Below are 57,671 nucleotides of genomic sequence, written 5' to 3'. Positions count from 1 at the left end.
GCCGTGCTCGCGGTGATGGGCGTCAGCCACAACCGCGCGCTGAACTGGATCGCGCGTGTGTATGTCAGCGTGTTCCGCGGTACGCCGCTGCTGGTACAGATCTTCGTGATCTATTACGGCTTGCCGAGTCTCGGTATTTCGCTCGACCCCACGCCCGCGGGCGTGATTGCGTTGTCGGCGAACGTGGCGGCGTATCTGTCGGAGAGCATGCGTGGCGCGATTCTCGGCATTCCCAACGGCCAATGGCTGGCCGCCTATAGCCTGGGGCTCTCGCGGCGTCAGACGCTGCGCTACGTGATCGCGCCACAAGCCTTGCGCATCGCCGTGCCGAGTCTGTCGAACAGTTTGATCAGCCTGATCAAGGATACGTCGCTGGTGTCGGTGATCACCGTGACCGAGTTGCTACGCAGCGCGCAGGAAATCATCGCGTCGACTTATCAGCCGCTGCCGCTGTATCTCGCGGCCGCCGCGGTCTACTGGGTGCTGTGCCAGGTGCTCGAGTGGGTGCAGCACTGGTACGAAAAGCGCCTGGCGCTGCCGTCACGTCACTGAAGTGAACTGAACCCAGCTGAACCCGTAACGCCGCCGCGCAGCCTACCGGCTGGCGGCTAGCGACGCCGCATCCAGCGGTGCGCCGAAGCGCTCGAAGCGCGGTTTGTAGTAGTGGTCCGGGTCGAGCGAATACGCGACATGACGCGTGCGGCCCATCAGTTCCTTGCGCGGAAAGAAGCCAAAGTAACGCGAGTCGGCGCTGTTGTCGCGATTGTCGCCGAGCATCAGATACTCGCCTTGCGGCACGACCACCGGGCCGAACGAATTGCGCGGACTCGGCGCGTCAGGCGCGAGCCGCACCGTGTGCGTCACGCCGTCGAAGCGTTCGGTCAGATAGTCGCCGGGAGATGTCGCATCGCCCGGCAGCGGCTTGAGTTTGAGCGGCTGATAATCAGCCCGCACACCGTTCACGTACAACACGTTGTCGCGCATCGCGACGCTGTCGCCGGGCAAGCCGATCAGACGCTTGACGATCAACTCATGCGCAGCCGAAGAATCGATCGTGACGATGTCGCCGCGCTGCGGATCGTGCAGATGCGCGATCGTGATGTGCGTGAGCGGCACGCGCAGATCGTAGGCCATCTTGTCGACGAAAATCCGGTCGCCTTCGCGAATCGTCGGCAACATCGAGCCGCTCGGCACGACGTTCCAGTCGGCCACGGCGCTGCGAAACAGCACCATCAGGAATAGAAAGGCGACGAGGCTCTTGTTGTCGCGCCACAGTTTTCCAAGCATGCGCATCGCAGGCGGCTCCAGTGGAAGGTGATCGAAAGCTGTGGGTACGCGGCCCTTTTTTGTCGAGTCCACGTGCCCGCGCAAATCGTACCACCGCCGCGGAAAGCAACGCAGCGACGGACTCTCACTCCCCGGCGAACTTGAGCCCCAACGCGGCGCGCGCCGCATCGGCCATTTCGATCATCTGCAGCGACTTGCTGTGCGGCATCAGCGGGCTCTCAATCTGCCCCGCCCGAATCAGTTCGCAGAAATGCGCGGTCTCGTAGTTCAGACCGCCGCCTTCGAACGGCTCGTCGAGCTCGACCACACGACCGTCGCCGTAGCGGATCGTCGCACGCGACGGATTCCACCAGGGTTCATGAATCGTGACATGGCCGCTCGTGGCCATCAGCAACGCGTCGCCCTTGCCGTGCAGATCGAGTCCGCAGAACAACTGGGAGATACCGCGTTCATGCTGGCTGTTCAGGCTCGCGAACATATCGACGCCGGTCGAGCCGAGCCGCCCGAGCGTCTGCACCTCACGCGGCGCACCGAGCCAGTCGACCGCGAGAAACATCTCGTAGACGCCGATATCGAGCAGCGCGCCGCCCGCATGCTCGAACGACAACGATGGATGATCGTTCGGCACGCCCGGCACCGAGCAGCCGGCGCGCACGAGCCCCACCTCGCCGATCGGCTCGGCATCCAGATGCGCGCGCAACTTTCTGTAGAGCGGATAAAACGGCGGCTTCATGGCTTCCATGAAAAGCCGTTGCTCGGCGCGCGCGACCTCGAGCACACGCTCGAGTTGCGGCTTGTTGATGGTGGCGGGTTTTTCGCACAGCACGTGCAGACCGGCTTTAAGCGCGGCGATCGCGTAATCCGCGTGACTGTCCTGGACCGTGGCGATATAAAGCGCGTCGATACCGCTCGCGAGCAGCGCGTCGAAACTCGCGCACACGTCGCCGCCGAATTCCGCGGCGAAGGCCATGGCCGGTTCGGCGCGGCGTGACCACAGTGCGCTCAGCGACGCCTGCGGCACATGAGTGAGCCCTTGAGCGAAGCGACGGGCAATGCGGCCCGTCCCGACGATCCCCCAGCGAATCGTGCCGCCCGCGGGGGTTTCCTGCGTTGCAATTGTCATCGTTCCTTCGAGTCCGTGCAGTTCAGAACAGGCGCTATTGTGACGCAAGCCACGCGCGCATGCGCGGGCATGCTGTCGCGCCGTTCGTTATGCAAGGTCCCCTCGCAGGAAAGCACCTCCGTCGCCGCCGTAGCGGCCGTGCTCAGCGCACCGGGGGTTCCGACGTAAAGCTGCTGCCGATCTCTTCCGCGGTGTAGTCGATCATCGCCAACGAGGCGATTTCGGCTTCCTTCGGATCGCGCCGTTCGATCGCTTCGACCACGCGCTGATGCGTGCTCACGGCCTTCTCCCACATCCCGTCCTTCTGATTGACGATCGGGTTGACGGTCGACAGCGCGCCGCGAATGATGGCCGCCATCTGCTTGAAGAACTGATTGCCGCTCGCCACCACGATGCGCGCATGGAACAGCTCGTCGGCGGCCTGATAGCCGGATTCGCCCGGCCGGATCGCGCGGAACGCGTCGAAGGCCTCGCGAATCGCCGCGATGTCGGCCGCACTACCCCGCGCGGCCGCCTGCGCCGAGGCGCGCGGTTCGATCAGGATGCGGAACTCGATCACGTCGCGCAGAAACAGCGGATCGGGTTTCGCGCGAAAACGCCAGTTCACGACGTCCTCGTCGATCATTCGCCAATCGCTCATCGGCCGGATGCGCGTGCCGATCTTCGGCCGCACGTCCAGCATGTCGCGCGCGAGCAGCATCGACAGCGCCTCGCGCATGACGGTGCGGCTGACGTCGAACTCCTTGGACAGCACATCCTGCGGTGGCAGGATGGCGCCATACTTCTCTTCCACGATGCCGGTCACGAGTCCATCCATGACCTTGCTGACCAGCGATCGATCCTTGTTTGCCTGTTCCATTTTGATACTCTCCCCGAAGCGGTGTTTGCCCCCGCGTAGCCTGTTGATCAAGCAGCCCTCATGTGTCGTTTTATGTAGGTGTAATTGTTCTTTTACGATACGTTGCTAGCTTCGAAACGGTTGCGCCAGTTGGGAAACGTCCTGAGAGGGTTATCCCTCTGAAGAATTGTTTCGTTCATGTAACGCCGCATGTTTTGACGGGCCAAAAGCTTGCGTATCAAGCGTGCCTGCGTTGCAAAATTTGCATAGTGCGAAGACGCACGTAGTGAATCGATTTGTCTGATCCGCAACACGAGGTGGGGAATGGGCCGGCGGCCAACCGGCTCGCCAGCCGACTTCTGTGGGTTACTAGCTGGAAATGCCCGGGCCTGCTTTGCCGGTCTCCTGGCCGCGGCCATACTGATCATCGAAACGCACGATGTCGTCCTCGCCGAGATAGCCGCCTGATTGCACCTCGATGATTTCCAGCGGCGTCTTGCCCGGATTCTCGAGCCGGTGCGTGACGCCGAGCGGAATATAGGTCGATTGATTCTCCGAGAGCAGAAAGGATTCCTCGCCGCGCGTGACACGCGCCGTGCCGCGCACCACCACCCAGTGCTCGGCGCGATGAAAGTGCATCTGCAATGAGAGCCGGCCACCCGGTTGCACCACAATGCGCTTCACCTGAAAGCGTTCGCCGCGGTCGATCGAATCATAAAAGCCCCAGGGCCGCTGGACCTTGCGGTGCTCATGGACTTCCGCACCATGCTCCGCTTTCAGACGGCCGACAATTGCGCGCACCTCCTGCACGCGTTCCTTCGCGGCGACCAGCACCGCATCCGCCGTTTCAACCACCACGACGCCTGTCACGCCAACGCATGCGACCAGTCGGCCGTCCGAATGCGCGAAGCTGTCGGTCGAGCCTTCGAACACCACCCGGCCGCGGCCGACGTTGCCATCGGAGTCCTTCTCGGACAACTGCCAGACCGCATCCCATGCACCGACGTCGGACCAGCCGGCGACCAGGGGCACGACTACACCGGTCAGCCGCATGTCAGAACCAAGATGCTCCATCACTGCGTAATCGATCGAATCGGAGGGACATGCATCGAAAGCAGCGCGATCAAGATGAAGTGCGCCGGCGCCGTCAAGCGACGCCCGCGCAAACGACTCCGCACATGTCGAGGCGATCAAGGGACAGCAACGCGCGATCGCAGCTAGCCACACCGAAGCACGCACAATGAAAATGCCGCTGTTCCACCAGTACTCGCCGCTGGCGACATATCGCTCGGCCAGTTCTCGATCCGGTTTCTCGACGAAGCCATCGATCGCACGCGCCCCCTGCCGCCCGACCGGCACACCGGTGCGGATGTAGCCGTAGCCCGTTTCCGGCCGCTCGGGCGGCACGCCGAGTGTCACAATCGCGCCCTGCGCGGCATGAAACACAGCCTGCGCGAGAGCAGCGACGAACGCGGCGTTATCAGCAATCATGTGGTCGGCCGGCATCACGATGAGCACGGGGTCCGGGCCGTCCGGCATATCGGCTTGCGCGGCGAGCGCGGCGAGCGTCAGCGCGGGCGCGGTATTACGCGGCGAAGGTTCAAGCAGGAGGCGAGGCCCACCGTCGCACCGCTCGAGCCGTTCGACGGTCGCGAGGCGCAGTTCGGCGCCGCACACGACAATGGGCGCCGCCCGCTCGAAACGCGGTGCAGCGTGCGTGTTGGGCTCCCGCGCAAACAGACGGTCTAGCCGATGCACTGTCGATTCGAGCAGCGACTCGTCACCGAACAGGCTGATCAGTTGTTTGGGGCTTTGCTCGCGCGACAGCGGCCATAGCCGCGTGCCCGAGCCACCCGCGAGAATCACCGGCTGGACGGTGCAATACGCCAGCGCCTCGTGTGCCAGCGCCTGCTGCGTGACCGGCAATGCAAAATCGTTCATTCAAATCTCTCCCAATGCAGAAGACTCCGGGCCCCTCGCAACGAGGATTGAACCCGGCACAGCAAGCATTACATGTTGATTGGAGCATGCATCAGCGGCCTATATCTGTTCGCACCCCAACACTGCCACGCTGGCGTGCCAAGCGTTCATCGACTGGAACGCCCTGAAGGATTTTTGACGCAACTTTCACTCATCCATGGATTACGCTCAGACATTGAAATTAATCAATATTCCTAACTGACTGAACAGGCCGTGAACGGGTGGTATCCAGACGGCACGCCGGATGCGAGCCAACCCAGCGAAGTTACAGTTTCTCGAACGTACAAACGTCCGGCAATATGCCACGCTGGCGCCGCCCGCAGGCCAGCGGCGCACGATCGCTACGCGCCCTGCATGTCAAACCGACGGATAGCACTCCGTAGTCGAGGAACGGCCCTTCTACCTTGCGAAAGCCGAACTGTTCGTAGAAGGCACACAGGCTGACTGGTGCATTCACTCGTACAACGGTTCCCGGCCAGCGCTCCGCCGTCGCCCGTAGAACCCGCTCGATCAACACCTCAGCCGTGCCGTCGCCGCGCCTCGCCGGACTTGTCAGCACCTTATCAAGCACCACCTGCGGGTACTCTGTATCGCCAGGCCGGACCCGTGCGTATGCAATGATGGGCATCGGGCGAGATATATCTTCGGCCGCAAAAATATGGAGTGCGCATTCGTCGCGCCCATCGGCATCGAGACACAAATGTGACTGTTCGATAACGAATACCGCGCTACGTGCACGCATGATCAGATACAACTCACGTACCGTGCACTGTTCGAATTCGAGCGTTTTCCAGTTGATCACGATTTCCCCAGCGATTCGACAGAAGCTGGCCGTTGCCATGCACGCAAGGTACGCCGGCCAACCTGTCAAACTCGGTGCGCAAGCGCACCGTCGCGAGCGCAACGTGAGCTCGTATGCCAGAGCAACAGAGTTGATCAAGGTTGCATCGGCAACCCGCACGATCGGCCTCACGCCGCGCAGTAAACAGTGCATCAGCGCCACCGACTGTCTCAGACAGTTCTTCGACTTGACCTACGCATGCTGCTTCGGCCCGCGCACGCATGGCGTCACAATTGCGACACTTCGCGATCCAGCCAACGCACGGACCTGGTCGCAAGCGTTCCGTCTGCAGAATCAAGGCCCTATTGAACGCCACCACACCCGCCTCACGGCGACGCTCGGAGCGACCGCTGGCGGCTGGCGGCTGGCGGCTGGCAACTAATCGCCGAAGCAACGCGCGTTATGTGTCCGGGAACGATCCCACGGGCGCCGTTTAAAGCGGACGATACAGAAGCCGCACCCGAACGCGAGGTGGGCGGAATCAATACTGACGCACCGTTTTTCCACCGCTGACGCTATCCGCTGGACCGCCCAACTGGCCCGGAACGCGCATAAAACCTCGCTCTATACGTTTCTTTCCGGCCACCCCGAAAAGGTTGCGTCGACATCGAATAGCTCGCCAAAAATCGCTTCCGTGCGTCAGCCCACTCAACCCGTGGAACACATCTGAATCATTTCTGAACCATCCTGGACGACCGGGCTTGATGCCCGTCCAGCTAGCGTCCAGGCGTTGATTCGCGCCGCGCCGCCACCTGTCTGACACGTGCTATCCCAATCCGATCAATGACTTGGGCCAGGAAAATACCTCCGGCGAGGAACCGGGCAGGCGGGGGCCTGGTGCAGAACTGAAACAAAAACGCATATTTTGCAGCGCGACACGTCATTGTTTGCTTCGCTGCGCCGCACCAGTGCTCGATTCCGACCTCACTGGCACAATCCTCGCTAAATGAGAAGCGCAACACGAGCGCCAGCGTACACAACCCAAAACAACGTCGGCGCACAAAGGCCATACGGGGCCCGCACTGCGTATCCATAGCCGCTCGCCAGGCGGCAGCACGACACGGACGCAGCGACGGGTAGAAAATCAGGGGGCTGCCTCACGCGGCTCCGCGCGAGGACCAATCATGCTCACACTTCAATCCGATCTGCACGGCAATCATTTGCTTGGCGCACTGCCCTCCTACGAGTGGCAAGCAATGGCCCCTCATCTCGAACTCGTTCATCTGCGCACTGAGCAACTCCTGTGCGACTCCGGGCAACGTATCCATCACGTCTATTTTCCGACCACCGCGATCATCTCGATGTTGTCGACAATGGAAGACGGTAGCTCGGTCGAAATTGCTGCGGTTGGACGAGAAGGTATGACAGGCGTTCCGGTATTGACGGGTGGCGAAACCATGCCTAACCGCGTGCAGGTGCAAAGTGCCGGTTTCGCTTACCGTATGACAGCGCAAGCGCTCCGCCAGCATTTCACACGCTCCGACCTGGTGCGCCGTCTGATGATGCTCTACATGCATGCGCTGTTGACCCAGGTGGCACAGACAGCCGCGTGCAATCGCCATCATTCGCTGAACAAGCAGTTGTGCCGCTGGCTGCTGATCGAGATCGATCGCGTCGCCTCAAACGAGTTGACCGTCACGCAGCAATTGATCGCGGATATGCTTGGCGTACGCCGTGAGGGCATCACCGAAGCAGCGGGCAAGCTGCATGACGAAGGCCTGATTCATCACAGCCGCGGCCATATCAAAGTGCTCGACCGCAAGGCGCTGGAATCGCGCGCATGCGAATGTTATGGGCTCGTGAAGCGCGAGTTCGACCGGCTGCTGCCGCGCCTGCAACAAGCCGAGACGGCGAGCTAGGCGGTAAAGTTCGTCTTTCGTCAGGCGCCGCAGCGAAGCCGACATCATGCCTGTCGAATATTGACTTCAATATCCTTGCTTCGCAGGGGGACGCCCCTGTCCCCGGACGCAGCCATCAGGCGAGTACCCGTTGCAGGAATGAACGTGTGACTGCCTACTGGCCGCGTTCATAGGGTTCGCGCTAGCGTTCCACCAGGGATCTCGGCCATTGTTGGCCGATTTCCACGACCGCAGCGAGTCCAGCCCGCGAACCTGTAGCGTCCTGTTTCGGGTAGCCGGGAGCGTCCGTTGCCGCCATCGCAGGCAGCGCAGTTTGCGTCGTATTCACCCGTCCAAATCCTGCAACACCCCTTTGACCTCCGTTAGCCGGAAGTACGCGGTCCAGCCCCGTAGCACCGGATTCAGCGTTGCGATCGCGTCGCCGCGCCTCACGGCAGCGGTCACGACCTCGGAATCTGAATTTTCCGCCTCACCTGTTTTATTAAATTCACACCACCCCTTCCGATAACCAAACGCACAAACGACAACATCCACCCCTTGCTCGGAATTCTTATCTCCCTCAATATTATTCTTCCGACGATATTAAGCCTTAAGACAATACTCAGGTTCTTGTAAATCAGAACATTAAACACCAATGAAGAAACATGCCCATTTGACATAAATTTATTATATTTTTCAAAAAACGCCAGACTTGGCTCACAATTAGTCGCTCCCGATATTCTATTGGCACCCCCACTCAAAGAATACTCCACCAGAGGATCGTGCAAATATATGAATACGCAGCCAGCCATTTCAGCGTTAATGGCAAAATCCCAATCTTGATGACGACGCAAAGATGCATCGAAGCTAATTAACGGATATTGATGACGCCACATCATGATAGAAGAAGTTTGAATATACCCTCCCTCCAATAAAATGAAATCAAGCATCGATTGACCATGATATGGAGACCGGTTGCCCACCGTGCGCCGGTTTCCGTCGGTTAGCATCACGTTACTGAACAACACCTTCGCTTCATTCTCGGGAGGCTTGGGGCCGAACGCCGCGATGCATCGTTCAAGCTTGTTCGGAAGCCATCGGTCATCCGCGTCTACAAAAGCAATCAGATCACCGGTAGCTTCCTCAATGCCTCTGTTTCGACACCACGCCGCCCCACGATTCACGGTCTCGCGAATCAAACGCAATGCAATCTCATCTCCACAATGACTCGGCAACTCGAACTGCAACCCCGATGCATCATCTATAACAATAATTTCTCGCGGAACAACTGTCTGGCTAGATATTGATTCTATAGCCACCCAAAGCAAATCAGGGCTATTGTAGTGCGGAATTATCACACTAACACCATAGACATCATCACAATCACGCCCCATCCCACACCTCGAATCTAAATTTCGAAAAAATCCTCACACAAATAAAAAATATCCGGTTTCACCTGGCAGGCAGATTAATTACACTTGCCATTCCAATATTTTACGAATTACAAAATAAATACTGTCAAATCGCTTTCCAGTACTGAGTTTCGACCCCGTTCTTCTCGAACAACATGGTGCTGACATAGTTCAATGCCGGATTAAGCCCTCGTGTGCGAGTGCATCGACCAGCTCATCATCTGCCTGCTGAACAGGTCGATGGCGACGACCAGGTACGTCAAGAATGAAGTGCTCTTAGGGAAAGCCAGCGTTCGGTCGTCGCCACGCAGGTGATGTAGCCCGTCCATCGCGATGAAGTTGCGCGCCAGCAGATTCGGCGCGACCGGCAAGCCATGATTCGAGTTCGTTGTCGCAACGTACTTGCGCTCGTTCGAGCGACGCAAGCCGTGCAGCGCCATCGCGGCAACTGGCGGCGCGATACGCTGTGACGAATCGTAAAACGGTCTCCCCGCAACGTTCCGTGGGTTGCCCAACAATCCCGCGTAAATTGCGATCGACGGGTCGCGGTTGAAGACTGATCAACATCAGGGGGCACGCCGCCCGCTGATGTTGATCCTGTAGAATCAGGAAGCCCCAGCGCCAGTCGAATCCAGGCTCTCAATGTCCTCTTCTCTCCTTACACCGCCCTCTGCGCAAGAAGTGCATGTCTGGCAGTGGGATCTCGATGTCTGCAGTGGTGATGTTGACCAGTACTGGGAAATGCTATCGGCGCAAGAGCGCGAGCGCGCCGACAAATTCCGCTTCGAACGGCATCGCCGTCGCTTCGTGGCAGGACGCGGCGAACTCAGGCGGCTCCTCAGCCGCTATCTCGGGCTATCACCGCGGGAGGTCGCTCTAGCTTATGGTTCGGATGGCAAACCTTTCTGCACGAGCCAGCCTCCTGGGTGGAGGATCTGCTTCAACCTCAGTCACAGCGAGAACGCAGCAGCTCTCGCAATCTCGAGCGGTTTCGAGGTCGGCATCGACGTAGAACAACTCCGCCCAATCGAGGAGAGTATGCCGCTCGACGTATTCTCCACCCGGGAGCGCGCGGAGTTCACCGCGTTGCCCGATACAGAACGGCAAAATGTCTTCTTTGAAAGCTGGGCGCGCAAAGAGGCCTGCTTGAAAGCTCTCGGCACCGGCTTTATCCTGCCACCGGCCCATTTCGAGTTCGATCTTTCCATCCGTGGCGACACGACGCCTCGCTTCGTCGGCGGCGAGGCGGAGGAAGCGACGCATTGGCGCATTTGCACCCTGTCATCCAGTCCGACTTGCGCAGGAGCGGTAGCGGCCCGACGCACGGACTGGTCGATTGTCGAAATGAATTGACGGACGGCATCTGCGTCAGAGAAACGGCCCGCCCTGCGAAGGCGCCTCAATAACCTGCACTGGCGCGCATAGTTAGAGCCGTATACGCCACAGCGCGCCACGACGCATCTACTTGCGCCATATCGAGCGGCTTAACTCCATTCTTCTTCCGAAACGTGACGCGAATATCGCGTGCGGTCTGTCTTCCCGCCACATTCCAGGTTTAAGCGAAAGTGCCCGACACGCTCTGGGCGCGCGAACTCTTCGGGGCGATGTGTTGTTGCATCGTCCGTGTGTGCGACGGCGTACGGATAGGCAAGCCGCGGAAGATTAACTTCCACTTACAGCAAATTTCGCGTTTTGAGACGCGGATCTGGCACGGATGGCCTCGTGCTGCTTGCGCCTCCTGTGACTGGCCGCCGCTAAGTACGCTCGCTGCGCGCTTAACGCCAGGCGTAGCTCAGTACAAGGCCTTCACCTAAATTATTGGAGATCGGCAAATGTCACACAGAGATGGATATTTAGGCGACTTGCCGAGCGGGCCGGATCATGTACCTGGTGTGGCAGAGCGCTTCGATGCCGGATGTGCGGCGTTTGGCAATCATCTTGCTGCGATCGACGCGACGGGTGAAGAAAGTTATGCCGCGCTCGGCGAACGTTCGGCCCGTCTTGCTACCGTCCTGTACCGTATGGGACTGGAGCGAGGCGACCGCTGCGCCATCATGGTTCCGCGCAGTCGGGACACGCTGGCTTTGATCCTGGCGATCCTGCGTCTGGGAGCCGTCTATGTGCCGCTGGATCCGGCCTATCCCCGGGCGCAGCTCGATTTCATCGTTGCCGATTGCTTGCCCAAGCTCATCGTCGCAGAAGAGGCTGCTCTCGCCAGCGTTGGCGACCTGAATGGGGCGTTGGTCGATCTGGCGGATCTCGTGGCATCGTCGGAGGCTGCCGATCCCGCTGTGCTCCAGGCTTCCGGTGGCAATGACCCTGCCTACATCATGTACACCTCCGGCTCGACCGGCAAACCCAAGGGCGTGATCGTGCCGCACCGCGCGATTCTGCGCCTGGTGCATGGCCAAACCTTCGCTGACCTGTCGTCGCAGACGCGGTTCCTCAACCTCGCACCGCTCGCGTTCGATGCAAGTACGCTGGAGATCTGGGGGCCGCTACTGAACGGTGGCTGTGCCGCTATCATCAACGAGGTTCAACCCTCGCTTGACACCGTCGCCTCCGAGATTGCGCGACTCGGCGTGACGAGCGCCTGGTTCACGGCCGGCCTCTTCAACGCGCTCGCCGACTATCGGCTGGAAGCCTTTCTTCCGCTCAAGGAGGTGCTGACTGGCGGGGATGTGCTGTCGCCCGTCCACGTACGCAAAGTCATGGAGGCCCATCCCGGGCTGCAGATCGTCAACGGCTATGGTCCGACCGAGAACACGACCTTTTCCTGCTGCTACCGCATTCCGCGCGGCGGCGAGGCCCTGGCAAATGGCGACGCCATTCCCATCGGCGACGCCATCGCGGGCACGCTCGTCTACATTCTGGACGACAAGTTCGTTCCAGTCGGCGAGGGAGAAGTGGGTGAGCTCGTCGTGGGCGGTGAAGGCGTTGCGCTCGGCTACCTCAACCGTCCCGAACTGACGGCGGAGAAGTTCGTCGACGACGTCTTCACCCCCGGCGCCAAGCTCTACCGCACCGGTGACCTGGTCCGCCGTCGCCCGGACGGAGCCATTGATTTCCTGGGTCGCAACGATCGGCAAATCAAGATCGCCGGCAAACGCATCGAACTCGATGAAATCGAACATGCCCTACGTGCGGCTCCCGGCGCAGCCGATGCGGTCGCGGTAGCGTTTGAGAGCCGCAGGGGAAAGTCCATCGCCGGCTTCGTAAAGGCCGATGTGGCGACCGCCGCTGTCTTGCTGGACGGAATACGCGCTTATCTCAAGGCTGCTTTGCCCGACTACATGATGCCGGCGGAGTTGCGAATCCTATCGGCCTTTCCTCTGACACCGAATGGCAAGGTCGACCGCAAAGCCCTGCTTGCGGGGCTCGATACACCCGCCGCGGCACCGGCCGCACCCGAGCCGATAGACGACGACATCGCCGCAAAGCTGGCGGCTGTGTTCGAGGGGCTCCTCGGCAACCCTGTCGATCGCCGGTCGAATTTCTTTGACCTTGGATTGCGCTCGCTGGATCTGATGAAGGCGCACGCCATCATCATGCGCGACGTGGCGGCCAAGGTTGCGCTGGTAGATCTGTTTCGCCATCCTAATGTCGAGGCGCTGGCCACGCATCTGCGTGCCACGCTCGGGGTGGTGAAGGATGAGGCAATCCGGCTGCGCCGGGACACGCAAGGCGGGGCCGTTGCAGTCATCGGCATGTCCGGACGGTTTCCAGGTGCGCGCAATGTCTCCGAGCTTTGGGCCAACATCCTCGCGGGGCGCGACTGCATTACGCATTTCGACGTGACGGAACTGGAAGACAGCTTCGACGAGAACGCTCGCCGCGAAGAACGTTATGTCAAGGCGAAGCCGATACTCTCTGACGTCGACCGCTTTGATGCCGGTTTTTTTGGGATGCTAGCGCGCGAAGCGGCACTGACCGACCCGCAGCAGCGCCTTTTCCTCCAGATCGCCTGGGAGGCGTTCGAAGACGCCGGATATGATCCGGCGACGATCGCCGGCGCCGTCGGGGTATTCGCCGGCACCTCGATGAATACCTACTTCCTCAAGCATGTCCTGTCCGATCGTGGCGTCATCGACGAGTTCACGAGCCAGTTTCAGATCGGCGAGTATCAAAAGCTGGTGGGGGCCGGTGATTTCGTCGCTACCCGCACCGCCTACAAGCTCGGCCTCACGGGGCCGGCTATATCGGTACAGACGGCATGCTCTACCTCGATGACCGCGATTGGCCTGGCCGTAGAGAACCTGCGATCGGGACGCTGTGACATGGCGCTGGCCGGCGGTGTGTCGGTCACCTTCCCGCAGAAGCGCGGCTACTTCTATGAGGAAGGCGGAATGGGTGCGCCCGATGGGGTTTGCCGCCCGTTTGATGCTGGGGCCAGCGGCACGGTGTTCGGTAGCGGCGCCGGCGTTGTCTTGCTGAAACGTCTCGAGGACGCCATCGCCGACGAGGATCCGATCTATGCCGTGATCCGTGGTGTTGGCATCAACAACGACGGTTCCGACAAGGTCGGCTTCACCGCTCCCAGCGTCGATGCGCAGGCTCGCGCCATTGCCATCGCGCACGCCGAGGCCGGCATCGATCCCGCCTCCATTGGCTATGTCGAAGCCCATGGTACGGCGACGCCGCTTGGAGACCCCATTGAATTCGCAGGCCTGGTGCAGGCATTCCGCCTGGGCGGCGTCGAGGGCGGTCAATTCTGTGCCCTCGGCTCGGCGAAGGCCAATGTCGGACACCTTGATGCGGCTGCCGGCGTGACGGGTTTCATCGCGGCGGCGCTCGCCTTGCGCGACCGTGTCTTGCCGCCGCTGCTGCATTTCCGTTCGCCCAATCCGGCCATCGACTCGGCTAACAGCCCCTTCTTTTTCAACGCGGCTGCGAGTCCCTGGGCCGATGGCCCGGCACCGCGTCGCGCTGGCGTGAGTTCCTTCGGCGTCGGCGGTACGAACGTCCATGTGGTGTTGGAGGAAGCGCCCTGCCGCGCCAACGCCGCCTGTGAGTCGCAAGAAGCGCCGCAAGAGGGACTGCAGATATTGCCGCTCTCGGCGAGGAGCGCGGCAGCGCTCGAACGCACCAAGGCCTATCTCGCCAGCCATCTGGCAGCCCATTCCGGTCTCTCGCTCGCCGACGTGGCCGCGACGCTGCAAACGGGCCGCCGCTCCTTCACCCACCGCGCCGTGGTCATCGCCGAGAGTCTCGATCAGGCTCAGGCGAAGCTCCAAAAGGGGGCCATCGAAGCCCAGGCCCCTCAGGCCGCGCCCGCGGTGGTCTTTATGTTTCCCGGCCAGGGCGCCCAGTATCCGGGCATGGGCGAAGCGCTCTATCGCACCGAGCCGGTGTATCGCCAGTGGATCGATAAGGGCGCCGAAGCGCTGGCTCCGCATGTCGGACTCGATATCCGGACCCTGCTGTTCAGCGATGCCCCGGAAGGCGACGACACGCCGCACCCCATCCGTTCGACGATCTACGCGCAGCCGGCCCTGTTCCTGGTCGAATATGCGCTGGCGCAACTGTGGATCTCACGCGGCATCAAGCCGACGGCGATGATCGGCCACAGCGTCGGCGAGCTGGTCGCAGCCTGCGTGGCCGAAGCGATCGCTTTCGAGGATGCGCTGTACCTGATCGCCCGGCGTGGCGCGCTCATGCAGTCGGCCGAACCGGGCGCGATGCTGGTCGTGCGTCTGTCGGAGGCCGATCTCGTGCCCATCCTGCCCGACGATGTCGACCTCGCCGCAGTCAATGCGCCGTCGCTCAGCGTAGTGGCGGGCCCCTTCGCTGCCATCGAGGCTTTCGAGGCCAAGCTGAAGGCAAGCGATATCGAGCATCGACGTCTGCATACCTCGCATGCCTTCCACTCGCGCATGATGTCCGGCGTCGTTGAAGATCTTGCCAGGCTTGCGGACACCCTTTCTTTCGCCAGGCCGAAGATCCCGTACGTGTCCACCGTGACCGGCGAGTGGGCGGCAATGGATCAGCCGGTGCCCGGACGTTACTGGGCCAGTCATTGCCGCAACGTGGTGCGCTTCAGTGACGCGCTGGCCACGGTGACAGCGCAGGACAAGCCCCTACTCCTCGAAATCGGCCCTGGCCGGACGCTGTCGACGTTTGCCATGCAGGGATTGCCCAAGGACCGATATGTGGGCGCGATTGCCTCCCTGCCTGATTTCGCAATGCGCGACCGGGAACTTTCCGTCCTGGCCGAAGCGACCGGGCGGTTGTGGCTGAACGGTGTTACGCCGAACTGGAAAACCGTCCAGGCCGAAGCCGCCTACCGTGTTTCGCTACCGACCTATCCGTTCGAACCGGAACGGCATTGGATTGACGCACCTGCAACTGCCTCTTCAAGCCACCCGACGACGGCCACGGCGGCGATTGCCGCTCCAGTCTCGTCCGACGCCATAACCCACATTGCCCAGACCGCCATGACCCAAGCCGTCCAAATCGACCGCAAACCGCGTCTCATTGCCGAACTGGCGTCACTTCTCGCCGAGATGTCCGGCGAAGCGCCGGATACGTCCAATCCGGACGTGACCTTCTGGGATCTCGGTTACGACTCTCTGTTCATGGGACAAGTCTCCCGGCAGCTTCGCCGCCGCTACGACGTCACGATCAGCTTCCGGCAGATCATGAGCGACTACCCGACGCTGCCCGCCCTGGCGCAGTTCCTCGATGGCGCTTTGCCGCCTGATCCGGAACCGCAAATCGCGCCTGCCGCGGCCGAGGCTTCGCCAGTTGCCGTTGCCGCATCTGCCGCTCCCATCGCGGCTGCGCCGGTCGCCGTCGCGGGACAAGCCGCTCCCATCATGGCCGCTGCCGCGGCCACGGGTGACATCCAATCGGTATTCCGCGACCAGCTCGCTGCGATGCAGTCCCTGATGTCGCGTCAGCTCGAGGTGCTCCAGGGCGCGCCGCTAACGCTCCAGCAGCCTGCAGCGGCAATCCAGGCCCCCGCTCCGAGCGCCGCGCTCGCGTCGACCGCGTCGGCCGCACTGGCCGCACCAGCCGCGGCTTCCGCGCAGCCCACCGGCCCCGAGATCAAGTTCGAGGAGAACCGGCCGACGCGCTTTAACGCGTACAAGCCTGGCGCTACGAGCTCGGCGCAGATCACCGATGCCCAGACGGCGTTCATCGCCGATCTGTCGGCTCGCTATTCGGCGAGGACTGCCACCTCCAAATCTCGTACGCAATCCTACCGTTCTGTGCTTGCCGATCCGCGTACCGCCAGCGGCTTCCGCGAGGAATGGAAGGAGCTTGTCTATCCCATCGTCGCCCAGCGCTCCAAGGGCTCGAAGATCTGGGATGTCGACGGCAATGAATATATCGATGTAGTCAACGGCTACGGTCAGACCGCGTTTGGCCATACGCCGGATTTCGTAGTGGAGGCAGTCAACGCGCAGATGGCGGAAGGCTTTGCCATCGGGCCGCAGTCCCCGCTTGCGGGCGAGGTCGCCCAAATGTTTGCCGAAATGACCGGGCATGAGCGCGTCACCTTCTGCAATACCGGTTCGGAAGCCGTGATGGCAGCGATGCGTCTCGCGCGCACTGTGACAGGCAAGGAGAAGGTCGTCTGCTTCGACGGCGACTACCACGGCCAGTTCGACGAAGTCCTCGTCAAGCCCGGGAGCGAGGCGGGCGTCCCGCGTGCTTTCCCGCTCGCGCCCGGCATCCCGCAGAGCTCCGTGGGCAACATGGTCGTGCTGCCCTACGCCAGGTCCGAAAGCCTCGAGTGGATCAAAGCCAATATCGACGATATCGCCGCTGTCCTGATCGAGCCTGTGCAGTCGCGCCATCCGAATCTGCGACCGAAGGAATTCGTGCAGCAATTGCGCGAAGTCACCGCGGCCAACGAATCCGCCCTTATCGTCGACGAGGTCGTGACGGGCTTTCGCGTCCATCCGGCCGGCATGCAAGGCTATTGGGGTATCAAGGGCGACATGGCGACCTACGGCAAGGTGGTCGGCGGCGGCCTGCCCGTCGGCGTGCTCGCCGGCACCGCGCAGTTCATGGATGCGCTCGACGGCGGCCAGTGGCAATTCGGCGACGCCTCGGTTCCCGAAGTCCCGCCGACCTTCTTCGCCGGCACTTTCGTGCGCCATCCCGTAGTGTTGGCCGCGATGAAAGCTGTCCTCCTGCACCTCAAGGAGGCCGGCCCGGCGCTGCAGGAATCGCTTGGCGCCCGTATGAACGGCCTCGTACAACGCATCAATGCCCACCTGGAGCAAGTCGGCATCGCCACGCGGGCGGAATCCTTCTCGAGCTGGTTCTATATCAGTTTTGCAGGCGAAGACCGCCTGGGCAGTCTGTTCTATGCCTATATGCGCTACCTCGGCGTCCACATCATGGAAGGCTTCCCATGCTTCCTGACGACCAGCCATTCGGATGAGGACATCCGCAAGATCGGCGATGCCTTCGTCGAAAGTATTTCCGCACTCCAAAGCGTAGGTATTCTCGGCGGCACGAAGGACGCCCTCGCTTTGACATCGCCGGCCGGACATCAGCCACTCGTGGAGTCTCCGCTCACCGAGCCTCAGAAAGAAATCTGGATGTCGGCTCAACTGGGCAATGAAGCATCGCTCGCGTTCAATGAGTCCTTCACCCTGGAGCTCACGGGCCACCTGAACGAGGCCGCTTTCGAACGCGCCTTCGCGGCGACGATTGCCCGCCACGATGCGTTGCGCGCTCGCTTCTCACGCGTCGGCGACAAGATGTTCGCGGATGCTGCGACGACCGTTCCGCTGGAAAAGATCGACCTTTCCGGCCACCCCGATGCGACCGGAGAACTTCAGACCTTCATCGATGCGGAAGCGCGTGAGGTCTTCGATCTCACTCGTGCTCCGCTGGTGAGCGCCGCGCTGGTGCGTCTGGAAGCCCAGAAGTGGGCCTTCGTCTTCACCGCGCATCACATCGTTTGCGACGGATGGTCGATCAACATCATCCTGCGCGACCTGGGGGCCCTCTACGCGGCCGGGATTTCGGGCAAGGAGCCCGAGCTCGACGAGGTGCAGAGTTTTCTCGCTTTCGCCAAGGCGCAGGATGAGGCCGGTGTCGACAAGGAGACGCGCGACTTCTGGCTGAATCTCCATCGCGACCCCGCGCCGCAGCTCGACTTGCCCGGCGACCGCTCGCGCCCGGAGTTCAAGAGCTTCCGCGGCGCCTCGACGACACGCCAGCTGGGTGCCAATCTTCTCAAGCAGGTAAAAGCCGCTTCGTCGAAGCAGGGCTGCTCGCTGTTTGCCACCCTGTTGGGCGCCTTCCAGGTGTTGTTTGGCCGTCTATCCGGTAATGACGATGTCGTCGTCGCCGCACCGATGGCTGGCCAGTCTCAAGCCGGCGAGGCACTTCTGGTCGGGCACTGCGTCAATTTCCTGCCATTGCGCGTCAGGTTCGACTGCAACAAGCCATTCGCCGCGCACATGAAGGCAGTGCGTGATCACGTCTTCGACGCTGGAGACCGGCAGAACTACACCTATGGCGCGCTGGTTCGCGATCTCGGTATCAAGCGTGATTTCAATCGACTGCCGCTGACTGATCTGCAGTTCAATCTGGAGAAGGTCGACGAACTGCTCGACATGGCCGGCGTGGCCACGCACTTTACGCCGAACGCGAAGGCCTACAGCAACTTCGATCTGTTCCTGAACGTGATCGAATCGCCCCAGGGTCTTCGTCTGGATTGCGACTTCAACACCGACGTCTATAACGAGTCGACGGTCGGGCGTTGGCTCGGCTACTACGAAACCTTGCTCGCGGCGATCGCCCACGATGCCACAACGCCGGTTGCGGCACTGCCTCTGTTGAGCGAAACCGAGATTCACCACCTTCGCGACGAGCTGAATGCGTCCCAGCGTGACTACGATCTCTCGCAGACGGTTCCGGCGATGATCGCCGCGCAGGCCCGCCAAACCCCCGATACGACGGCCGTGTCGGATGAGGCGGAGAGCCTCGCCTATCGCGAGCTCGATGCACGCGCCAGCCAGATCGCCCGCAGGCTCGTGGCAGCGGGTATAGCGCCGCGCGGACGCGTCGCCATCGCGATGGACCGCACTGCGATGACCGTGGCTGCCATGATTGGCGTGTGGCGCGCCGGTTGCGCGTATGTGCCCCTCGACATGACGATGCCCCCTGCGCGCCTGCGCCAGATCCTCGATGGTGCTGACATCGCCGCCATCCTCAGCGATGCGGGAAGCCGGACGGTGCTGGAACCGGGTGAACATCGCGTGCTGGAACTGGAGGCTCTCCTTGAGGAGTACGACGACGATGAGGACAGCGGCGACGAGGCCGTGACTTTGCCCGTCGTGTCGGATGCAGATTCGGCCTACGTAATCTTCACTTCGGGCTCGACGGGCCAGCCCAAGGGTGTGGAGATCGGCCATCGCGCGCTGAGCAACTTCCTGTTGTCGATGGCACAAGCGCCGGGCTTTACGGCGAGAGACCGCGTCGTCGCGGTCACCACGTTCTCCTTCGATATTTCCGGCCTCGAGTTGTTCCTGCCGCTCATCGTCGGTGGGCAGACCTTCATCGCAGGCCATGCAGAGGTGCGCACCGGCTACGAGTTGGTGACCCGGCTGAAGGACGAGGCCGCCACCGTTCTCCAGGCCACGCCATCGCTATGGCGCATGCTGCTCGAGGCCGGCTTCAAGGCACCGAAGGGCTTCAAGATCCTTTGCGGCGGTGAGCCGTTGCCGCGCGATCTCGCCGACGATCTGCTGGCGACCGGAGCTCAGGTGTGGAACCTCTACGGCCCGACGGAGACAACGATCTGGTCTTCTGCCTTGCGTGTTGTTGCGAACGGGCCCGTGGTCATCGGCGCCCCCATCGCCAATACGGACCTGCATGTGCTGACCGACGACCTGCATCTGGCGCCCGAAGGTGTCAGCGGCGAACTGTGGATTGGCGGCGAAGGCCTGGCAAAGGGCTATTTCAACCGTCCCGATCTCACCGATGCCGCTTTCAGGCCGGTTGCCATCGAGGGTGCTGCGCCGCGCCGGCTCTACCGCACCGGCGATCTTGCCAAGCGGCTTGCCGATGGCTCGCTGCTACACCTCGGCCGTCGCGACCAGCAGATCAAACTGCGCGGCTTCCGCATCGAGATCGAGGATATCGAGGCTGCCTTGCGTAAGGCGCCCGGCGTTGCTGCGGCAGCCGTCGCCTTGCATACCGTCAACGACAGTCCTCGCCTCGTGGGCTATATCGTCGAGACTGCCTTTGACAAGACCGACCAGGGAGCGATCGCGGCGCATGTTGCCGGGCAATTGCCGGCCTATATGGTGCCGACCCTGTGGATGACGCTCGACGCGCTGCCGCAGACCAGCAATGGCAAGCTCGACCGTAAAGCCCTGCCCGTGCCGACACCGGACATGGTGGCCACACCTGTCCGTCAGCCGCACGCCGCTCTCACGGTGGTTCCGCAGGCCTCCATGCCGGCCGGATCAGTGGCCACGCCGATCGAACTACCGGCCGTGCCGGCCGAAGCAGCAACCGTGACGCCGACTCAGGCCACCATCGCGGCGATCTGGGGGGAAGTGCTCGGCTTGCAGCATATCGGCATCGACCAGCAGTTCTTCAGCCTCGGCGCAGACAGCCTCCAGCTGTTCCGCATCGTTGCACGAATGAACGAGCGCGGACTGGGTGTGGATGCCCGTCAACTCATGAAGAACGTTACGATCGCCGAATTGGCGGTGAGCCTTGACGGCACGCAGGAGAACGAACTGATGGAGGCTCCTGCCGTAGCCCGGCCATCGATCCTCAACTTCAAACGCAGAATTGCCGAAGGAGCCTGAGCGATGAACGGGATAGCCTTGAATATCGCCCCGACTCACGAGATCGAAGCCGGCTACGCCCTGTTCCCGGCGACCGCCTGCCAGGTACGGTTCTGGCATGAGCAGAAGGCATCGCCAAAGGCCTCCGCCCTCAACATCGCCTTCCGGCTGCAATTGTCGGGTCCGCTCGATGCCGCGAGCATCGAACAGGTGCTCTGCGAACTGGTCGCGCGACACGAGATATTGCGGACCCGCTTCGTGATGACGGGTGCGGGGCTACGCCAGCAAGTCTGGAGCCATGCTCCTTTTCGGCTCGAAGTGGTCGACCTCACCGGTTTGGAGGAAAAGGCCGGCGTAGCCGAGGCCGAGCGTGTCGGTGGTGAGCAGGCTCGCACGCCCTTCGAATTGTCGTCCCCCTCCTTCTTCCGGGCCGTATGGTTGCCCAGGTCGACCACGCAGGGTGAATTGCAACTGACCTTCCATTCGCTTGTCATGGACGGCTGGTCCTTCGCAATCCTCGTGCGTGAACTGGTGGAAGGACTCGCCGCATTGCATGCCGGCCATGATCCCGAATTCCCCGATGTCGACCTTCACCATGGCGACTACGCGCTGTGGAAGGAAGAGTTCCTTGCCAGCGGTGCGCTCGATCGCGCGCGCACCCATTGGCGCCAGGAGCTTCAGGATTTCAGCCGCTTCGATGTTCCCGGCGATCGTCCCCGGTCGCAGGAGCGACGCTTCCAGGGCGTCATTCGCTCCATTCTGTTGCCCAGCGCGCTTAGCGACCGCCTGATTGCGGCTGCCAAGGCCCAAGGCGTCACCCTGTTCAGCGTTGCGGCCGCCGGCCTCGCGATGGCGCTGCAAACGGCAACCGGCCAGATCCGTGTAGCCATGGGCACCCAGATGTCGGTGCGGGATCAGCAGGAACTCGAGGGGGTGGTCGGACCGCTCATCAACACGGTGATACTTCGCCTCGACGTTCCTCGAAACAGCACCATTGCCTCTGTCACAGCGCAGTGCGGTGCAAAGCTCAGCGACGCCATCGAACATCTCCACTTGCCGTTCGAAGAGATGATGGAGATGGCGGGCGAGGTCTCCGATGTAGATCGCCCGTCGCTATGCTCGGTCAATTTCGCCCTGCAGCAAAGCTTCGTCGGCGGGGGCGATGAGGTTCGCCGGCAGGATTTCGCCGCGACGACCTCGCCTTCCTTCAACGCAGGCGCACTCTACGACCTCAACTTCTTTATGGTGCGGCGCCCGCAAGGCTGGCGCATCTCCTGTGAAGGCGACACGGACCTTTACGACGTCGAGACGATCGACCGGCATCTGGCCAAGTGGCGCGAAATGCTGGAAGCCGTTGAAATCGAGGCGAACCTGCCGCTGGCGCCTGCTGCCGGGAGAGCGACGGCGAACGTGGCGGGAGGCGTCGGTGCTAGTGGTTTCATGAGTCAGGCCGAGCTGGAGGCGAAAGCGCGCAATATCGTGCGATTCAACGAGGATGCGCCTGGAACGCCCATCATCGCGCTCAACAACGTGGCGGTACTCTTCGGACTGGCTCAGCAAATCGGCTCCGATCGGCCGATCGTCGACATCTCTATGGTGCCGGAAGGAGCCCCGCGCGAGTTCCCGCCGCGTGCTTTCCAGGATATCTCCGCGGACGCCGTGCGGCTGATCAGGCTGGCCCGGCCAAGAGGCCCCTATATCCTCATGGGGCACTGCGTGCTGGGCGCGATGGCGCTGGAGGCGGCACATCAGCTACGGCGCGAAGGCGAAACGGTGGAGCTCGTCATCCTCAACGATTCCTGGTGCCCCGGTTATCGCGAGTTGATGCCTTGGTACGACCGGCAGTTGCGCAAGATGCAGGTGCGTGCGGACAACATCCCGCGCGACTTCCGCAAGGCAATGCGGGGCGAGACATCCATGGTCTCCTTCCTCAAGCAGTATCGGATCGTTCGCTGGCTCGGTATTGCAGACCTTGCTCTCAAACTCGGCCTGATCAGGGGCGATGCTTCCGAGCATATGGTTTCCGAGAATCGCTGGTACATCGAATATCTGCTGGCTCAGCAGGCGCGGTACCGTCCGGCTCCCTATGACGGCGACGTCCAGATCTTCCGCAGCGGCCAGGTGCTCAACGGACGCCTGTTCGCCTGGGACCTGGGATGGCATCAGGCGATAACGGGCAAACTGGTTGTCACCGAGATTCCGGGCATGCACGACCAGATTTTCCGCTCGGCCGGCGCCGCTGTCATCGGCAAGCAACTGCGTGAGCGTCTGGCCGGAATCGAAGCTAACGGGGTTGAAACCAGCCCTGACGAGCAGGACGGTCCGACAACATTCCTGAGCCGTGCCGAGGCTTAGATCCGCGATGCACACCATACATTTCGGACCTGATTGGATAAGGCGGTTGGACTATGTCGCGTTTGCGTAGAGTGTTACTTCCCTGGAATCGACACGGACACGTCCCTTTCCCTAGGCTCCTAACAGCGACGAGGCATCCGCATGATCTCTGGAGCACCTTCTTCCTGGGCTCTTGCCGCTTCCAGTCTTGTCGCGCTCGTGGCCGCGGCGGTGATTGGCGTCAGCTGGTATGCAGGGCTTGTCGACCCGAAGGAAATGATCCGTGCCGTGATGTTCCTCGACACAGACAGGCCCCGGTTGGAGGGGCCCTATGCCGTCGGCTTCGCCAGTGTTGATGTGAAAACGGGGAGCGACGGCCCTTCGCTTCCGGTCGATATCTGGTACCCCGCGCAGGCGCCCGGCGATGGCTTTGGGCGCTCAATTCTGCAGTGGATCGCAGCAATCGGACATCCTACCTCGCCGCCGTTCACGCCAAATGGAAAGCTGTCCGAGGCCCGTGCTAAATATCCCCTCATCATTTACTTTCCATCATGGTTCAGTGTTCGCCAACAGAGCACATTTACGCCCGCAAACCTGGCGAGCCATGGTTTCGTCGTCGCTACGGTGGACGACATCGTGCACGCCCCTCGTCTTCCCGGACGAGAGGGCGAAGCTCAGGCATCGGAGATACCCGGCGATTCGATGGAAAGCTTCGAGGCTTATCGCCCCGTCGCAGCCCTCCGGGCTGAACTGGCGGCGAAATCGGGCTCTGGCATCATCGACGCATTTCAGAGTATTCCGGTGTTTGGACAACGTGTGGATATGGCGAAGGTCGGCGCCGTCGGATTCTCGTTCGGAGGCGCGACGGCAGCGCAGATGAGTAGCGACGATCGACGCATCAAGGCCGTCGTGAATTTTGACGGCTCCTTGTATGGGCGCCCTGAACGCGGCAATGTCGAGGTGCCTTACTTGATGTTCTATAGTGGTTGGACCTATCCGACTTGCGAGGAACTCCTGCATAGTGACTTCGCCACGCGGATCAACTCGGTGCTGACGGTCGAGTCAGTTGCGCACCAGATTCGCCAGGCCACGCTCCCGAACAACTGGACCTTCACGGTAAAGGGTACGGTACATGATGATTTCGCGGACAAGCTCGCGAAGCCCTCATGGAAGGCCGCATTCGACAAAACTGCAATCAACAGGGCGAAGACCTGGTCCGAGATCAATCGCTACGTTGTTGCATTCTTCACCCGCTTTTTGCTAGGCGAGAATCAGCCTTTGTTGACGGAGCCAGCCCCGTTCGCAGAAATACGGCCCTTCATGGAGAACCAGGCGCCGCCACAAGACCGGGCATCGGCCACTGGTTCCACACAATCCCGCTGTCCTTAGATCACAACGCGTTTTTGCGCGTCTGGTCGACCAGAGTTGATCTATTCGACGCCGACTCCGGCCATGGCTTTGCCACGCCGGTATATTGAGGCGACATCCTCTGCTCGTTCGAAACCAACGAAACGCGACAATGCCTTGAGATAGGATGGACTTAAGGGCAGGAAGCGTCCGAACATCTGGTCGAGTTGTGCGAGGCGGATCCGGAACGCCCCGATATCGTATCGATACAACAGCCGCATGTATGACGAAAGGCGTTGCTTGAGCATTTCCTGATCGTCCTCTGAAAGCATGTCTAAAGAATGCCAGTGTCCCTCCGTGATCCTGAAGAAGTTCTCCATATATTGTTCTGTGAGGTCTATGGCGTTGTAGCGCGCTCCCCGGAGCCCAAGACGGCGGTGTCGTTGCTGTCTCCACGCGAAGAGCGGGTCTGCGCTCTCGACCGTCAAAACCTTTGCGCCTTTTCTCGCGAGCTTTAGTAGAAAGTCCTGGTCCTCATCTACCTTGAGATTCTCGTCGAAGCCGGCCACATCCGCGATCCATCGTCTTCTGAATACGCTCTGACCTAAATGTATTAGAGGTCCCTTGGCGAGAATTTCCAGTTCGGTTGGCTGTGAAGAAAACGCTGAGCACTCGGCGAGGCGGACCCTTCGCGCAGCATCGAGTTCGACGACGACCTCTTCCCATCGCGACATCACATAGGCGACACTCGGATCAGCAGTCCGGCAGGCGATCGACTGAAGCTGCAGTTTTGTAGGAGCCAGGAAATCGTCGGCATCCAGAAACTGAATCCAATCTGCTGTCGTCGATTGCCATCCCAGGTTTCGGGCAGCACTAACCCCCTTGTTGGGCTGCGTGAGAATCGTCCACCGATGGCGGCAACCCATGAGGTGTTCCCGAGCCTTCGAGACGGTATCGTCCGATGAGCCGTCGTCGACGATCAGGATTTCAACCTCGTCATGCGTCTGTGACATTACAGTTTGCAACGTAGTGTCGACATACGCAGAGGCGTTGTAGCAAGGAATGACGATGGCGATTTGCAACGATGCCCCCACTGATGGATAACTTACGATCTCATCGCACCAAGATTTGCTCGAGAGTGCGAAGTGTCAGTTCGCGGTCCTCAAAAGTAACGATCCACCGGCAGAGCCGGTGGCTTTCGATGGCTGGCGTCTCAGAGGGGCCTGTTCGCCATCGGTAAAAGGCTCCAATATCGACCGACGGTGGCCCGGGTGAGAAGCGGTACAAAACATGGGGAAAAAGCCGACTCCTGGAAACGTCAAACCGTGTTAGTCCCCCAGCAGAGCTGGGGGATTTCCCGCGATAAAAAAAGATTGCCGACATTGCCACCCATGTCGAATATCTTTTTTATGCAAGGGATCCGGTCGCGGAGATAATTCGACAAGCCAAGCCACGTTATCCATCTGGTGTAGAGTGTTGCCGATCTCCGCCCTGGCGAATGTTCGGCGTCGCTCATGCCACGCTACTTCGATAAGGATGCCGGCATTGCCAGGGCCGATCGCGCGCTTGCAGCGAAGCTGGGTTGCAGAAAGCCGATGACCTCGGCATCCGTGATCGGTTTGAGATGCAATCCGAATGCGGCATTCAGGGAAGTGAAGGTGCTGTGCCCAAAGGGTATTCCAGACCACGCCGCAGTGACCGTCGGCAACGACAGCGTTGTGCGGATCGTCGCCGGATGTATTGGTGACGGCGCAGCCAGGCGACAGATGCAATGTCTTGTAAAGCGGACGACCTTGGCCGTCACGTTCGCCCCACAGGCTCCTGAACAAGGCGCGATCGTCGAGAAAGTAGACATGGCGATCCGCCGCGGCCAGTTTGCGCAAGCCATTGTCAAAGAGATCGAGGCCGGCGTCGATATTGGCCATCTCCCTGGCCGATTGCCAATTGTCGAACTTATCGAGCGAGCGCTCGAAGCATGGCGGCATTGCGAACTGTCCAGGTTCCGCGCGTCGCGGCCCCACCTGTCCTGTAATCTCACACATTGCGACGCAATCTTTCGACGTTCACTCTGTGTCGGACAATGGCGTTCTGAACTGCGCCTGCCGCCCGGACCGGTTTCAGGCTCACACACGCCACGCGCCGTGGCCAGCACGAGCGAGTGACTCAGCCAATCCTGTCAATCAGTTCTCTCCAGCTGGCCAGGATGGGTTCACGGGCAAATTTACGGAGATGCGTGTGGGCCTGGGAAATTCGGCGGCTTCGCTCCTCGCCCGACATTACGGCTAGCGACCTCATACCAGTCACGATGGATTTCCGATCAAGCGGATCGGCGTCCAGCATGGCTTTGCCCCCGATTTCCGTCAATATGCTGGAACTGGATACGAGGCACGGCAAGTCGTGCTCTATCGCCTCGATAACTGGCATCCCGAACCCTTCCAAAAGACTCATGAGCACGAACCCGGATGCGTTACGGTAGAGCCAACGAAGCTCATCGTCACTCGTGTAACCCGGCAACACGACACCCGGAGTCTGCTTCGCGAGTTCGACAGCGGTACTGGCGCCAGGCTCGCCCCCACCGACAATGACATACTGCCACCCTTTCTCCGCAAGCCCGCTTGCCGCGAATGCCTCGATACAACAGGCTTGATTCTTACGGTCACCGATACTCCCCACCGTCAGGAGGAAAGGGCGCGAAATGCCATCCACCGGACACCCCTCACCTTCCTTCGCGCCCAATCGCGTCGGAATGTAGATGACATTGGAGGAGGCATATTCGTTACCGTACAGCCTGTGAAATTCCCGCTGAGACGTCTTGCTGACAAATACCATGTGGGGCTTGATTCGCTGGATCTGATCATAGGCCCGGAGATACAACTCATCCACGCCCGGTGCGAAGTATTGGGGATGCGTGATCGGACCGACATCATGGCAGAGCACAATATCGCGTGCCTCTAACCGATGACGCACAACGCTGACTGGGTCGAGATGCAGCGTAGGACGAGGGTCGCGGATGACCGGGAAAAGCGAAATCAGCCATGACCAATATACTCTCGCCATTGTTTCGTTGTGAGTCAGGCGACCCGCGACACGGCGCACGAAATCACTGCGCGGAAATCCGTGAAGTCGCCCATAGCGGACCCTGGCAACTCGACTGCCGAGCGACGAAATAATATCGTTTCCCAAAAAAAATTTCCCGGTACGATCATTGAGTGCCAGCGAGAAATCAACATCAACAGACATCGCGTATCCCCTGTATCTTTTTCCAGATTAGCGGGTCACAGCTTTCACAGTCTCGAACAGGTTGCGCGCCGCCCGTTTCCAGGTGAAGCCGCCAGCCTGCCGACGTCCGGCGGATATCAGCGATTGCCGCGTTGCCTCGTCGTCGAGCGCCGTTAGAATATTCAGACGCCACGCGTCCGGACTGAAAGGGTCCGCATAGAGCGCGGCCTCGCCGCAAACCTCCGGAAGCGCGCCAAACGGCGCGGCTATCACCGGACAGCCCAGTGCCATCGCCTCCAATGGCGGCAAACCAAACCCTTCCGTTAGCGAAGGAAAGGCAAGCGCGCCGGCATTGGCCATCAGCCCCACGAGCTCCGGATCGGTAATCCGGCCTGCGAATCGCACATTGGGAGGCACGACATGCCCGAGATTTTCGAAATCGGCTTGCGTGGCGCCACCGAATAGCACGAGCTCGACGCCATTCAGTTCCGCACCGGCGAACGCCTTGAACAGGACGCCGATGTTCTTGTGCTTCTGGGTGTTCGCGAGCGCGAGCACATAGCGCCGCGGTTTGAGGCTCAATGCCGCAAGCTGCCCTTCGTCGGGTTGAACCTGCAGAACATGATCGCAACCGTTGTAGACGACGACGATCTTGTCGGCACTGGCAACGCCATAGCGTACGAGTTCTCTTTTGGAGAATTCCGAAACGGTAAAGATGATCTTGTGCCGCTTGCCAATGAAAAAAAAGAGAAACTTGTACCACAAGCGAAAACCCAGGGAATAGGATTCGGGTGCAGAATACACTTGGGCGTCGTGGATCATCGTCGCCGAATCGCGATGCAACAGCGGGCCGAGATTGCAGAGGTTGAGAATAAAGTCCTTTCTGCGAGCCAAGGGAAAATAGCATTGTTCCCACGCGATTCTGTGTATCCTGCGAACCCAGGGATTCTCGCGAACGCACGAAATATTGCGGTAAGGCGGGACCTCGACGCTGTCTCTGACTACGACGGCATAATCAACGTCGTTACCGGCTTGCCCGGCAATCAAGGCATCAGTTGCGGCGACGAGTTGCTCGGCAACCCTGTGCACGCCCGTCGGCGCTGCCCCGAAGAACTTGCCGTTGAACGCTATCGTCTTCGATGCGATCGTTTTCATAACTTTCCCGCACGCTCACGCGTGAATATTCTTCGCACAAAGTCCCAGAAGCCAATCAGATTGCCGCTCAAACGGTCCAGACGATCGCCTCAAAGCGCCGGCGCGATACTGCGCACGATGTCGCTGGCGACGTTACGCAGGACAACGCAGTTTTCTCTGACAGGTAGGGTATCGGTGTATCAAACACGGCACTGCTGCCTAACGCACGCAAGCGCACGCAAGCGCACGCAAACACGCGCATACCGGGTAAGCCCGCGCGCTACCGGTTTCCAGGGGCAATCATGCGCTTGCCCAAAACTTGACCGGACAGCTCCAGCCGATACGCCGGCCTTCCGCAGTCTCGTGGCAAGTTGATCGCCGGAACTGATGCCGATACCTTGTCTGGTCAGCGCTTACCGATGAACGCCCTCAAAGAAAAGGCCCTCGTCTCCACGAGGGCCTTGGGAATCAGCCTGCAGGGCCGACGCGACGACGCCAATTTTCAATTGGTTAAGCGACCGGCTTGAGACTAACCGCCTCTTTGCAAAGCCGACTTGATAGCTCGCCCGGCGGCATGCGCCGTCGAAAACGCCATGGCCTTGGCTCGATCCCGCACCGCGCTTCGTCCAGGCGGACTGGGATTGATTCCAAGCTTCCTGAGGTAATAGTTGGCGCGATAGATATCCCTTCGCACAGAGTCAATAAACTGGAAGTTTACGCTCAAAGTCACCGAGATATTGTCATCGTTCTTCAACCAGTGGGGGCAGTTGACAGGAACGTGAACGCCATTTCCCGGGACCAATCTGTACAGCCGCGCTCGGTCCTGCAGTTCGGGTCTATAGTTTGCCGCGTTGTTGTCGTTCGTCCAGAACCGCTCAATTTCCACCTCTGGAAGAACCTGCCGATCTTCCCGGTCAAAGACGTACAAATCCTTTCCCCCATGGATTTGAAGAATAAAATTGCATTCGCGATCTATGTGATATGCCGTCACCCGCTTCGGCGACGTTATGAAAATGATGATCTCCTCATTTCTGATCTTGGATTCGATGCCGCCGCCAACCATATCCTTGACCTCTGCAATCGCATGCCTGTACAGCTCGGTGTAGGCAGGATCTCTTTGCGCGTCTCTGAGGATGAACCAGGCGTTTGAATCTTCCAGCTGCCTTAGTGCATTCAGCGGTGAGAACGCACGATTCGTATCTCTCCATTTTTGACCAGGTGCGACGTCACCCATGTCGTAGTAGAGATCAGATGGGCGCGTTCTCAGGGTTCGCTCCGCCAAATCTATCAATTGAGGGACTTCAAAGCGTGGATGAGATGCCAGGCGGTGGGAAACCTCGAAGCTTTTCCGGTCGAAACGCTCTCGAAACACTGAAGAATCTGCGTCGATCCACTTGTCTGGCAATGTCACTTCGGGGACCGCGGAATCCGTGGAGATGTCCATGCGATCGCTCCTTATAGTCTGATAACCGTTGGGAAAACGAGATCCGTTAGTGCCAAAGCCGAACGCCACCCAATTGCGTGGAATCTGCAGAAATCGTACACCGGAGGCCAAGCCGATCAAACCCAGCTTTCAGGGGTTCGGTGCGCTAGCGCACCTTCTGGTTGGTTCAGTCCATCGAATCAGACGAGAAAATGACGACTGCAATGCCAGATCAACGGCCCCGATTCAGATTGCGAACGATACGCCTGCGGACGGGAACAACAACCCTCATCACCGATGATTTCGCATTGTCGGTCCCGGCGTTCGCACCGGGCGGCTGAGGATTTACTCCGAGTTTGCGCAGGATGTGATTGGCGGCCAGGATGCGGCCACGGGCCCGGCTCGCGTCGGTCTCATAGACGAACGCATAGGAAACGCTGCGTTCCGCGCCGGTTTGAACCCAATGGGGCGCGTCCTGCGGCTGGTGAAAACCACTACCGGGCACAAGGTCGAAGACATGTTCGAGGCTCTTGTCTCGCGTGGCCAGATCCACCTGGCCGATCTCGACTATGCCCTGCACGTAGAAATCCTCGAGTTCGTCTTCCCGAACGGCACTGGGACGATAGACATGGTAGTGCTTGTCGCCCTCGATCTGGAAGAAGTGATTGATTTCCGGATCGAAATGGAACGGCGTGGTCGAGGAGGCGGAGCTGACGAAGATGGCCGATTCGAGCCGCACGACCTTTTCACCATTGAGACCGCCGCGTAGTTCGATCACTTTTTCGAACAGCTTGTCCAACAGTTCTCGAAAGCCGGCGTCATAATTCTCGGGCCGCTTCAAAAGCACGCGCGTCGGCCCCGTGGCAAGCTGAGCAAGCGCCTCATCCGGCTTCGACGTTTTTGATTTGACATCGAAGAATCGGGTCCCCGGCGTGGAAGCCGAATTGGAAACGTAATAATCCGCAGGTTTCCCACCATACTTCTTCGCCAACTCCGCTAGTGCCGCCGGCTGGAACATCGACAGCTGATGCAGACAGTGCTTGAAACTGAACGGTGTATTGTTGAATGCGGTCTTGTAGACGGCTTGATCAACGGTCAGCAGAGCGTCGGCAGAAGGGATCATTGTTGTAAATCCAAAGGGTTAGACAACGTCGCAAGCGCGGCAGAACCCGATGTCCAAGGCCTCTCTCGTCAGCGCTTGACTAGCCGCAAGCCATTCCAGCCAGCATATGAGAGGGCATGCTATTGGTGTAGCAGACGCAGCACTGCTGGCTACCGCACGCAAAACATGCCTCGATAGATTTAACCTTTAAACCCCGTCTCTCCGTACGCGGACACACAAACGCTCTCGCCTGCCTCGGTCAGAATGTGCAAGTCGCGCACTGGAGTACCCCATGACCGCAAAACCCAGTCTCACACGCAGCGCCACGCTCAACTTCGTGGGCGGGATCCTGCCTATGTTCGTTGCGCTCGTGACGACGCCGATTTATCTCCACCACATCGGTGCGGCGCGCTACGGGGTACTCGCCATCGTCTGGATGGTGCAGGGTTATTTCGGCTTTCTCGATCTGGGGCTGTCTTCGGCGACGTCCAACCGCATCGCGCAACTCGGCGATGCGCCACACCGCGAGCGCGAAGCAGTCCTGTGGACAGCGATGATCCTCAACGCAGCACTGGGTCTCGTGGGCGGCGTAGCACTGTATGCGCTCATGCACGCGCTGCTCGCGTACTTCGACATGGGGGAGGCCCTGCGCGTCGAGTTGTTGCCCGCATTGCCCTACGTAGCCTGTCTCGTGCCGCTCTCGAATCTCATTTCCGTGTTCAACGGCGCACTCGTGGGGCGCGAGCGCTTTGGCACGCTCAACGCGGTAACACTCCCGGTCACGCTGATGTATCAGCTTGTGCCGCTCGGGGCGGCGCTCGTCTTCGGGCCGAATCTGCGCTTTCTGGTGTTCGGCACGCTAGTGGCCGGGGTAGCGGCGCTGACGGTGACGGCATTCGCGGTCTGGCGCGTCTTTCCGTTGCGCCTCGCCAGCGGCCCACGCCGCGAACTGGTCGGCCAACTGTTTTCCTACGGCGCGTGGATCAGCGTGACGAGCCTGGCGCAGCCGCTGCTGGAGACCGCCGACCGCCTCATGATCGGCCACGCGCTCGGGCCGCAGGCAGTCACCTACTATCAGGTGCCCTTCAATCTCGCCGCGCGCGCGCGACTTTTTCCATCCGTCATCGCCCGGACGCTATTTCCGCGCCTCTCGGCACTCGACGCCGCGAGCGGCGTGGCGCTCTCCTCCAGCGTGATACGCGGCCTCGCCGCCGCACTCACGCCGATGATGGTGTTCGGCATATTCCTTATGCATCCCTTTCTCTCACTGTGGGTGGGCCAGGAATTCGCCTCACGTGCCGCGTCGGTTGGTGAGACGATTCTGGTTGGCATCTGGATCAACTCCCTCGCATGGATCGCTGCCTGCCACCTGCAGGCAACGGGCAGGCCAGGCATCGTCGCGCGTTTGCAGGCTTATGAAATGTTGCCGTTCCTTGCCTTGCTGTGGTGGATGCTGCAACACTTTGGCGTGCTGGGCGCAGCGCTCGCGTGGAGCGCGCGCAACCTGCTCGACGGCGTGCTGTTGCTCCATGCCGCGCGTCTGGATGCGCGGCCAACACGCATGCTGGCCGTGCCGGCGCTGATCGTCACAGCAGCGTATGTCGGCACACTCGTCTTCGCTCCACTCACATGGCCAAGCATCGTGGTGTGGCTCGGTATGACAGCCGTCTCGCTCGCATGGAGCGCACGCACCGAACCTCGGTTCTACGCACGTGTGCTCGAGCTGGTCGCGTCGATGCGCAACTACACGCGACGGTGGGCGCAAAGCCAATGATCACGCGGCATGGCAACGGGCACTCCCTCCCCGCGCGATGTCTGAATGACCGCGCCGACACAGAGCGTCCGCTCCGGTCGGGATTGTCGAACACGCAGACTGCGAGCCAGACATGAGCAAGCTCCACTCCCTTACCGTGCTGCGCGCAATTGCGGCCACGACGGTCATCTTTTTTCACATCCTTGCGCCGACCGGACACACGTTCGGCGAATTCGGCGTGGACATTTTCTTCGTGCTCAGCGGATTTGTGATCGCACTCGTGCTGGATAGCCCCGGTATGACCGTAGGGCGCTTTCTCGCAGACCGCATTGCCCGAATCGTGCCGCTCTACTGGCTGCTGACATTCAGCGTATTAGCCGGCACCCTCATCGCCCCGTCTTTGTTCAATTCAACGACGGCCAACTTCGGAAACCTGCTCAAGTCGCTGCTTTTCATTCCCTACCGCAAGGAAAGCGGCGAAATTTTCCCGATGTTGTTCGTCGGCTGGACGCTGAACTACGAAATGATGTTTTACGTGGTTGCGGCAGTGTCGCTGATACTGATGCGCCGCCATCGACTGCTATTCGCGTCGGCATTGATCTTCGCAATCTTTTGCGCATTAAAGGCCTCAGGCTCGCACGGCGCGATTGCCACGTTCTACTCCTATCAGCGCGTATTTGAGTTCCCGCTCGGCTTCGCGAGTTATTGGCTCTGGAGGCTCGGGGTCCGGATCATACCGGTCCTTGCGGGCTGTATCGTGGCAGGCGCCTACGCATGGATGGCATTCGTGGACTGGCACGCAATGGCGAATATCCCGTTGCTGTATTACGGCATTCCGGCGTTCCTGATGGTCATTGGCAGTCTGAGTCTCGAATCGAAGATGGGGTCGGGCCTGTTGACACGTGGCGCGATATTCGTTGGCAATGCCAGTTATGCCGTCTACCTGAGCCATCCATACTGCGTCGAAGCAGCGCGCAAACTGCTGCCGAGGGCTATCAATGATTTTGACGTCACTGCGCCCATCGGCGTGGCGGCCATCATTGTCCTGGCGACAGCGGTGGGCGGCATACTCTACTGGTTCGTCGACCGACCGCTGCACAAGAACGCGCGCCGGCTATTGCAGCGGCTAGCGAAGATACCGTTGCGTGGAACAGGCCACGCAGGACTGAACCAGCCGGTCATGGCCACTCATGAAGCCCGGGCCCGCAACGTGCCCGTCAAACAGGACGCGAGCTGACTGGCGAACCTTGGCGAGAGGTTGGCACTGACGGCAATCAAAGGTGATCGGAGCCGGCGCGAACCGGCCTCACCTCAGTTGGCGACTCCGGCTATGCCGCCCTGTTCGAGATCGAAGCTGCTCATGCGTGGCAGGAGCACTCAGATTTGCCCCCCGCCCTCGATGTCCTGCATGAGCCACCTAACGACGTAGCGCGAACCATCGGACGTCAAGTGATCCCGGTCCGCGTACATAAACGCCCCGCCCTGCCGTGCGTAGCAATTCTGCGCGTCGCACAGAAGCGGAACCGGATTGAACACCTTCACGTCGGGAAACCTGGCCAGCACCGCTCGGATGCGCGTTTGCACGGCCCTCAGCCGCTTCTCCACTTTTGCGCGTGGGACCGCGCAGGGCGAGCGCACGGAAAATTGCACGGGGCGGCGTACGCAGGCGCTGGGATCGAAATCCAGCTCCGGCGTGTCGAGCACGAACACCACGTGCTTACCCGCAGCGGTAAGCCGGCCCAAGGTGCGTTCAAGACCGGCGAGATAGACGTCCAGGTTGCTCTCTTCGTCACGCTGGCCCAGCGTCGGATTCGCCCGACCGCCGCCCGCAGCCACGAGACGGATATAGCCACCCTGACCGTAGTCGAAGCCGCCCGTGATCGACGAAATGGCGTAGCTCGACAGCACCACCGAACGGATGTCGGACGATTTCACGACGTAATCGAGCACGCCGCCGAACAGCGCCGCGCAATGCTTGACGTGCTCGCCAAGGTAAATGTCAACGCCGGAAAACGGCGGACAGTTGCCGCTACCGACCGCAAACAGCCCAATCCCGTTGGATGCCAATGCCGGCCGCAGCCCTTCGTACAAGTGATTGGCGTGACTGTCGCCGAGCAGCGCCACCTCGGGACGTTCGTTGGGCGCGGGAATGACGCAGAATTCCGAACCCGGGAAGGTCTTCTTGCATGTGTCAGTGAGTACCCAGTGTTGCTGATGCGCGCCGAAGCTCGCGTCGGGAAAACGGTCCGGCAAGCCGTTATCGCTCGAAATCGCGTAGCTGGACAGGCCAACGCCCGTCATCATCGCGACTAGCACGCTCGCAGCACGCACAGGGTGGCACCGCACCGTGCGGCTGAAGCGCGCGGGCGTCTCGATAAAGCTGAGTGTGATGGAAGACAACGCAAAAGCGACGACGATGGCGGCGACCAACATCGTCGCCGTTGGCGTGCCGCCACTCAAAAGATGCAGAAAGACCAGTATCGGCCAATGCCAGAGATAAAGCGGGTAGCTGATGAGTCCGATGTAGACCAACGGCTTAAGGGCAAGCACCCGGCGGTTGAACCAGGCCGCCGGGCCTGCGGAAATGATGAGCGTGGCGCCGCCGGCGGGTAGTGCCGCCCGCCAGCCCGGAAACACAATCTTCGGATCGAACAACGCAAGGCTGACGGCAATGAGGGCGACGCCTGCAAACGAGGCGAAATCGCGCAGCGTCAAGCGCCATGCCAACGCCGTATCCCTTGCAAGCGCGGTGCGGCGTTCGCCGGAATGAAACTCCACCCATGCAAGCGCGGAGCCAAACAGCAATTCCCAGAAACGCGTGACCGGCAGATAAAATGCCGCGATGGCGTGCGTACCGCTCAGGAAGATGCTGCTGGCAAGTGACAGCACGATGCCCGCGGCGATCGCAATTGTCGCCACGCGCCGACTCACGAATCGCCAGAGCAGAAAGAGCGCGATCGGCCAGACGATGTAGTACTGCTCCTCCACGCCGAGCGACCACAGATGCAGGAGCGCGCTTGTCGATGCCCCCTGCGAAAAGTAGTCTCGCGTCATATAAAAGTAGATGTTCGCGACGAACGCGACGCTCGCGAGTGCATCCGATGCGAGCTGCTTGAGTTCACCCGACGCCATCAGCACGATGCCAGCCGCGAGACTGGTGACCATCACGGTGATGAGAGCCGGGTAGATGCGCTTGATACGCCGCGCGTAGAAGTCAATGAGGCTGAAGCGTCCCTGATCGAGCGTCTCGATGATGTGCTGCGAAATCAGGTAGCCGGAGATCGCAAAGAATATATCCACGCCGGCGAAGCCACCCGCCAGTGTCCCAGGGAACGCATGGAAAATGACCACTGAAATAACCGCGGCCGCGCGCAATCCATCAATGTCCGGCCGATAAGCCTGTACAGGCTTGCGCGATGTGACGCTCATCGATGTCTCCCCTCGAATGTCCGTGTGGCTGCGAGCCTGGCCAACGGCAAATCCGCTCGATGACGACGCGCGACGCAGCGCGCCGTTCAGGCTGCTGGTACATGGTATCGGCTCGCCATACGCGCACTGCTACCTACCCCACGCAAGCGCATACATCCCAAACGCTCTCGCACCCTGTGTGGCGCACCGCACATACGGGATACGATTCGCGAGCGCTCGATATGCGTGTATTTGCGTGTGCGGTAGGCAGCAGTGCTGCGTCTGCCAGACCAATACCATGCCTTCTACATGGTGGCTGGAATTGCTTGCGGCATCCGCAACTTTCAGCCCGAGGCCAGACAACGGCAGTTGGCCCCAGCATAGACACTGAGGACGGAAACACTGAGGATGGAAACCGTGAAAATAAGCCACGACAGAGGCCCCTCTGCCGGCAAGCAATCAAAAGTTTGCCTGATCTTCGCCACGCGGGGCCGCGCCGAGCTCCTTAAGCATGTCATCGCCTTCGTCGATCTGCAGACTGTCAAGCCGGATCTGATCATCGTCTCTTGCGTATCGGATGAGGATATTGGCGACCTTGCAAGCCAACCTGGCATGCTCGTCATCAAGGGGAAGCCTGGCAGTTCCGCGCAACGCAATACCGCATTGAACCATGTGCCGGAAGACTTCGACGTCGTGATCTTTCTGGACGATGATTTCCTGATGCACAGCACATGGATTTCGGAAATCCTCAAGGTCCTGGATAGCGATCCCTCTATCGCCTGTGTTACCGGAACGGTACTCGCAGATGGCATCCATGGGCCGGGTTATTCGTTCGAAGAAGGACGAGCTATCCTGGCCGGGACGCGTGAAACCCCGGAAAGATTGATTGCAACTCCGGCCGGTGCTCCCTACGGGTGCAATATGGCGTTTCGAGCCCGCAGCATTGCAGGCCTCCGCTTTGATGAGCGCCTTGTTCTCTATGGCTGGCAGGAGGATCGTGATTTCGGAGGCCAGATATGGAATCTCGGCCGTCGTGTCGTTCGCGTTAATACCGCACTCGGAGTGCACCTGGGAGCCAAGCGTGGGAGGGTGTCTGGGCGCAAGCTAGGCTATTCACAGGTCATCAATCCACTCTATCTAGTGAGAAAGAAAACGATGCCTTTGCGCGTTGCGCTCGACCACGTTCTGCGAAATGTTGCCAGCAATATTGTACGAAGTATTGCACCGGAGCCTTGGGTCGATCGTCGCGGTCGTCTGAGCGGCAATCTGATCGGCCTCTGGGACTTCGTACGAGGAAGGCTGACACCTGAACGAGCGGCAAAGTTATGAAAACTATCGAACATAAGACGATAGCGTTAGATTGCAAGCCGGCATTCTTCCTGTACCAGCCGCGGATCGTCGAGTGATTGTTGAGTGCGCCGCACAAGCCGCCGCGCGGGGTTAAAAGGCCAGGCGCACTCTCCCACGCGGCTCTTCGCCAGAACCCTACCCGCGGCGTTTCGGCTGCGTCACAAATTCAACAGGCTCTACGTCGACAGGTTCTACTACGTTACGACTGGGCCAGACATAGGCAGAAGAGGCAACCCGTCCCTGACGCCTGAATACGCGTCTTGACGCAAGCGGCGAGAGTGCCCCCGCTGCGGCCGCAAACAGGTAGAAACACGAACCCAGCTCGAACACCCCAGCCGAAGTCGAAGCGACGATCAATGCCGAGATCATGCTATGCCGAGCCGCGTAGCAGACGGCGCGTTCCGTGATTGGGTAATGGGCTGGCATCGGCGAGAGCAGAGACTTGCCAACGAACATCCCATAGCAGACCGCACCCACGATACCCAGACTCCCCAGCAGTACCACCAGGAAGCTCGATGCGCGAATGCTGCCCAATCCGACGCCTATCCCATAGGTATCGAAGAAATTGGTCATGCCCTGAGTGTTCCAACTCATTCGTTCAACGCCGGATGAGCTACCAGCTTTGCTCAATATCGCCGCGTCGACGAATTGCCCGAGCGTATCCACCACCCCCGGCAGGAAGAGTATGACGTAGAGCACACCCAGCACGCCCATGCAAGCAGAGATGATCCACATGCGATGCTTGCGCACAGCAGCGTCGCGCGCGACAAGATGCGGCCTGCTGAACACCAATACGATCAGATACCCAGCCATCCCGACATAGGCGCTTCCCGAAGTGGACAGCAGCATCAGTGCACCCGTCGCGACAGCAAGTGCGCCGGCCAGTTTCGGACGCCACCCGACCAGCCATAGATTCAGGCAAAAGACAAAGAGCGGCAGCGTGAAGGTTGAGAACGCGGAAGTCTCGCTGAACGTGCCGCTGATGCGCACCAGTCCACCCAATTCCTCGCCGCTCAGATCGGCGAACTGTGCTGTCTTGACGAGCGAAAGAACATCAATGCCGACAATGTGCGAAACGGCATCGATCACGCCTGCGAGCACGTCGAGCAGAGTGAGCAGGAAGATCGCGTTCGCGAAGGTCCTGTACGCGCCACGACATTTCAGAAATGCATACATGCAGCAATACACCACGACATCGCCAATGCAATACACCACCTGAGACAGATTGCCCGAGACGGGGCGGAGCGGCTGTAGCAGTATCAAGTCGGTACTGCGATCGACGGGAAACACGAACGTCGTACCGAGTAACAGGCGCGGCAGCAGGATGGCGCCCACACTTGCCCACAGGCAGTTGCAGAGCAGCCAGAAACCCGGCTTGTCCATCGAGAACGCATCGCCAAGCTTCTTCCCGCCGACAAGATTGAAAGCCCTCAAGGCGAAGAATGCGAGAAAGAGTTGTGGCGGCAAGATGCCGATACCGCCCAATCCCAACGCGAGCGCACAACCGAACAGCGAGTAGACAGCCATTCCGTAAATCACGGCGCGATGCGACGTGTAGAGCGCCACCATTCCGGTGACGAACACAATGATCCCGAATATCGTCAGTTCCACTTGCTTGAACCCCTATCCGTCCGCCGCACGCTCATGCGCGAACGATCTTGTTGCTGCGCCGTCTCATGCGGAGCGTCGGTACTGGAGCGCCGGCGGTGTATCGGCAAACCCTTTGTTGTCATGCATCGCGCGTTCCACGACATCCATGAATTCGTGTTTGAAACGTTCCGCCGTAAAGCGCAAGGCATTGCGGCGGCAGACTTCCCCACGAAACAGCGGGCGCGCTTCGAAACGCTCCACCGCATCGACGATGGACGCCACATTCTGCTCATCGAAGAAAAGCCCCGTGCCGCGCTCCGGATCCGAAGAATCGACGACGATCTCCCGCACACCTCCACGGCCCAACGCGATGACCGGGGTGCCGCAGGCCTGTGCTTCGACTACCGAAATGCCGAAGTCCTCTTCCGCGGCGAAGACGAAGGCGCGCGCGCGTTGCATGTAGTCCACCAGCACCGCATCGGGCTGATAACCGAGCAGCGTTACGTTAGGCGTCGCGCATGCTTTGGCGCGCGCGAAATCGGGGCCGTCACCGATCACCACGAGACGCCGCGAGGGCATCGCCGCAAAAGCCTCGACGATGAGCGGAATCCGCTTGTAAGGCACCATGCGCGAGGCAATCAGATAGAAGTCCTCATGCTGCGTGCCAAGCTCGAACCGCTCGACATCGACAGGTGGATAGACAACGGTGGCGTCACTACCATAGGCCTTCCGGATGCGTCTTCCGACGAAGGCCGAATTGGCGACGAAAGCGTCCACACCATGTGCGGTGCGATGGTCCCAGATACGCATGTAATGAAGCAGCAGACGCACGATCCAGCTCTTCATGCCGTGCTGCATGCCGGCTTCGGCCAGATATTGATGCTGGAGATCCCACGCATAGCGAATCGGCGAATGCACATAGCTCACGTGCACCTGATGCGGCCCGGTCAGCACGCCTTTGGCCACAGCATGGCTCGACGAAATCACGAGATCGTAGGCCGATAGATCGAACTGCTCGATCGCCAGCGGCATAAGCGGAAGGTAGCTGCGGAACGATTTGCGCGCCCGCGGCAAATGTTGAATAAACGAAGTATGGGCGCGTTTTCCGCCCAGCACGCCCCGCTGCGACTCCGGAAAGAAATCGACGATACTGTAGAGATCGGCATGGGGAAACAATTGAAGAATCTGTTCCACCACCTTTTCCGAACCCGCATACGCAGCGAGCCAGTCATGCACGAGGGCTACCCGGCCGAAGCGACGTGTGTCGTTTGCAAGGGTTGCGGCAAGCGTTACATTAGCCACGGCGATATCTCCTCGATCAGCTTGACTGCGGTGGCACGCCAGGTCAGTTCCGCAGTACGCGCACGGCCCCGCTCGCGCAGACTCGCACGCAGCGCGGCGTCGCTGGTGATCTGTTCAAGCAGGTGCGCTAGTTCCGCGGGATCATCCGGCGAGGTGTAGAGCACGGCATCGCCACACGCTTCCAGCACGGCCGGCAACCTCGAAGCAATGACAGGACAGCCGAGAGCCAGCGCCTCGACCGGCGGCAGCCCGAAGCCCTCATAACGTGACGGATACACGAAACACGCCGCGCGCCGGTACAGCGCCGCCAACTCGCCGTCGCTCACGTAACCGAGGTGTTTCACGAACGCGGGCAACGCATCCCGGCCCGCTCCGTACACCCTCGAATCCCCGCCGCCCACCACCACGATGTCGAACTGCGCATCGTTGATGAGGTGCGCGGCCTCGGCCACGAGACGGAAATTTTTGTGCCGGTTGAGGCTTCCCACCGCCAGCACGAATGGACGTCCGTTCAGCGTGGACTCCACTGCGCCTTGATCCTGTTGCACACGCAACATGTGCTCTCCGCTCTCCGGCACGACACCAATCTTGCCGGCAGGAATCCGGTAAGCGTCGCACAACTCGCGCCGCGAGAATTCCGACACGGTGAGCACGCGCTGCGATACCCGGCCGATGCGTGGTGCCATCAGGCGGTACCAGGCGACAAAGGAGCGGCTGTAACTGTCGGGCACGCGTGCGGGCGCCGCGTCGTGCAGCACCGTCACCTGACGGCCGTACATCAGCGGCCCGGAGTTGCAGAGATTGAGCAACAGGCGGCCCGATGCCGCCTGTGGTAACGCGAGTTGTTCCCAGCGCAGGCCGCCGCCTTTTCCGCTCCCCCGCAGCCCGACGTGCCGAAACGGATTGACCATGCCGGCCAGTGCTTCGGGTACGACGATTTCGGTCCTCAGTCCGGCGACGAGCGGATCGTCCAGTTCGATCAACTGATCGAGCGCTCGAATGGTCTCGAATGCGAAGCGATCGACGCCCGTCGCGCGGCGCCCCAGAAAACGGCCATTGATTACCAGATTCGGAGTATGCAGGGGTTTCATCGGCGGGTTCCGGGGCATCGCTCAAGGTACGTCGTTACGCGTGCGCAAAGTCACCGCGGCACACAACCAGATTCGACAGACCGCGTCATACAGGTCATATGGCCCAGAGTGTGACCGACCCGCAGCCAGAAAAATGTTCGCCGTCGCTCATGCAACGCCAGTTTTCACACCGGGCCCCGTTCGCCGGCAATCGCATAGGTGAACCGGAACGCCCGCGCGTACAAAAACGCAGCCCGCCGCGGCGGGCCGGGCGGGCCAGGATATCCCTTTGCCTCGGAGACCCACACCTTCGCGCAGCATGTCACGTCCTATCCGTTCGCCGTCGCACACACGAAGGACGCAACAACGTATCAAGATGATCTTTGAATGCGTCTCCAACAGAGGCCAAACCATCGAGATGCCGGCATCGCGCAACGCGCACGGAGCCGGCAGCCCTCTCACACAAGGAATCCGCCGTGAAGCATCCCGTAGCAACCACCCGTGTCCTGCCCGCCAACACAGCCGTCTCGTCCGGTTCGCGATCCGCGAACCGGACGAAAACATACCGGTGGTTCGGCACACGCGCCGCCGAAAGCGTCGCAGCAGGCATCTGCGTGCTCGCGTGCGTATCGACGGTGCAAGCCAGCGATGCTGTGCGAGCCATGCCTGCCGACACCTTCATCGAGACACTCGCTGTCATTACCCACGTCAACTATACCGATGGCGCCTATGTCAACGTACGTAACGTCGCCGACGATCTGGCATGGCTCGGCATCCATCACGTGCGCGACTATGCGCCCGGCAGCAGTCCGCCGTTTTCAAGCTATGTCTATCTCGCGCAACACGGCGTCAAATTCAACTTCCTGACGGGCTCGAACTTTGCGGAGTCAATCGGACAGGCTGCGAAATTGAACGTCACAGTGCCTGGCAGTGTCACGGCCATCGAAGGTTTCAACGAGATCAACAACTGGCCGATCCCCTATCACGGCCTCACGGGCACCGCTGCCGGGCTCGCCGTGCAGCGCGAGATCTACGCACGTGTACACGCCACGCCGGAACTCAAGGGCGTGCACGTCTACGATCTCACCGGCTACGACGAGAAGTCAGTCGAGACGCGCGCAGATTCCGCCGATTACGCGAATCAGCATGTCTACCCACAAAACGGCGAACAACCAACCTATAACGCGAACGGCGACAGGTGGATGGGCGCGGCCATTGATGCCGTCAAGAAGTTTCAGCTGCCGCTCGTCATCACCGAATTCGGCTACTTCTCGATGCCTCAGGCAGGCTGGTACATGCTCGGCGTCGACGAGCCGACCCAGGCCAAGGGTGTTCTCAACGGCTACATGGACGCGGCGGCGGCGGGCGTAAAACGGACCTTTGTCTACGAACTGCTCGACCAGAAACCCGATCCGCAGAACAAGAGCGGCGAAATGCACTACGGACTCTTTCGCAACGACAATAGTCCCAAACAGGTGGCCCACGCGATTCGCAATCTCACGTCGATACTGAACGCTGGCACGACACTGCGCGCGAACGGCACAACCGGCGCGGTGCGTGGCACCCTCGCTTATAGACTCTCCGAAATGCCGGTATCGGCGAACAGTTTGCTGCTGCAGAAAAAGGACGGTCGCTTCGTACTGGCGCTATGGAACGAAACGCCGATCTGGGACCGGGCGGCGGGGACACCGCTCACCAGCCCGCCTGCCTCTGTCGAACTTGACTTCGGCGTGAAAGCGAGCCGTGTTGACCTGTACGATCCGCTCGTTTCGGCGGCGCCGCTCGCCAGCCATCGCGATTTGCGCCAACTCACCGTGAACGTACCTGACCACGTCATTCTGCTCGAAGTCACACTCGCGGACACGCCGGGAACCTGAACGCGTTCGCCAGCGCCTGACCGCTATCCCGAGGCTGCCGATTCGAGCGACGAGCCACGGGTGTACGGGCGTATCGCCCCGTACGGCGTCCGTCCGCGAATCAGCTCCACTAGTTGCTGAATCGCGTACCGACACACATACTGCGCGCTCGCGCCCCCTTGCAATGTCAGGCCTCAGTTCCCTTGGCGGGTACTCCGGTGGTGTAGCTGGAATATCCGTAGGCGGCGTACGCTTTCCCGTAGCGACCTGGTCTCGACATCGCGTCGTTGAAAATGACACCGCGAATCGGCACACCGATCTGCTCGAACCTGCGCGTCGACTCGCGCAGTTCCTCCACCGTTGTCACGCCGTGTCGTGCAATCACGAACACCATTCCCGCAATCGAAGCCACAATGCCTGAATCGGCAACCGGCAGAATAGGCGGCGCGTCGATCAGGACCACGTCGTATTCGCTGTCTACCTGCTGGGCGAACGCGAGGAAGTTCCGATGCTTGAGAATTTCGCTTGCGTTCTGTATGTATCCTCCGTTCGCGATGAAATCGACACCTGGCAGAATGCCGCGGTGTACAGCATCTTCGAACGTCTTGTCACGCGTCACGATATTGGTAATGCCAGGGCTGCATGGAACTCCAAGATATTGGTGCAACGTGCCCCTTCTCAGATCAGCATCGACCAGCAGCACACGTTGCCCCGACGCCCCGATCAACGCCGCGAGATTAACCGAGACGAATGACTTGCCCACGATGGGCGTCGGCCCGGCGAGCAAGACAATCCGGTTAGGTGCGTCGACGAGAGCAAACTCAAGCGCGCTTCTGAAGCTTCGCAGACTTTCGATCGCTGCATCGCCCGCCGCTGCGTGCGCCAGCACAAGATTTGAATCGGTGTTGCGTAGAAGACTACGGGCCAACGTTTCCTGTACTCTGCTGCGAGGAATCGTCGCGTACACGGACAGCCCCGTGCCGGTTTCAATTTCGTTCTGAATGGTGACGCCGTCAAAGAGCCTTCGCTTGAGCAATACCAACACGACGCTCGCGAACAGGCCCGCCATCAAGGCTCCGATAATCGCAAGCACGCGTTTCGGCCGAATCGGACTATCCGGCACGATAGCGGTATCTACCAATCGCACATTCGACACCTTCCCCGCTTTGAGAAGACGCAGTTGCTCACGGGTGTTCAAGAGGTTCGTGTAGATGGAGGTATCCACCTGAACCTCTCTCTGCAGCCGCAGCAGGCTCTGCTCCATCGGCGGCAGTTGCTTGGTCACGGAAGCAATGCCTCCAACCTCCCTCTGAGCCTCGCTCAATTGGTCGTTGACGGCGATCACTGCCGGGTTTTCCGATGTGTACCGCGCGAGAAGCAACGCTCGCTGCTGCTCAAGGTCGGCGACCTTGCTTTTCGCCTGGGTCGACCGTTGCAGAAGCGCGGCTGCTTCCGCGCTAAGATCCACTGTCCCGTTCTTCGCCCGAAATGCGTTGAACTCGCTTTCCGCGACCTCCAGTTTGGACTTCAGTTCAGGCAATTGAGCATCGAGAAATGTGATCGACTTCTGTGCCTCTTCCTGAGTACGCAAGACATTTTGCCGAACATACGCCGCACCGATCGCATCGAGAATAGCGCTGATCTTTTTCGGATCGGTGCCCTCCAGAGCTACGCCGATCACATCAGATTCCTTACCTTTCTCCGAAATCAACAAGCCCGATTGCACACGCTGAATCGCAGCAAGCTCCGAAGTCCGAACAAGTTCAAAACCGACGCCCGGCTTTCCGACGATCTGGTCCACGAGGAGATCAACTGGCCCTTCGGCCGTTTCAGCGTGCAACAGTTCACCGACGCGCCCGGGCAACTCGATGCTTTTGTACTTCAGCAAATAGTTGCCGTTCTTGTGCAGTGTCAGGATAAATGTCACGCCTTGCAGTGCATCGGGCACATCGAATTTCGAAACGCTGATCCGCTCATAACCCCATGCATAGCCGCCCATGCCGGAGTGGGCCAGATCACTCAGGTGGCCAGCAATCCACCGGCCGACTACCGGAAAATACCGCGGCGTCGCGCTGAGGCTGAGTTGCGCACTGGTCACGGCTCCCGCGATCACCAGTCTGGAGCGCAACACCTCGATCTCGGCCGAAGCAGCCGTCTTGACAGCGAACATCGACTTCACGTCACCCAAGGCGTCCTTGGCGGCATTCGGATTCTCCTGAACCTGGATCAGAATATCGGCCTGATACACCGGCGCCGCGAGCAGTGCATAAGCCGCACCCATAAAAAGAAAGCACGCGGTGATCAGCGCGATCATGCCGCGGTTCTGATACAGGACGTCCAGAAAGACGCCAAGATGGTCCGCCTGTTCGGGGACTACATCTATGGTATTAATTGACGGGTCATGGTAATTCATGTGCCTTCTCCCCTATTCCCAAACGTTCCGGCAACGCCTGCTTTCGCCATCGCTCTGCCGGATGCACTGCCGCCAGGCCAAACAGATTTTTGTTTCATTAGTAACCGATGGCCCGGCCAGCAGCTGCCGCCTGTGTACTTGGCACAATCAAACCGATCACGCGGCTCCACCTGACAAGTGCAGATGCATCGACAAACACCACGTCATTTGGCTTTAGCTCAAAGCCATCCGCAGTTGCCATCGCAGCCGGAGACCCGGCATTCAGGTGAAAGACCACCGGCTTACCCACGTCGCGCCCGCGCACGACAAAGACCTGCGACGCATCTCCCGAGGTTTGACTGATGCCGCCGGCGTCACCTAGCGCTTCGTTCAAACTCATTCGACCGTTGTTGAACGTCAAACTCCCCGGACGTTGGACTTCGCCAAAAACGTACACTTTCGTGTCGGTCTGCGCGAAGACGCGCACCATATCGCCTCTGCGCAGTTCGATGTTGTCGGGGTTCACGCCCTTTGCAATCATGCCGGGGATATCAACATTCACGGTCTTGTCGCCACGCGTAATTGCGACCATCGACCTGTCCGCGGTAGGCGTAAATCCTCCGGCACGATTGATGGCTTCGGGCAAGGTCATCGGCATGTCGTTGAGAACCTGCACGCCGGGATTCCTGATTGCGCCGTCCAGATAGATCCGCTTGCTTCGATAAGTCTCAATCCGCAACGTCACCTGAGGTTGGCGCACGTAACGGCTGAGCTTTTGGGCCAGCAGATCACGCGCCTCCATTTCGGTGAGCCCTGCCACCTTGAGTGGACCGATATAGGCATACTGGATCATGCCACCCGAGTCGACTGTATAGCCCGAGGTCATCGAACCTGCGCTGTTCGCTTCAGGTCCGGCGGACGGCGAGGAGCCCGGCATATTCAGCTCAGGGTGATCCCATACGACAATGCTCAATATGTCGCCGGCCCCTAACGTGTATGGCGCTGGCTTCGCGAACAATTGCGTGACTTCGTCAGGCACCGCCTTCGAGCGTTCGGCGCGTTCCTTTTCAACCAGATCGTCGGTGATTTCGATCAGGCTGCCCGTGGGGACCGCATCCACACCCTTACCCGGGTGAGCGTCTGCCGTCGCGCGCACGCTGCTGCTGGCGAGACCGCTGCCCCCCTCCGCTTGTCCCGGACCAGACGTTCCGGATGGGGGACTGAATGACATCCCCGGTGACCATGCACACCCTGCCAGGCATACCGCCAGCGCAGCGCCGGTGACCGCAGTCCTGACCTGTTGTCGGCAGCTTGCAGCACGAGTTCGCCTGAATGAATCGTGCACCGGGTCTGCTCGCTCTTCAACCAATACATTTGACTCTTGCGCGTTCGTGGTCCTTTCCGAACCCAACTTGTTGCGTAACATCATCGCTACTCCCTCTGTCGCGCGTCCAACCTGATGCCCCCGTTGCAACGCGCACATCACTATGTAGAATTTTTTCTTACTTTTTGCTGGCGATACCCAGCCGCCCCACGCCGCCCGGCCTTATAGCCTTCGATCAACCCGTCACCTCCGATTCAGTACGCGCCACTCCCCTTGAAGACCACCTTGAAAGTCCTAAAAAGAATGGCGACGTCCCGGAGCAACGACCAGTTCTTCACATAGGCGACATCCAGGGACACCCGCGTCGCGTAGTCCGTCGTACTGCGGCCGCTGACCTGCCACAGGCCTGTTATGCCGGGTTTGGCCATCAGGTAGTACATGACGTTTGTTCCATAGCGCTCCAGTTCCTGGTCGATGATAGGGCGCGGTCCGACCAGGCTCATATCGCCGCGCATCACGTTCCATAACTGCGGCAACTCATCCAGACTGGTACGGCGTAGAAACCGGCCGATACGGGTGACCCGCACGTCGTTCTTGAGCTTGAAATCACGTTCCCACTCGGCACGCGCCTGCGGATCGTTTTCAATCAAGGTCTTGAGCACCTGGTCTGCGTTCACAACCATCGAACGGAACTTTAGGCAACGAAATTTCTTCCCTTTATGCCCCACACGGACGTGTCCGAACACGGCCGGGCCTCCATCGCTCAACACGACCGCCGCGAGCAAAACGAGGACCGGCAGCAGCGCGACTATCAACAACGCACTGACCACGACGTCAAAGCTGCGCTTGACGACCTTTCGTACGGCTCCAGCGCTGTCCAGGCCATATTCGCGGGGCGTCGTATCGATTTCGGCATCGAAGCCCGAAGTGCCGGCGAGCCGAAGTCCCGCGAAACGGGCAAGTTTGAATTCGCCGAAGATGAGCGTATGCGAGCCGAGCAGGGATATGCCGGTCGTGAGCGTCCAATAGAGGAACCACTGCAACGGCAACTGGTTCTCACGATGAATTGCATAGAGCAACCCAAGGCCGCAGAGCTGGACAGCGAGCCACGCGAATGCAGTGCGGCTCGCAAGGCCGAACACCGCCCGCGTACGCCGCGCAGGGTAGGTTCCGCAAGCCGGAAACACGGACAGAGCAAGGGCAGCAACGAACGCGACGAGCGACGGATCAAGCTCGTGTGGATGACCCACTTGCGGCAGGTTCAAGTGCAACGCGCCAAACGCACCCAGTACGATCAGTGCGATGTCGGTCAATCGATGGACTAGTACTGACATTTCTGTTACCCCAGACCTTAACGTTCCCCGCGACGATCACTCCCGACTCATCGCCGCCCACGGCTGCCTGATTTCCGTCGAACCGGCCGTAGGACCAGCAACGGAAATCTCGCCTCCCGCATCGCTAGCGGCGGGACGCACTCTGTCGTCCGCGCCGATATATCTCTTCGACCGCCACCGTGTCGATCGCGAACGGCAGCCTGCCCAGGGTTTCGACTCGTCTATGCGCGCCCAGCGCGGAGGGAGTCTGCACCTTGGTCCGATGTGCATTTCGTGTCGCTTCACGTCACGGTCTTATCCACTTGATAAGCAGTACTTCAGTCCACAGCAATACGCTACGCCCTCGACCGGATACATTCCGTGCGGCATCACACCAATCAGGTTGTTTAGACGAAGTTCGCATTTTGGATGAGTAACATCATGAAAGCCGGCGGGCGACTTAAATCCAAAGCGCCGTGGCAGAAGCCTGGCGCTCGCCCAAAAAAAAAGGCGATGCGGGCAAACTATCCCTTATTATTATTTTTATTAGTCATGCGAATTAATATTGTTTATATATAGCGAAAACACATTTCCCACTTCGCACCGTCGATTCTCTATATTTAGCGAGATCTCATAGAAATGCGCCGACGTCCGTTCGAAAACGCGCAGCTAGCGCCTTTGCCACTTTCTTGCTAATCGCACGGCGCCCCGCGAGAATATCGCTGACCACCGTTGGCGAGGCGATATCCGCCAGGTCCTTTTGCTTGAGACCATGCGTTTCCAGCAGGTGGCGTAGCACTTCACGTGGTTCTGCACTGGGGAGAACTACATGACGAGTTTCCCAGCAGTCGATCAGAGCGGACAGAACGCCGAGCAGATCCACCAGCGGATTGCCCGTGTCACCCTGGGGATATTTCGTCAGGGCATTCGCGAGTTGCGTCATCTCCTCGTATTCCTGCTCGGTACGAATGGGTTTGATAGACACCTTGCTCTGCAACGCAGCCCAAGCTTCTGCGATGTCAGGGACCTGGCCCAAAAGGCGATCGGCATTCATATTCTTTGAATTCTCCTTTTGAGAAGATCGTATTCTTTCGGTGTTGGGTAATCCAGCCATGCCGTAACGCGACTCCCCCGCAGTGATGCCGTGCCGCTCTGTCATAACTCCATCTCCGCAAGTAACGGCAATTGCTATTGCTCATCTCTCAATTTATTTAGTAAGACGAATTTTTAACAATTCAAAATCACTTTTATCAATCCAACCCGTTTGGCGTGATCGGCGCACAGTGCTCGAAGATGTCGAGCCGATCGGATGGATCGGCATTTCGATATTTCTCGACTATCTGTTTGCGCACGCCTTCTGCTTCTGCTGACGCCATGAGCCAGTCGGCGGCAATCGTCACTTTCACGATGTCGCCCTACGCGCAGCAGTCCAACTCCACGAAACCGAGTTTAAAAGGAGTGTCGTCAGCAGTGCGTGCGCGCGGCCACACTCCGCAATCGAGAAACGGCCAAAAGTGCGTGCTCGTCGATCAGCCGCCAAGGTCTGACACTGTTCGCAGCCCCGGATAGCACGCCATGGTCACAGTCGAGCGAAACCAGCGCAGCATGTGGGCCGCAACCAGAACGTCAAATAACGGGGGCAACAAACGGATCGGGGGCCTGCGCGCACAAGAGAGCACGGGCCGACGACCGGGAAGGTAGGCAGCGCCAGGCGGCGGAGACATTGGGGTTGCGCGCTCGCGCCACCAGGCGAATATGTAGTGAGCCCGAACGCTCGGAGGGCGGAGCCGGATCACGGCACCGAGGCAGCAACAGCCGCCGGAGACATAAGACAAGGCATCGCACCGCGCTCGACGCCGTGCGATGCCTTGAATACGCAGCGTTAACTGAGGGCGTAGCGAATCGCCTCTACGCCTGCATCAGTGCCGAGCAGACACAGATTCGCTCCGCGTTCTGCGAACAGGCCAACGGTCACGACGCCCGGCCATGCATTGATCTGTGCTTCGAGTGCACGCGGATCGGCGATCTTCAGACCTTTGATGTCGAGGATCTCGTTGCCGTTGTCCGTAATAAACGGTGCACCGTCCTTCGTCACGCGCAGGACCGGCACGCCGCCAAGCGCCGTCACGCGGCGGCCAATCGCGGTACGCGCCATCGGCACGACTTCGATCGGCAGTGGGAAGTTGCCGAGCGTGTCGACCAGCTTGCTCGCATCGACGATGCAGACGAATACGTCCGACACCGACGCGACGATCTTTTCGCGCGTCAGCGCGCCGCCGCCGCCCTTGATCATCGCGCCGCTGCGGTCGATCTCGTCGGCACCGTCGACATACACCGGCAACGTTTCGATCTCGTTCAGATCGAGCACCTTGAAGCCGTGCGATTGCAAACGTGCGGTAGTGGCGAGCGAGCTCGACACCGCGCCACGATAGCGGGTCTTGCTGGCGGCCAGCGCGTCGATGAAACAGTTCGCGGTGGAGCCGGTGCCGACGCCGATCACGGAGCCTTCCGGCACGTTGGCGTTCACATAGTCGGCGGCGGCCTGGCCGACCAGTTGCTTGAGTTCGTCTTGGGTCATGGGGAATGCAGGCGAGCAGTAAAAACGACAAGTTTACCGGAGTTTACTTCTTCACCGAGCGCTGACGCACCGCTTCGAACAGACAAACACCGCTCGCCACGGACACGTTCAGGCTTTCGACCGTACCCGCCATCGGAATCTGCATGACCACGTCGCAGGTATCGCGTGTGAGGCGGCGCATGCCCTCGCCTTCGGCGCCCATCACCAGTGCGACCGGGCCGTCGAGTTCGGTCTCGTAGAGGCTCTTGGTGGCCTCGCCGGCGGTACCGACCACCCACACGCCCGCGTCCTTCAACTCACGCAGCGCACGCGCCAGATTCGTGACGGTGATGTACGGCACGGTGTCGGCCGCGCCGCTCGCCACCTTCGCAGCGGTCGCGTTCAAACCCACTGCGCGGTCACGCGGCGCGATCACCGCGTGCGCGCCGGCCGCATCGGCCACGCGCAGGCAGGCGCCGAGGTTGTGAGGATCGGTCACACCGTCCAGCACGAGAATCAACGGCGAACCGTTGATGCCGTCGAGCAGTTCGGCCAGATTCTGCGCGAGCGGCATATCGCCCGCACGCGCCACCACGCCCTGGTGCCGCTCGGTATGCGAGAGGCCCCACAGACGCGTTTCGTCGGCGGCGATCAGATGCACGCCGGCTTCTTTCGCCGCGTGCAGGAACTCGGTCATGCGACGGTCTTTGCGCGTGGCGTCGTAGTAAACCTCTTCGACCGTCGACGCATCGTGCCGCATACGTGCGGTCACTGCGTGGAAACCGTATAGAACCTTGAGACGTGACATGACTGACAAACCTTTGATTGAGCGCGCCCTGAAAGCGCGCTGCTGTGATGAATGCGAACCTGCTTACTGTGCTGCCTGAGTAGCGTGTCTCGCTACCTGACTTGATTGCGATGAAACGAAGACCGCGCGCAACCGGTACGTTTCTACGTACCCGATGCGCGCGGTTCAAGCCGTCAAACGACTTCAGCGCTTCTTGCGGGCCTGCGGTTTCGAGGCCGACTTGGCCGGCGCGCCGCCGTGTTTCTTCGCTGCACCGCGTGCCGCGCGCGCTTCCTTGACGGCTGCGGTTTGCGCCGGCGCTGCCTTCTTGCGCCGGCCGCCCGGCGCTGCCGCGCCGCCTGCACTGCTATCCGCCGGCGGCAACGAACGCACGCGTGCGCCGCCGCTTTCGCCGGATGTCTTGTCGGCAAGAGCCGGACGACTCGCCGGCGGCTTGATCGGCGTATCGCGCACGAGGCGGAAGTCGATCTTGCGCGCATCGAGATCGACGCGGCTCACCTGCACCCGCACCCGATCCGACAGGCGATAACGAATCCCGGTACGCTCGCCGCGCAACTCGTTCTTGATCTCGTCGTACTGGAAGTAGTCCGAGCCCAGTTCGGTAACGTGCACGAGGCCTTCAATGAAGAGCGAATCGAGTTGCACGAAAATGCCGAACGACGTCACACCGTTCACCATGCCGCCGTACTCTTCGCCGAGCTTGTCGCGCATGAAGTAGCACTTGAGCCAGGCTTCCACGTCGCGCGATGCTTCATCCGCGCGGCGTTCGTTCGCCGAGCAATGCAGACCGAGTTCTTCCCAGATCGCCACGTCTTTCGACTTGTTGCGAACGCCGTGTTTTTCCTCATCGGCCTGCTGCATTGCTCGGGCACGCGGCGACAGCGCCGTGTTCAACTCGACGCCTTGCGGCGGCTCCGGCTGATACTTGCGGCCTTGCAGAATCGCGTAGATCGCGCGGTGCGTGAGCAGGTCGGGATAGCGGCGAATCGGGCTCGTGAAGTGCGCGTACGCTTCGTACGCGAGACCGAAGTGGCCGATGTTGTCCGGACTATAGACAGCCTGTTGCATCGAGCGCAGCAGCATGGTCTGCAACATCTGCGCGTCCGGCCGCTCGCGGATCTGCGCCATCAGCGCGGCGTAATCGCTGGCGTGCGGCTTGTCGCCACCGGCGAGCGAAAGGCCCATACCGCGCAGGAAGGTGCGCAGGTTCTCGAGCTTCTCGGCGGTCGGCCCGGCGTGCACGCGGAACAGACCCGGGTGCTTGTTGCGCTTGAGGAAGTCGGCCGCGCAGACGTTCGCGGCCAGCATGCATTCCTCGATCAGCTTGTGTGCGTCGTTGCGGGTGCGCGGAATGATCTGTTCGATCTTGCCCTGCGCATTGCAGACGATGTACGTCTCGGTCGTATCGAAGTCGATCGCACCGCGCTTCTGGCGCGCGGCGAACAGCGACTTGTAGACGCCATACAGATTCTGCAGTTGCGGCAGCAAGGCGGCGCGACGCGCGGCCTCCGGGCCCTTGGTGTTTTTCAGCACCGCGGCCACTTCCGTATAGGTCAGCCGCGCCGCCGAGTGCATCACGCCCGGATAGAACTGATACGCCTTCACTTCGCCGCGCGCGGTGACGATCATGTCGCACACCAGCACGCAACGGTCGACGTTCGGGTTCAGCGAGCACAAACCGTTCGACAGCTTTTCCGGCAGCATCGGAATCACGCGGCGCGGGAAGTACACCGAGGTGCTGCGTTCCAGCGCGTCGGCGTCGAGACCGCTCTTCGGATGCACATAGTGCGAGACGTCCGCGATCGCGACGATCAGGCGGAAGCCTTCGCCACGGCCGACTTGAACCGGCTCGCAATACACCGCGTCGTCGAAGTCGCGGGCATCTTCACCGTCGATCGTGACGAGCGGCACGTCGCGCAGATCGATGCGATGACGCGCATCGACCGGCCGGACTTCGTCGGGGAGCCGCGCGGCTTCGTCGAGCGCCGACTGGCTGAATTCGTGCGGCACACCGTACTTGCGCACCGCGATTTCGATTTCCATGCCGGGGTCGTCGATATCGCCGAGCACTTCCACCACGCGGCCGAGCGGCTGCGAGTGACGGCTCGGGAAATCGGTGAGCTCGACCACCACCACCTGGCCGACCTTGGCCTTCTTGGTGTTCTGCGCGATCAGGATGTCATGGCCGATGCGCTTGTCTTCAGGCGCGACGATCAGTGCGCCGTTCTCGTTGAGCAGGCGGCCGATCACGCGCTTGTTGGCGCGGTCCGTGACTTCGACGATATGCCCTTCCGGCCTGCCGCGGCGGTCATAGCCGACAATGCGCGCGAGCACGCGATCGTTGTGCATGACCTTCTGCATTTCGCCGGTGGGCAGGAACAGATCGTCCTGACCGTCGTCGCGAATGAGAAAACCGTAGCCGTCACGATGGCCCTGGACGCGGCCCGCAACGAAGTTCGACGGATGGGTCAGCTGATAGAGATTGCGCTGATCGAGCCGGATCTGGCCGTCGCGCTCCATGGCGCCTAAGCGCTTGAAAAATCCTTCGCGCTCCTGGCGCTTGATCGACAGGGCTTCGGCGATGTCGTTCGCGGCAAGCGGCGCTTCACTCGTGCGCAGGACGCCCAGGATTTCTTCGCGGCTCGGGATCGGATACGGGAATTTGCTCAAGGGCTTGTCGATGATTTTTTCTCGTTGCATGGACGTCGGTCGGCGATGTGGCTGGGCTTAAGAGGCGCTTGGGTTGCGCTTAAGTTGCACTTGCGATTGCACTGGAATGACTGCTCGGGTCCGGCTCGTTCAAGTCTGAGTCCGACGGGCGTGTGCACCGTGCCAACGAACTACTGCGAGGCATTCTAACACCCGTCTTGTGCGCCAAGCGGCCCGTCAATAGTCGCTGTGAGGCGCACGCAGGCTCGCTGCGGCGATGTTTAAGCGAGTTTTGAGAAACGCTTGACAGCCCTGAATCTGTCGCTATAATGGCGTTCTTTGCTGTTCATCACCTGCCCAGGTGGCGAAATTGGTAGACGCACTAGGTTCAGGTCCTAGCGGTGGCAACACTGTGGAGGTTCGAGTCCTCTCTTGGGCACCAGATTCAAAAGTAAAGCCGCCTGATGTTTCGCATCGGCGGCTTTACTTTTTGTGTGAGGCTATGTGGTCCGATTCTGGTTTTTCGGTCGGATCATGTGGTTGGCAGGACGGTTGCGTCAACGTGAGTTGGCGGTGATTGAGCAGTGAAGTTTCGCTTCGCTGCACGACACAACCGGGCGGTCGATGAAGCGATAGTCAGTTTGGATGTAGGGATTGACACGCTGCATCAGCGCGCTAAAATAGCGGTCTAGCTTGAAGATGTGCCCAGGTGGCGGAATTGGTAGACGCACTAGGTTCAGGTCCTAGCGGTGGCAACACCGTGGAGGTTCGAGTCCTCTCCTGGGCACCAACAGTTGTTCCGGCTTAGTTCAAACTCAAGCCGAAGAAGTCCGAGAAACCCCGTAAGATCAAAGTCTTACGGGGTTTTTTGTTTTCTACAGATCCCTTGCGTTCCACTGACATCAACGATTTTTGCGTATGCACGGAATCGAAGCGCCCGTCTCGCAGCTTTCGCGCACTCGATTTAGTAGTCGTGCCGATGTGGAACCAGCATTGATGCTCGACCACACACGTACGCTCTCCGCGGCAGTCTCCTCCTTTAAGGCATCGGCGATTGATTGAAATGCGTCAATCCTGGTAACCGCCCGGCCGTCAGACGGTGCAAGTCACCCGTTTGTGGCGGTACGTTGCGGCGGCATCGTGTAGAAGGCATGCATGGCGTGCCAGATACGGTGGCGGTTGATGCCAAGCACCGCAACGTGGGCGACGCCCTTGATCTCACAGAACTGTTTGTCTTTGTTCGGCAGTTGCGAGAAGAAATCGAGTAATTCAGCATCCGTCGCGTTGCCATCGTGTTCGGCTCTCGTCATGCAAACGGAACACTGAAGCTTTTTGGGGTCGACCATCGGCATGTGGATCGCCATGTCGACATAGGTTCCGTTCGGCGTCCGGTTCACCAGCTTCAGCTCGTAGTCACCCAAGGCTTTCGGTATTGCCGGGTCGACTGTCGACGGATCATCGCGCGAAAAAATGGCGTCGAAGCTCGCTTGCGAGGTCGGCCGGAAGTTGCTGGCCGTAAGCTTCGCAATGTTCGCACGCCGCTTCATGATCTCGGGCGCGCCCTCGCCGGTATAGGTGAACGCATCGAGCACCATGCGGTCGACCCGCTCCGGCTCTTCCATTGCAAAGACACCGAGACGGATCGAGCCAGACGACTGGCCGTAGAACATGACCTTCTTCTGTCCGGTAACTTGCTCGACAACCGGCAGCGCGGCTTTCAAATCATCGACGCCAGATCTGATATCTGAGTTCGATTCGGTCTTGGAGGAGCGGCCATAATTCTCGTGATCCATGGTCCAGACGTCAAAGCCGTATCTTGCGAACTCGTCCATGAACGAGTAGTTCGGCAATCCGGGGACCTGCAGGTCGAAACCGCCCCGCCCCGAGAACGACGAGCCATGCACCAGGAACAATACCGGCTTCGGGCCCGCATCTGCGTTTGCGCCGTCTGCGAGGCGCTTGCGGTACAGGTATAGTTTCACCGCGCCTTTTTGCGCCCAGTGATCTTCGGCAATGATCTGCATGGTGGCAGCGCTGGCGCTTACCGGCATCACAGTCGTCGTGATCAACGTCACTGCTGCGCCTTGCAAAAAACGACGTCGCTGCAAGGCGTTCTGCTTTTCGGTCACATTGTTCATATCATTCATTCTGATTTCCCATGACTGTCCAACAATATTGAAGGTTCTCTGGTATTGCCGATTGATGGAATGAGCAATCAACTGCCAAGTCGAACCGACACACTCACAAAGCAGGACACACAGCGCTCCGATCCATCACGCCAACGCCGGCCCGTCGATCAGGCTGCCGCTCAGGTCAGTTTCCCCGGGAGTGGCTTCGCCCTATTCCCGCGCGACACCTGCCGCTAGGTAGTGACCTGACGAATCACATTTCGGATCATGCCGATCCGATCGATTTCGGTTTCCATCACATCGCCAGGTTTGAGGAACTCCGGCGGGTTACGAGCGGCGCCGATGCCTGATGGTGTCCCCGTTGCAATGATGTCGCCGGGCTCGAGCGTCAGACCCAGAGACAGCTCTTCGATGATGCGCGGCACCTTGAAATACATCTGGCTGGTATTGATTTGCTGCTTCACCACACCGTTCACGCGCGTCGTCAGTTGCAGGTTGGTGTAGTCGATGTCGCTGGCGGGAAT

The 57,671-nt window shown here is 60.2% G+C and carries 38 protein-coding genes, 2 tRNA genes and 1 pseudogene (2 of these 41 cut by a window edge); 14 read left to right on the top strand and 27 right to left on the bottom strand.

Features of this window, described 5'->3' with window-relative positions:
• Window positions 1-552, top strand: the 3' portion of a protein-coding gene (locus M0D68_RS28525) for an amino acid ABC transporter permease (RefSeq protein WP_054034600.1). 108 nt of this gene lie to the left of the window's left edge; 552 of the gene's 660 nt are visible here — the last part of the coding sequence; its start codon lies beyond the left edge, outside the window; it ends in the stop codon at window positions 550-552.
• 42 nt (window positions 553-594) lie between these two features.
• Here M0D68_RS28525 and lepB read toward each other — a convergent pair whose 3' ends face one another.
• The 5 genes from lepB to M0D68_RS28500 form a co-directional block, all read right to left on the bottom strand.
• On the bottom strand, window positions 595-1,293 hold the full coding sequence (gene lepB, locus M0D68_RS28520) for a signal peptidase I (protein WP_200620430.1): 699 nt from the start codon (window positions 1,291-1,293) through the stop codon (window positions 595-597).
• A 118-nt stretch (window positions 1,294-1,411) separates the two neighbouring features.
• Window positions 1,412-2,410, bottom strand: a complete 999-nt coding sequence (locus M0D68_RS28515) for a Gfo/Idh/MocA family protein (protein ID WP_256456442.1) — start codon at window positions 2,408-2,410, stop codon at window positions 1,412-1,414.
• 142 nt (window positions 2,411-2,552) lie between these two features.
• Entirely contained in the window at window positions 2,553-3,269 is a 717-nt protein-coding gene (locus M0D68_RS28510; RefSeq protein WP_093632559.1) for a FadR/GntR family transcriptional regulator, read from the bottom strand.
• A 348-nt stretch (window positions 3,270-3,617) separates the two neighbouring features.
• Window positions 3,618-5,189 carry a mannose-1-phosphate guanylyltransferase/mannose-6-phosphate isomerase gene (locus M0D68_RS28505; protein WP_093632558.1) on the bottom strand — a complete coding sequence of 524 codons (1,572 nt, stop codon included), beginning with the start codon at window positions 5,187-5,189 and terminating at the stop codon, window positions 3,618-3,620.
• Between the two features lie 304 nt (window positions 5,190-5,493).
• A complete protein-coding gene (locus tag M0D68_RS28500; protein WP_200620444.1) occupies window positions 5,494-6,027 on the bottom strand; it encodes a GNAT family N-acetyltransferase in 534 nt (177 codons plus the stop codon).
• Here M0D68_RS28500 and M0D68_RS28495 point away from each other — a divergent pair.
• Window positions 6,023-6,451, top strand: a complete 429-nt coding sequence (locus tag M0D68_RS28495; protein ID WP_266226046.1) for a hypothetical protein — start codon at window positions 6,023-6,025, stop codon at window positions 6,449-6,451. The two genes, M0D68_RS28500 and M0D68_RS28495, sit on opposite strands and share 5 nt — an antisense overlap.
• Before the next feature lie 742 nt (window positions 6,452-7,193).
• Window positions 7,194-7,928 (top strand): Crp/Fnr family transcriptional regulator, encoded by a 735-nt coding sequence (locus M0D68_RS28490; RefSeq protein WP_200620428.1) that lies wholly within the window; start codon window positions 7,194-7,196, stop codon window positions 7,926-7,928.
• A 324-nt stretch (window positions 7,929-8,252) separates the two neighbouring features.
• Here M0D68_RS28490 and M0D68_RS28485 read toward each other — a convergent pair whose 3' ends face one another.
• From M0D68_RS28485 to M0D68_RS28475, 3 genes and pseudogenes are all read right to left on the bottom strand, one after another.
• The gene (locus M0D68_RS28485; protein WP_266211586.1) at window positions 8,253-8,360 is read right to left on the bottom strand and encodes a group II intron maturase-specific domain-containing protein; all 108 of its coding nucleotides are present in this window, start codon (window positions 8,358-8,360) and stop codon (window positions 8,253-8,255) included.
• An 8-nt stretch (window positions 8,361-8,368) separates the two neighbouring features.
• Entirely contained in the window at window positions 8,369-9,301 is a 933-nt protein-coding gene (locus M0D68_RS28480) for a glycosyltransferase family 2 protein (RefSeq protein ID WP_266211572.1), read from the bottom strand.
• A 203-nt stretch (window positions 9,302-9,504) separates the two neighbouring features.
• Window positions 9,505-9,759: pseudogene (locus tag M0D68_RS28475) on the bottom strand (IS3 family transposase); the annotation flags it as partial.
• 202 nt (window positions 9,760-9,961) lie between these two features.
• Between M0D68_RS28475 and M0D68_RS28470 the strand changes: the two are divergent.
• The 4 genes from M0D68_RS28470 (at window position 9,962) to M0D68_RS28455 (ending at window position 24,810) form a co-directional block, all read left to right on the top strand.
• Complete coding sequence (locus M0D68_RS28470) at window positions 9,962-10,672, top strand: 4'-phosphopantetheinyl transferase superfamily protein (protein ID WP_200620424.1); 711 nt, start codon at window positions 9,962-9,964, stop codon at window positions 10,670-10,672.
• A 539-nt stretch (window positions 10,673-11,211) separates the two neighbouring features.
• Window positions 11,212-21,108, top strand: coding sequence for a non-ribosomal peptide synthetase/type I polyketide synthase (locus M0D68_RS28465; protein ID WP_266226045.1), 9,897 nt, complete (start codon window positions 11,212-11,214; stop codon window positions 21,106-21,108).
• Between the two features lie 3 nt (window positions 21,109-21,111).
• Window positions 21,112-23,442: a condensation domain-containing protein gene (locus tag M0D68_RS28460; protein WP_266226044.1), complete on the top strand. Its 2,331-nt coding sequence runs from the start codon at window positions 21,112-21,114 to the stop codon at window positions 23,440-23,442.
• A gap of 141 nt (window positions 23,443-23,583) precedes the next feature.
• Window positions 23,584-24,810: a dienelactone hydrolase family protein gene (locus M0D68_RS28455; protein WP_266226042.1), complete on the top strand. Its 1,227-nt coding sequence runs from the start codon at window positions 23,584-23,586 to the stop codon at window positions 24,808-24,810.
• Window positions 24,811-24,851: 41 nt separating this feature from the next.
• Here the strand turns inward: M0D68_RS28455 and M0D68_RS28450 are convergent, their stop codons facing one another.
• Window positions 24,852-25,850: a glycosyltransferase family A protein gene (locus M0D68_RS28450; RefSeq protein WP_266226041.1), complete on the bottom strand. Its 999-nt coding sequence runs from the start codon at window positions 25,848-25,850 to the stop codon at window positions 24,852-24,854.
• A gap of 432 nt (window positions 25,851-26,282) precedes the next feature.
• On the opposite strand from M0D68_RS28450, the gene M0D68_RS28445 reads away from it, so the two are divergent.
• Window positions 26,283-26,930, top strand: a complete 648-nt coding sequence (locus M0D68_RS28445; RefSeq protein WP_266226040.1) for a hypothetical protein — start codon at window positions 26,283-26,285, stop codon at window positions 26,928-26,930.
• A gap of 1 nt (window position 26,931) precedes the next feature.
• Here M0D68_RS28445 and M0D68_RS28440 read toward each other — a convergent pair whose 3' ends face one another.
• The 4 genes from M0D68_RS28440 to M0D68_RS28425 form a co-directional block, all read right to left on the bottom strand.
• Window positions 26,932-28,008 carry a glycosyltransferase gene (locus M0D68_RS28440; RefSeq protein ID WP_200620420.1) on the bottom strand — a complete coding sequence of 359 codons (1,077 nt, stop codon included), beginning with the start codon at window positions 28,006-28,008 and terminating at the stop codon, window positions 26,932-26,934.
• A gap of 27 nt (window positions 28,009-28,035) precedes the next feature.
• Window positions 28,036-29,142, bottom strand: coding sequence for a glycosyltransferase family 1 protein (locus tag M0D68_RS28435; protein WP_093632546.1), 1,107 nt, complete (start codon window positions 29,140-29,142; stop codon window positions 28,036-28,038).
• A 508-nt stretch (window positions 29,143-29,650) separates the two neighbouring features.
• Complete coding sequence (locus M0D68_RS28430) at window positions 29,651-30,565, bottom strand: transcriptional regulator (RefSeq protein ID WP_093632545.1); 915 nt, start codon at window positions 30,563-30,565, stop codon at window positions 29,651-29,653.
• A 211-nt stretch (window positions 30,566-30,776) separates the two neighbouring features.
• Entirely contained in the window at window positions 30,777-31,667 is an 891-nt protein-coding gene (locus M0D68_RS28425; RefSeq protein WP_256456434.1) for a hypothetical protein, read from the bottom strand.
• 271 nt (window positions 31,668-31,938) lie between these two features.
• Between M0D68_RS28425 and M0D68_RS28420 the strand changes: the two genes are divergently transcribed.
• Together M0D68_RS28420 and M0D68_RS28415 are read left to right on the top strand one after the other, a co-directional pair.
• Window positions 31,939-33,420, top strand: coding sequence for a flippase (locus tag M0D68_RS28420; RefSeq protein WP_211701682.1), 1,482 nt, complete (start codon window positions 31,939-31,941; stop codon window positions 33,418-33,420).
• A 112-nt stretch (window positions 33,421-33,532) separates the two neighbouring features.
• Window positions 33,533-34,636 carry an acyltransferase gene (locus M0D68_RS28415; RefSeq protein ID WP_093632542.1) on the top strand — a complete coding sequence of 368 codons (1,104 nt, stop codon included), beginning with the start codon at window positions 33,533-33,535 and terminating at the stop codon, window positions 34,634-34,636.
• Window positions 34,637-34,776: 140 nt separating this feature from the next.
• Here the strand turns inward: M0D68_RS28415 and M0D68_RS28410 are convergent, their stop codons facing one another.
• The gene (locus tag M0D68_RS28410) at window positions 34,777-36,828 is read right to left on the bottom strand and encodes an acyltransferase family protein (protein WP_211701683.1); all 2,052 of its coding nucleotides are present in this window, start codon (window positions 36,826-36,828) and stop codon (window positions 34,777-34,779) included.
• 387 nt (window positions 36,829-37,215) lie between these two features.
• On the opposite strand from M0D68_RS28410, the gene M0D68_RS28405 reads away from it, so the two are divergent.
• Entirely contained in the window at window positions 37,216-38,136 is a 921-nt protein-coding gene (locus tag M0D68_RS28405) for a glycosyltransferase family 2 protein (RefSeq protein WP_266226039.1), read from the top strand.
• 156 nt (window positions 38,137-38,292) lie between these two features.
• Here M0D68_RS28405 and M0D68_RS28400 read toward each other — a convergent pair whose 3' ends face one another.
• The 3 genes from M0D68_RS28400 to M0D68_RS28390 all read right to left on the bottom strand — a co-directional run bounded on the left by M0D68_RS28400 (window position 38,293) and on the right by M0D68_RS28390 (window position 42,140).
• A complete protein-coding gene (locus M0D68_RS28400) occupies window positions 38,293-39,768 on the bottom strand; it encodes a hypothetical protein (RefSeq protein ID WP_244862870.1) in 1,476 nt (491 codons plus the stop codon).
• A gap of 63 nt (window positions 39,769-39,831) precedes the next feature.
• Entirely contained in the window at window positions 39,832-41,049 is a 1,218-nt protein-coding gene (locus tag M0D68_RS28395; protein ID WP_266226037.1) for a glycosyltransferase family 4 protein, read from the bottom strand.
• Entirely contained in the window at window positions 41,037-42,140 is a 1,104-nt protein-coding gene (locus M0D68_RS28390) for a glycosyltransferase family 1 protein (protein ID WP_054034696.1), read from the bottom strand. Before M0D68_RS28390 ends, M0D68_RS28395 begins: the two co-directional genes overlap by 13 nt.
• A gap of 455 nt (window positions 42,141-42,595) precedes the next feature.
• On the opposite strand from M0D68_RS28390, the gene M0D68_RS28385 reads away from it, so the two are divergent.
• The gene (locus tag M0D68_RS28385; protein WP_200655043.1) at window positions 42,596-43,996 is read left to right on the top strand and encodes a calcium-binding protein; all 1,401 of its coding nucleotides are present in this window, start codon (window positions 42,596-42,598) and stop codon (window positions 43,994-43,996) included.
• A 166-nt stretch (window positions 43,997-44,162) separates the two neighbouring features.
• Here M0D68_RS28385 and M0D68_RS28380 read toward each other — a convergent pair whose 3' ends face one another.
• From M0D68_RS28380 to rnr, 8 genes are all read right to left on the bottom strand, one after another.
• Window positions 44,163-46,388, bottom strand: a complete 2,226-nt coding sequence (locus M0D68_RS28380) for a GNVR domain-containing protein (RefSeq protein WP_093632537.1) — start codon at window positions 46,386-46,388, stop codon at window positions 44,163-44,165.
• A gap of 97 nt (window positions 46,389-46,485) precedes the next feature.
• Window positions 46,486-47,487: a polysaccharide biosynthesis/export family protein gene (locus tag M0D68_RS28375; protein ID WP_307857191.1), complete on the bottom strand. Its 1,002-nt coding sequence runs from the start codon at window positions 47,485-47,487 to the stop codon at window positions 46,486-46,488.
• 458 nt (window positions 47,488-47,945) lie between these two features.
• Window positions 47,946-49,025, bottom strand: a complete 1,080-nt coding sequence (locus M0D68_RS28370) for a sugar transferase (protein ID WP_093632536.1) — start codon at window positions 49,023-49,025, stop codon at window positions 47,946-47,948.
• Between the two features lie 610 nt (window positions 49,026-49,635).
• Window positions 49,636-50,058: a type II toxin-antitoxin system HigA family antitoxin gene (locus tag M0D68_RS28365; protein WP_266226060.1), complete on the bottom strand. Its 423-nt coding sequence runs from the start codon at window positions 50,056-50,058 to the stop codon at window positions 49,636-49,638.
• A gap of 196 nt (window positions 50,059-50,254) precedes the next feature.
• Entirely contained in the window at window positions 50,255-50,410 is a 156-nt protein-coding gene (locus M0D68_RS28360) for a hypothetical protein (RefSeq protein WP_200654951.1), read from the bottom strand.
• Window positions 50,411-50,886: 476 nt separating this feature from the next.
• Window positions 50,887-51,582, bottom strand: coding sequence for a ribose-5-phosphate isomerase RpiA (gene rpiA / locus M0D68_RS28355; RefSeq protein WP_266226034.1), 696 nt, complete (start codon window positions 51,580-51,582; stop codon window positions 50,887-50,889).
• Window positions 51,583-51,625: 43 nt separating this feature from the next.
• Window positions 51,626-52,369 (bottom strand): 23S rRNA (guanosine(2251)-2'-O)-methyltransferase RlmB, encoded by a 744-nt coding sequence (gene rlmB, locus M0D68_RS28350; protein ID WP_266226032.1) that lies wholly within the window; start codon window positions 52,367-52,369, stop codon window positions 51,626-51,628.
• 183 nt (window positions 52,370-52,552) lie between these two features.
• Complete coding sequence (gene rnr, locus M0D68_RS28345; protein ID WP_200622077.1) at window positions 52,553-55,069, bottom strand: ribonuclease R; 2,517 nt, start codon at window positions 55,067-55,069, stop codon at window positions 52,553-52,555.
• Window positions 55,070-55,373: 304 nt separating this feature from the next.
• Between rnr and M0D68_RS28340 the strand changes: the two genes are divergently transcribed.
• Window positions 55,374-55,460, top strand: a tRNA-Leu gene (locus M0D68_RS28340).
• 261 nt (window positions 55,461-55,721) lie between these two features.
• Window positions 55,722-55,808 (top strand) — tRNA-Leu (locus M0D68_RS28335).
• 316 nt (window positions 55,809-56,124) lie between these two features.
• Here the strand turns inward: M0D68_RS28335 and M0D68_RS28330 are convergent.
• The gene (locus tag M0D68_RS28330) at window positions 56,125-57,237 is read right to left on the bottom strand and encodes an alpha/beta fold hydrolase (RefSeq protein ID WP_266226030.1); all 1,113 of its coding nucleotides are present in this window, start codon (window positions 57,235-57,237) and stop codon (window positions 56,125-56,127) included.
• A 143-nt stretch (window positions 57,238-57,380) separates the two neighbouring features.
• Window positions 57,381-57,671, bottom strand: the final stretch of a protein-coding gene (locus M0D68_RS28325; RefSeq protein WP_266226028.1) for a fumarylacetoacetate hydrolase family protein. The gene runs 750 nt beyond the window's last position; only the last 291 of its 1,041 coding nucleotides appear in the window; its start codon lies off the right edge, out of view — the gene reads right to left on this strand; its stop codon occupies window positions 57,381-57,383.

This window comes from Paraburkholderia sp. SEWSISQ10-3 4 (assembly GCF_030464785.1).
In the GTDB taxonomy this organism is placed as follows: domain Bacteria; phylum Pseudomonadota; class Gammaproteobacteria; order Burkholderiales; family Burkholderiaceae; genus Paraburkholderia; species Paraburkholderia aspalathi.
This window is presented reverse-complemented; position numbering and strand designations above follow the sequence as displayed.

What these genes read in the sequence shown, in the direction of transcription:
- M0D68_RS28455 (WP_266226042.1), top strand. Translation starts at nt 23,584, where the DNA reads ATGATCTCTGGAGCACCTTCTTCCTGGGCTCTTGCCGCTTCCAGTCTT.
- M0D68_RS28470 (WP_200620424.1), top strand. Translation starts at nt 9,962, where the DNA reads ATGTCCTCTTCTCTCCTTACACCGCCCTCTGCGCAAGAAGTGCATGTC.
- M0D68_RS28405 (WP_266226039.1), top strand. Translation starts at nt 37,216, where the DNA reads ATGGAAACCGTGAAAATAAGCCACGACAGAGGCCCCTCTGCCGGCAAG.
- M0D68_RS28430 (WP_093632545.1), bottom strand. Translation starts at nt 30,565, where the DNA reads ATGGACATCTCCACGGATTCCGCGGTCCCCGAAGTGACATTGCCAGAC.
- M0D68_RS28505 (WP_093632558.1), bottom strand. Translation starts at nt 5,189, where the DNA reads ATGAACGATTTTGCATTGCCGGTCACGCAGCAGGCGCTGGCACACGAG.
- rpiA (WP_266226034.1), bottom strand. Translation starts at nt 51,582, where the DNA reads ATGACCCAAGACGAACTCAAGCAACTGGTCGGCCAGGCCGCCGCCGAC.
- lepB (WP_200620430.1), bottom strand. Translation starts at nt 1,293, where the DNA reads ATGCGCATGCTTGGAAAACTGTGGCGCGACAACAAGAGCCTCGTCGCC.
- M0D68_RS28365 (WP_266226060.1), bottom strand. Translation starts at nt 50,058, where the DNA reads ATGAATGCCGATCGCCTTTTGGGCCAGGTCCCTGACATCGCAGAAGCT.
- M0D68_RS28460 (WP_266226044.1), top strand. Translation starts at nt 21,112, where the DNA reads ATGAACGGGATAGCCTTGAATATCGCCCCGACTCACGAGATCGAAGCC.
- M0D68_RS28415 (WP_093632542.1), top strand. Translation starts at nt 33,533, where the DNA reads ATGAGCAAGCTCCACTCCCTTACCGTGCTGCGCGCAATTGCGGCCACG.
- rnr (WP_200622077.1), bottom strand. Translation starts at nt 55,069, where the DNA reads ATGCAACGAGAAAAAATCATCGACAAGCCCTTGAGCAAATTCCCGTAT.
- M0D68_RS28490 (WP_200620428.1), top strand. Translation starts at nt 7,194, where the DNA reads ATGCTCACACTTCAATCCGATCTGCACGGCAATCATTTGCTTGGCGCA.
- M0D68_RS28440 (WP_200620420.1), bottom strand. Translation starts at nt 28,008, where the DNA reads ATGTCTGTTGATGTTGATTTCTCGCTGGCACTCAATGATCGTACCGGG.
- M0D68_RS28445 (WP_266226040.1), top strand. Translation starts at nt 26,283, where the DNA reads ATGCCACGCTACTTCGATAAGGATGCCGGCATTGCCAGGGCCGATCGC.
- M0D68_RS28390 (WP_054034696.1), bottom strand. Translation starts at nt 42,140, where the DNA reads ATGAAACCCCTGCATACTCCGAATCTGGTAATCAATGGCCGTTTTCTG.
- M0D68_RS28380 (WP_093632537.1), bottom strand. Translation starts at nt 46,388, where the DNA reads ATGAATTACCATGACCCGTCAATTAATACCATAGATGTAGTCCCCGAA.
- M0D68_RS28435 (WP_093632546.1), bottom strand. Translation starts at nt 29,142, where the DNA reads ATGAAAACGATCGCATCGAAGACGATAGCGTTCAACGGCAAGTTCTTC.
- M0D68_RS28515 (WP_256456442.1), bottom strand. Translation starts at nt 2,410, where the DNA reads ATGACAATTGCAACGCAGGAAACCCCCGCGGGCGGCACGATTCGCTGG.
- M0D68_RS28410 (WP_211701683.1), bottom strand. Translation starts at nt 36,828, where the DNA reads ATGAGCGTCACATCGCGCAAGCCTGTACAGGCTTATCGGCCGGACATT.
- rlmB (WP_266226032.1), bottom strand. Translation starts at nt 52,369, where the DNA reads ATGTCACGTCTCAAGGTTCTATACGGTTTCCACGCAGTGACCGCACGT.
- M0D68_RS28420 (WP_211701682.1), top strand. Translation starts at nt 31,939, where the DNA reads ATGACCGCAAAACCCAGTCTCACACGCAGCGCCACGCTCAACTTCGTG.
- M0D68_RS28480 (WP_266211572.1), bottom strand. Translation starts at nt 9,301, where the DNA reads ATGGGGCGTGATTGTGATGATGTCTATGGTGTTAGTGTGATAATTCCG.
- M0D68_RS28510 (WP_093632559.1), bottom strand. Translation starts at nt 3,269, where the DNA reads ATGGAACAGGCAAACAAGGATCGATCGCTGGTCAGCAAGGTCATGGAT.
- M0D68_RS28370 (WP_093632536.1), bottom strand. Translation starts at nt 49,025, where the DNA reads ATGTCAGTACTAGTCCATCGATTGACCGACATCGCACTGATCGTACTG.
- M0D68_RS28425 (WP_256456434.1), bottom strand. Translation starts at nt 31,667, where the DNA reads ATGATCCCTTCTGCCGACGCTCTGCTGACCGTTGATCAAGCCGTCTAC.